Here is a 57,671-nt window from a genome sequence, read left to right as displayed (position 1 = left end):
TTTTTTGGATGGGTGAAGCTGGTGAACGTTTTTCTTGGGTGAGGAAGAATGAGGATTGAATGTGTACCAGGTACAAATCGCCGTTTTTGTACCAGGTACGAATCGGTGTTTTTGTACCAGGCACGTCCCCCACATGATGTACCTGGTACACTTGTAATGACAGGTGTGCCAGGCACCGTTATTGGGTTTAGTGCCAGGCACCGCAATTCTCATCCACTATGTCATTAATTGAGTGGATAATTGAACCGCCTTTTTATACTCCTCGGACTCTACGTAATACTCATAGAGCACTTTCCCAAACCTCTCAATCAACAGCACATTCTTCGCTTCAAAAAAATAAGGCAGTGCTTTGTTTTCGAGATATGAGAAGTAGTCATCGATTTTGTTGTCTATACGGAGAGAAAAAAGTTCGAATAATGTAATGAATAATGTACTGTTTGCGCTTTTGCTCTCTGATAGACCGCGTTGGATGTGTTTCTTTATCTGTTTAGAATGGACGAGATTTCCTTCGATGCATGCATCCGTATAATTACATAATCGCCGCAAATATGACATAGAACCTTTTTTTGCTAGATCCAACGCTTCTTTAAAGCATTTTTTGGCTAGGGCATATTCTTCACGATTGTAATACTCGTACCCTAAGTTATTTAAGAGAGTCCCTTTTTGATCTAAATACCCAAGTGAATCGCTGTCCTGAATCAGGCTCTCATACCTTTCCACCAGATCTTCAAATTCGAGATACATCTCACTGCTCAGCTGAAGGAGCATTAAGGACTCAGCCTTGATTGCACCGGAGTAATTATTCGTCTTTTTAAAATAACTGAGGGATTTACCGGCGTGAAAGTAGGACATTACTTTATTTCCGATGCAGTGATAAGCAATGGATATATGATAATGGCATTCTTCATTTTTGTATTCATCCATATTTATTTTCTTTAAGATTTGTACGGCTTTTTGCTGGTTTTCTTCCGTAGTGTCTCTAATATAAATAAGCCCTTGAACGTGATAAAACAGATTGGTCTCAAAGGCTGTAAGAGGACTTGAACCCCTTTGGATGGAATCCAGTATGTTTGAAGAGAGGTCATCTTTATTATGCAGGATGTAGTACCTCGCCCTAAGTAAGTGGTAATAGACACCATATTTCGAGGATTCGAGAAACGGGGACTTTTCAAGTTCGGATTTCATTTGTTCAACGAGGTTCATCCTCCTCATAATGATGCTATTGTGCCATAGTTGCAACTGCTTTTCGACTTGATTAGAGGAGTTGATCTCGTGAAGAATGTCGATCCCCAGCCGTTCTGAGAACAGTGAAATAATATCGTCGGAATAAGCCGTTTTACCCCTCTCGATCTTACTGACATGCGTCGTTGTACATATCCCTTCCCCCAATTGAGACTGAGTGAGACCTGCTTTTTCCCTATAAAATCGAATGATTTCCCCTGTGTGCATGGGTAACCCCCTCCTTAAAAATATCCCTTTACGAGTAGTATTTGTTAGGGTGAGGGGTTTTTCCTGCTTTGAGAGTGATGGTGAAAGTTAAATGAGTGGATAGGCATGGGGTTTTGGTGGAATTTGGTTTGGCAATCGGAGAGAGGATGGAGAGTAGGGAAGAATTTAAGCATAAAGATTTTTCGACAAGCAGGATCAATTATTTAAATACAGGATTGATTATTCCCACTTAGGGATCAATTATTTGAAATGGGGATTAAAAAATTCAAATCGGGATTAATTTACCGTGAAAGTGGATAAATTATAAAGTCAAAATGAAATAATCCTACTATTCCACACAAATTTTCCCGGAAACGGTGCCGATAAACTAAAGAAGCAAGCTAAAAAAGAGTTCCATACAAACTTCAGACGTGATCCACATAAAAAACCTCTTCGATCTCAATCGAAAAGGTCATTTCAACTTCTCAATATCCTCAATCATCTCTTCATAAGGAGGATTGGACACTCCTTCATACTGCTTTAACAAAACCCCATCTTCACTCACTAAATAAAATGACGTTCCATGAACAAACTGATTCGATCCTTCTACTTGAGCAGCAGGAGTTTTAAACGAAACATTGGCGAAGGATTCAATCTCATCACGGGAGTATCCCGTTAAAAAGCTCCAATTCTCATCATCCATTTCATATCGTCCACTATATTGTTTCAACACCTCAGGAGTATCATGTTCAGGATCCACACTAATCGAAACCAGCTGTACATCATCATCCAATCCCGCATCTGCTATCTTCTTTTGAAGCTTCGACATATTCGCTGTCATGGGGAGACAAACGGTATCACAATTTGTAAAGATGAAATCAGCAATCACAATCTTTCCTTTATTGAGATCCGCTAATGACGTGGTCTCCCCATTCTGATCCACAGCAACCAAGTCACCGACCTCTACTTTCATGGGAAAAGACTCTTCACTACTTTCACCTTGGCAGCCAGCCAGCAAGAAAAGGGATAAGGCAATCGCAGCAATAATAGACTTTACTCTCACTTAACATCCTCCTTCTGAAACAGAGGTCCGTCCCTCGCAGGTTACAAATCAGCGAGGGACGGACCTGGTCAGGTTAGTCTATGAATTGTTTGTCAATTAGATCGGTGAATTCCGGTTTTTCTTTGAGGAATTTCAGTTCATAGGATGAGTCGGCAAATGCTTGAACGGCCTCGGAGTCCACTTTGTAAGTGAAACCGATGCGTTCCCATGCCTGGTCGACGGCTTCTTTGCTTAGTTCTTGACCGGTTACGTCTTTCACGTCTTTAATGGTGATTTCTTTTGCTTCTTCAGGATTTTCTTTAATGAAAGAAGTCGCTTCTTTATGGGCGTCAACGATTTTTTGGATGGTGTCAGGGTTTTCTTTCACAGATTTTCCAGACGCTACAAGTACTGAAGCAGGTAGTGTTTCACCGAAAGAAATTTCATCATGATCGATGATTACATTTGCACCTGTTTCCTGTTGAATCACTGCTGCCCATGGTTCCGGGGCAACGGCGATGTCGACTTTACCAGATTTCAGCATGCTCGCATATTGTGCCGGATTTCCGGTTACGTGTTTCATGGTCCCGCCGATACGTTGAGATTCAATCCCATGTTCTTGAAGGAATGTTTCGACCTGCACATCATGCGTGCACCCGACCGCAGGGGTGATGAAGGATTTGCCTGCAAAATCGGCGACGGATTTCACACCGCTTTCTTTACTTGCAAGAACCACCGTTCCACCAGTGGATCCCCCACCGATGATCTTCACGTCAGCACCGGTCATGTAGTTGTTCATGGCTGGGCCTGGCCCGACAAGACCGGCATCAATTTCACCTGTTTTCAATGCGGTCATAAACGATGATCCATCGGGGAAGGTTTTATATTCAATCTTTGTACCGTCTCCCAGCTGCTTTTCATAAAATCCTTTGTCCTTCGCCACCATAGCTGGAACGTGGTTAATATTAGGGAAATAGCCGATGACGACTTTCTCGCTTACGTTACCGCCTGAACTCTTTTCAGTCCCGCAGCCTGCCAGAACACCTAGGAAAGTAAAGAAAATCGTTAAGAGTAGAAAAGCTTTTTTCATTTTGTAACCTCCTGTTTTTTTATTAATGACGCAGGAAATGAGTACCTGCCGTATAATCTCCACTATGCTTATGACTCCAATCCCCAACGCGTAATGACTGATTTCTCAATACGCTGGAAGATCAGCTGATCCACGATGGCACCGATGACTCCAATGATGATCATCACGGCAATGACGAGGCTCATATCCCCGAAATCCGATGCGTATCGGAGGGTGTATCCAAGGCCGGGTCCGGTGCTCAGCAGTTCCCCTGCCATCAAAGCTCTCCAGGCGAATGCCCATGCAAGACGTGAACCCGTGACCACATAAGGGATCGATGCCGGGAAGATGACTCGAATGAATAAGTCCAAACCTCTCGATCCCATGGTTTGAGCTGCTTTTAAAAAGAGGGGGGAGACGTTTTTTATGCCCATTCGAATGTTGAGGGCCATGACGAATGTGCCGCCAAGGATGACGACGAAAATCACCGCTTTTTCATTGAGGCCGAACCACATGATGGCTAGAGGCAGCCACACGATACTCGGTACACTCTGGAATGCCAGCAGTAATGAGCCCAGCGTATCGTCAGCTGTTTTGGATTTGGCAAGAAGAACGCCGATGCTGGTTCCGATAACGAGCGAAATCCCCAATCCGATGAATAAGCGTTTGAAACTCGCAATAAGGTCAATGATCAAGGTTTGATCTGCAATTCCTATAAAAAGGGCCTGGAAAACGGAACTGGGAGAGGGGAGGACAACTTCTGTCCATAGTCCGAATCGTGATCCCGATTCCCAAAGGCCTATAATGAGGGCGAAAAAGATAATGCGTTTAAGAGCTGTGTTCATAGGCCAATTCCTCACTTATCACTTTGTCGATTTCCTTCTTCAAATAACCCATAATATGTTCTTCGATCTTTACCATTTCTTCTTTATGAGCATCCCGTGGACGAGGAAGATCTACTTTGATATCCGCCAATATCGTACCAGGTCGGGTACCCATGACGATGATCCGGTCTGAGAGTTTAATAGATTCCGAGATACTGTGTGTGACGAACAGGACGGTTTTCTTCGTTTCCATCCAGATCGTTTCAAGCTGATGGTGAAGACGGGAGCGGGTCTGTTCATCCAGCGCGCCGAATGGTTCATCCATGAGAAGGATTTCCGGGTTCATGGAGAGAGCCCGGGCAATGGCCACCCGTTGCTGCATCCCTCCTGACAGCTCATGAGGGTAATGATCCTGATAGTTTCCCAGCTGGACCATATGTAAGTATTTAGCTGCTTGTTGCCGTGCCACTTTCTTAGACATTTCTTTTTTGAGAGGGAATGTCACGTTGTCCCGCACGTTCAGCCACGGGAATAAGGCTGCCTGCTGGAAAACCATCCCCCGGTCTTTTCCGGGTTTTTTGATCGGATTTCCATCTACAAGAATTTCTCCCGAAGTAGAGGAGGTCAGTCCTGCCACGATGGAGAGGAGGGTAGACTTTCCACATCCCGAAGGCCCCAGGATTGAAACAAACTCACCCTTTTCTATGCCGAGATTAATCTCCTTCAGTACATCGGTTGGATTTCCTGACTTATCGAGGTATTGCTTATTGAGATGGTTGATCTGTATAAACATGTCATCATCCTTATCTTATAAATCTTATTAGTTTAGTCGGAATATAAATAATACAATTATAGTATATAGCGGATGGTTGTCAAGGTTTCCTTTATTTTGAAGGGGTTAGATAAACGGGTGCAAGGCACTAATAGGTGGTTTAGTGCCTTGCACCGAATGTAATCATTCATGCAGCAGGATAAGTTTTTTTATAAGAGATTGGAAATTTAATCTAAAAAGTGAAATGATTTCAACTTCTATATCGTCTAATATATAAAAGAAAAAAAGCGGGGGAATGGGATGTCCAACAATAGATTGGTCGCAGATTGGTTTCGGCTTTACAGTGATCCTATATATACATTCTTGGTATATCGAATGGGTACCACTGATGTGGAAGATCTTGTTCAGGAAGTATTCATTCGGGCACTGAATTCCGTGGAATCGTTTGAGGGAAAAGCGAATCCGAAAACATGGTTATATTCCATTGCCAGGAATCTGGCCCTTGATGAACTGAGAAAGAAGAAGAGGAATAAATGGTCCATTACATCTTTTTCCCCAATAAATCATGAAGCCGCTTCATTAGAAACACCGGAATCTCTTTATTTTCTGAATGAAGGAAGTCGCGAACTTCTAACCACTATTCAGAAGCTTAAATCTAATTATCGGGATGTGGTGGTTTTAAAAGGAATAAATGGCTTTGATGTAAAAGAAACGGCCACCATTCTTGGGTGGACGGAGAATAAAGTTCGGATCACCTATCACCGTACGTGTAAAAAGCTTCAATCCATAACAGGAGGATATACAAATGAAGAATCATAATGAAGACAATCTATCTAAAAACCTTCCCCCGCTTCAATTAAATGACGAGGCGAAAGAACGGATTCATACAGCCATCCTACATCATGAGCCTTCTCCGGCTTCCCGGATGAAAGCCTGGAAAGAAGGCAGGTTTAAAAGCATTGCCGCTGCAGCGGTAGGATTGTTGGTTTTCTCAATCTTGACGTTATATGTCATTTCCGAAACAGAAAAAGAGAAAGCAAATCAGTTATTCGCTGATGCAGAGGAGAACATTCAAGCGGTTTATGAAGAAATGGAATTGAACCTGCAAGAAACGGAAGAAGGCGGATTACTAAAAACGATTGAACCGTCAGAACTAAAGTCGGCTCAAGTATCACTGAAAAATGCTGAGAAGGAAATGTTGAAAAGTGGAGAAGAGAAGGAAAGGGAACTGCGTCAACATTTAATTCCGATGATGAAAGAAATAGAGGATTATAACCAAATCGTTCCAGTGGCAAATGAGCTTCAACAGGATATAAACGATATACGCAGTCTCCTGGAGAAAAGTCCTTTAGAAGAAAAAATGGCCGATAAGGTAGCTTCAATAAAAAAGGAACTGGCAGATAAATTAAAGACATTCGACAAACTTGAAAGCCAATCCCTTAGAGCGTTTTTTACTAATCAATATTCCACACAGGTGAATCGTATGGATCAAACCTTTAGTCAATACAAGGAAGTTCAAGAAGAAATCGAAAACCTTAAAGCGATTGCAGAAGAACAATCTTTAAACGAAGAGGATTTCGGGCAAGAAGCAGAGAGAGTGATGAAACAGGTTACAATTTTGCCGGATAATCAGACGACTGCTGAGATGAAAGAAGAAATAGAGTCGGCAAAAGATGCGTTCGATCAGGTGAAAGAAGAGGCGGAGAACAAAAAGCGCCTTGAAGAAGAAGCGAGTCTTGAAAAGGAAAAGGTAAGCAGCGGCGAGGTAAGAAGTGCCTCTGCAGATGAGAAAGAAAAAGAAGATACAAACCAAGATAGTCCTGAAGACGAGCTATACCCAATGGAATTCACCATGACTGATTCAAATGGACATACGTTTAAGCTAAGTCGTGATTTCGAAATATATAAAATCGGAAAGGGATATGACGACATTGCGAAAAGGTACGGAGGGCGCTTCTACTATACTCCTAACTCAGATATGTCACACGTCATTATAGGCAGAAAGATCATAGCGACCATTTCTCTCGTGTCTGCAGCTGATGTGGAATATAAAGACCTCTTTATCGATTTGATGTCACTTCGATCCAAGAAATATACAAGGGACCAATTCGCTTCCATTGTAGAGACGGTCATCCAGAGTGGTGAGCCTTATAAAGTGGAGGAAGGGGACTCGGGGGAGTTACTCCAGGTGAAAAATGGAGTGTTGGTTTATCATGGGTGGTAGAGAGTTATCAGAAAAAGTAGATATTGAAAGGCCACACCCTTTGGATAAGGTGTGGTTTTTTCTGTTTGATCAGATTGGCCGATTTGAGAGTTTAAGAATAGTCGTTTTTATCCAGGGATAGAAGGGTAACATTATAGTAGATACCAATATTTTCATTCATTTATAGGAGGGACCCGATTTGATCAGCCAAACAAGAGATATTGTTCAGAAGTCATTGGATGCTTTATTAGAGGACGAATCTTTTTTACCTGAAGTGAAAAGTGAGACAAGAAAGAAAGCGTTTACGTCTTTGACTTCCATTCTGTCGACACCGAATCACGTACATAAATCGTATTTACGGATTCCGTTGGAGGACGAGAAGGTGGTCCGTATCCCCGCTTTCCGTGTTCAGCACAATAATGCCCTCGGGCCTTATAAGGGAGGGATACGTTTTCACGAAACGGTGAATGAGGAAGAAGTCGTGAACCTGGCTTCTTTGATGACGTTGAAGAATGCCCTTCATGATGTTCCATTCGGTGGGGGAAAAGGCGGGATCATCCTGAATCCCCGTGAGTATTCCGAGAAGGAGCTTCATTTGATTGCGAGGAAGTATGTCCAATATTTCAGCGATGTCCTTGGACCCGATAAAGACATTCCTGCGCCTGATATGGGATCGGGAGAACGTGAAATGGACTGGATGATGGCTGAGTACAAGAGTATCCGGCCGGGGATGCCTTATAGAGGGAGCTTTACGGGAAAAAGCGTTGTGAACGGCGGTTCGTTGGGCCGGAGGGAAGCGACGGGAAAAGGTGTCTTCTTTACATTCCGCTATCTCGTTCATGATTTTGTGAAGGAACAGAAGAGTCTATTGACGAAGACGGATAATGTTTTTGCGAAAACGGCTCTGGATTTTGAGGATCGTCCCTTGACGATTTCAGTGCAGGGGTTCGGGAATGTAGGGTCGGTGGCGGCACTTGAAGCCTATCAATCCACTCATTTACAGAATAAAGTGGTGGCGGTGAGTGACCGGAATGTTACGTTGTTTAACTCGGATGGTCTTGATATTCCGGCATTGGTTGAGTTTACGATGAAGAATAAAGGAGATCTTCCCACGAAGGATGAACAGCTGAAGGAAATCGGCGTGAAGGCTGAGGTCCGTGGTCGTGAAGAGGTTCTGTACCTGGATGTGGACGTTCTGATGTTAGCGGCGTTAGAGGATCAGGTACACAAGGAAAACGTGGAAAAAGTGAAAGCAAGAATCATCGTGGAAGGAGCCAATGCTCCAATCACAACGGAAGCGGATAAATATTTAAGTGATAAAGGAGTCATTATCATCCCCGATATCCTGGCCAATGCCGGAGGGGTCATCGTCTCCTACTTTGAATGGCTGCAAGGACGGGAAACCCAGTTCTACACAGAGGAAGAAGTATTCAACCTCCTCTACGACAAAATGAAATCAACCATGGACACCGTCCTGCCGCTATTCTTCGGCGATCCATTCCCACTGCGCCAAAACTGCTACATCCACTCCGTCATGAAACTATCGACGGTTCTATACAGGCAAGGAAAACTTTATTAAGAACAAGGGACGGACCTCCATTCCTAGGAGCTGGTACTAGGAATGGAGGTCCGTCCCTCTTTTTTTTCAAACGGGGTGTCCTTCGCTCTTCCTATTCCCTATATAAAGGGTGAAAGGAGGTGAGGCACATGGCAACAGCGAATTTAAAGTCTACGAGAATACGACTGGCTTACAATGATGGCCTGGACGAGAAAGGGAATCCTAAGTTTGTGTATAAATCGTACAGCTACATCAATGCACTGGCAACAGCGGATGAGATGAACAGCGCAGCTTTATCGCTGGCTAGTCTTTCATCAAAAGGATTGTCCAACATCGAGAAGGTCCAAAGCTTCGACATTAACGAGTAAGGGTAGATCGATATTATAAAAGAAAGGAGGTAGATGCAGCATGGCAAAAGTATTAGAACTGGAATTCCAAACGGAAACGGGGAAGCCGGCGAAACTAACCATCAATGACCCAATCGAGCCGATTGATACTGTGGCGGTGAAATCAGCGATGGATAACCTGATCGCGACCAATGTGTTTGGAAGTTCCAATGGTGCACTCGTGAGTGTGGAAGGAGCCCGTGTGGTAGAACGTAATGTGACGGATTATGAAGTAATGTAATCGATTGGAAGTGTTCTCCTGTATAGGGGGGGCACTTTCTTCATGTTCCTCAATATGAAAAAAGAGTAACCTGTTCCAGGTCACTCTCAATCATGAAACAATTATTTTCCCAACAGCCCTTCTGCCTGCTCTAACACCTTCGCACCATTCATCATTCCATAGTGCATCCCATCGATGACATCTACCTTAATATGATAAGGCTCTGCCTTTTCAATGATTTTAGAAGATAGATAGCGGACTTGAGGTCCGATCAGGATGACGTCCAGTTTATCTAAATGATTGCTTAAGTCAGCTTCAGATGTAGCATTAATGGTGGCTTCAAGGCCTTTTTCTTCAGCGGCTTTCCGCATTTTTTGGACTAACATACTCGTTGACATGCCTGCCGAGCAGACCAGCATGATATTCATATAAATCACTCCTTACTTGTTTTGGTGGATTTCGATGATTTCCTGTGCCAGTTCTTTAACGGTGATGGCATTCATGAGATGATCCTGGGCGTGAATCAATAGAATCGTAGGATTCTGTGTGTCACCACTTGCTTCTTTTTGTAGTAATTGCGTTTGATAGTGGTGAGCTTGATGTACTTCTTTCGCTGCTTCAGCCATTTTTTCCTCCGCTATTTCGAATTGTTTCTTCTTTGCAGCTTGGAGGGCTTCCATGGCGGAAGACCGTGCGTTTCCAGCATGTAATATGATATGAAAAGAAATCTCTTCTAAAGTCAGATTTGCATTCATGCGATTTTATCACTCGTTTCGGTTGTTTTCTTTAATTGGGCCCGTTCCGATGCGAGCAGGAATGGGATATACATGAGTGTGGCAATCGTCAGGTTCACTAGTTGAAGGACAATCCCACTCCAGGATCCCCCCGTTACAAGGTAGCCACTGATGATCGGTGGTGTCGTCCAAGGAACAATCGCGACGGTTTTTGGTACAATTCCTAAACTCAGTGCCAGGTAAGATGTAACAGTGAGCACGACTGGGACCAGTAAAAACGGGATAAACATAAGCGGGTTTAACACGATCGGCAATCCAAAGATGACCGGTTCATTTATATTGAAGACACCAGGTGCAGCAGACAATTTTCCGACTGTGCGGTAATGCTTTGTCTTCACCACAAGGAAGATGGCGATGATCAAGGCGATCGTCGTACCGGATCCACCCATGTACACATAAGCATCGAAGAAGGGCTTTGTCACAATGTATGGCACGTCAAAGGCACTCATACCATCTGCGAACAGCTGCTGATTTTTTTCAATTAAAGGAAGGTAGATCGGTTCGATGATCGGACCTAATATGTTTGTGCCATGTAAGCCAAAGAACCAAAGGAAATGATTTAAGAAGGCTACAACAATAGCTGATGGCAGTGAGTTTGAGACGGCTTGCAATGGTTCCTGAACCACCGTAAACACGATTTCGAATATACTTTTCTCTGCAAAAGAAGTTAAGAGAGCTTGAATGAGACCAATAAGAATCAAAATGATCGTAGCCGGGATCAGAGCTTTGAATGATTTCACTACCCCTTCAGGTACACCGTCCGGCATACTGATCGTAAACTTCGAGCGAATCAACACTTTGAATAATTCTGTGACAAGGAGGGACGTGATCACGGCGACGAATATCCCTTGTGCTCCGGTCCAGGCGTAGGAAATCCCCCAGTCTTCTGTTACCGGTGTGAGGATGATGAGTGAAGCTATCGATACTAATGCTGCTGACAACCCATCGATATGATAGGACTTGGCTAAATGATAACTGATGGATGCAGCGACGAGCAGTCCGAGGATGGCGAATGATCCATTCCACATATTCCCCCCGACGGATTTCCAGCTTTCGCCGAATACAGAGACCATAAAATTTTGAAAGGCATCAATCGGCAGATTATTTAATAAGACAGCCAAAGATCCCACGATGATCAGCGGCATGATCGAAACGAATCCATCACGGATGGCAACGAGATGTCGTTGGGACCCGATTCTTCCTGCAATAGGCATAAACTTGCTTTCCATAAACCCCATTACTTTACTCATTTCTCTTTCCCCCATTTACTAGATTAATTGAATTGCGGTAAAAACTCTTTGTGAGCTTCCAATAATTCATCGACTAGTTGTCTTGCTACCCCTTCGTTCTGTACTAGCGGATTCATCACCATGGCTCTGTAGGCGTCGGAGTACTCACCAGATCGTGCTGCTTGTATCACTAATTCTTCGAAAGCTTTCATCTGTTGGATGATTCCTTTAACAGATGGAGGCAGCGGGCCGGTGGCGATTGGCCGAGGTCCGTCCCTCGTAATGACGGCGTTTACTTCGATGACAGCGTCGTGTGGCAGGTCCGGGATGGTTCCGTTGTTCAGTGTGTTGACGGTTTGGATGTCTCCTGAGTTGTTGTAAATGCTCGCCATGAGGCTGCAGGCAGCATCACTGTAGTAGGCACCTCCTCGATTTTCCAGTTCTTTTGGTTTTTCATTTAACTCCTCTTTCATATATTGTATGAAAAGTTCTTTTTCAACTTTTCGAACAACCTCTGCCCGTGTACCGTTTTCTCTATAAGCTTGAAGGTCCTTTTCCAACACAGAGTCCCGTTGGAAGTAGTATTGATGATAAGGATTGGGAAGCATCCCGAGAGCTTGTAAAAATTCCTTCGACCATCCGAGTGAGACGATGTTGGCCGGTGAGTAATCCACTTCTTGATGGATCAGTTTTTGCAGAACCTGATCGGTGACATCCTGACCTTTGACCCAAACCTTTTTTCCAAACACAAAATGATTCATCCCTACAAACTCGATTTGTACTTCATTTGCAGAACAATTCATCATCTCGGCGACGCTGTTTTTCATGTTGAAAGGAATATTGCACACCCCGATGACTTTATGATGTGTACTGTATTTAAGCAGGGCTTCCGTAACAATGCCTGCCGGGTTGGTAAAGTTAATAAGCCATGCATGGGGACAAATCTGTTGGATGTCATGACAAATTTCCATTAGGACCGGAATGGTGCGCAAGGCCTTGAATATACCGCCTGCTCCATTGGTTTCCTGACCGATGACACCATGACTTAACGGTATCCGTTCATCTTTTTCCCTGGCTGAGAGGCCGCCCACCCTGATTTGTGTTGTCACAAAGTCAGCGCCAATTAAGGCATCCCTGCGGTTAAGGGTCCATTCCAATTCAATAGGCACACCTGCTTTTTGGATCATTCGACGAGCAAATTGCCCGATAATCTCAAGCTTCTCTTTCCCTGCTTCGATGTCTACAAGCGTTATGTCCGTGACAGGAAAAGATTTGTATCGGTGGATGAACCCCTCGATAATTTCTGGTGTATAGCTTGATCCGCCTCCGATTATGACCACCTTTAATGACATTCTGTCGAGCTCCCTTCATTTTGAAAGCGATTTCTATTTTCTATAATGTATCATACAAATTTTCACTCGTCTATATATTGTAATGACAAATATAAATATTATGACTATTTTTTATTTAATTGTAATAACAAATTATTTTTATGATAAAATGATTAGGAATAGAGAATTGCACGTGGATGTGTTATAACAAATATAGGAAGAAAGTGGAAGGGAGAAACAGAATGAAAGAGACACAAGAAGCAAAGGCCCTGCATTCGCATGTAAAAGAAGAAATCATCCACATGATTAAAAATAAAGAATATGCGCCGAATACAAAACTGCCGACAGAGGCGGAGTTTTGCGAAAAGTTTAATGTCAGCCGTACGACGATCCGGACGGCGCTCCAGCAGCTGACACTTGAAGGTTACGTGTATCGTGAGCAAGGAAGAGGAACCTTTGTCGCAGAAGAGAAAGTCAGTCAAATCCTGTCCTCGACGATCGACAACTACACAGAGCAACTGCGATTACAAGGTAAGAAACCTAAGATCAAGGTACTGAGCATGAATGTCATCCCGGCAGAATCCACAGTGGAAAAAGCGTTGGAATTGAAGAATGGAGATCCCGTCAATCGGTTAGAGAGGATCCGATATTCAGACGGGCTGCCCCTGCAATATGAGGTGGCCTATCTGCCCTGGTACAAGACGCCAGGCCTTGATAAAGACGAATGTGAAAGATCTCTTTACAAGCTCCTGGAAACACAGTTTGAGATAAAAATTAAAAAAACCATCGAAACCATCGAGCTATTTTTAGCAGATGAGCGAGTGGCAGGGAAGCTTGAGGTACCAGAGGGGACACCTTGCTTTATGATCGAAACGACAGCTTATGTAGAGGATGGATCCGTGATCGAATTTTCCAAAGCGATCTTCAGAGGAGATAAAGCGAGCTTTCTTGTAGAAAGAACCTATTAGAAAAAAGGGGATGGGGGATTATGAGGAACGTGATCGTCAATGCAGATGACTTTGGTTTATGCCGGGGAGTGAACTATGGCATCGTTGATAGTCACCGGTTTGGAATTGTCAACTCAACAACGATGCTTGTCAATATGCCCGGGACTCTGCATGCGTTGGAATTGGCGAAGGTTTTTCCTGAATTAAAGGTTGGGATCCATTTAACACTGACATGCGGGAGACCGGTTTCGGCCGGGGTACCATCACTACAGGATGAAAGAGGCTTTTTCCGTTACACCAGCAGGATTTTTGAAGAAAAAGAAATCAATGTGGATGAGGTTGAAATGGAGTGGGAGGCTCAGGTGGATAAATTTCTATCATTCGGTCTGCCCCTTTCTCATATTGACAGTCATCATCATGTTCATAGCTTTCGACCACTGATCCCGGTGGTGAAGAGATTGTCAGAGCGCTTTGGGGTACCGGTCCGGAATGTTTTTGGTGATAAGGGTGGCGAAATGGATGTGTTAACCGATCGGTTCTCGATGGACTTTTATGGGGACGGAGTGTCGGTTGAAGGATTGAAGAGGATTTTGGACAGCAGGGATGGAGGTGAGACGCTTGAGATTATGTGTCATCCGGCTTATGTTGATTCCTATTTGAAGATGAATTCTTCTTATTGTGAGCAGCGGTTGAGGGAGTTGGATGTGTTGACAGTGATTAAGGAGTGGACGTTTTAGTTTTCGTTTGGTTGTTTGAGAGATTAGAATATTTGTAGTGAGTTGTTATGACAAATGATCGGGGTGCTGCTATTGAAGGTAGTGCCTTTTTGTATTGGTAATGGAGGTTAGTCCCAATTGGAGGTGGAAAGGAATGTTTTTGGATAATATGTATGGTTTTTGAGTCTTTGAGATGGTGTAAAGGCAGGATATTAACTGAAATCGATGTGAGATACATGGATTGATAGGGTGCGAGGAGTTTTATTATCGACATTCCCCCTTTTATTATCAACTTTAGGAATATATTATTAACTGTAAAAAAGTGGATATATTCCACCCCAAGATCAAACCCTAGTCCAACAACACAAAAAAACCTTCCCTAGTACAACAATAAAGATAACGCTTACATAAAAACAACTGTAAAATTCCCTATTGACTTCCATTCCCATACCCAGTATTATCCTCTATAAGATTAAAAAATTAGAAAATTACATACTTTCAATTATCCAGAGTGACCGAGGGATCAGGCCCTACGACGTCCGGCAACCTCCAGTATTGGAACGGTGCCAATTCCTGCAGAATGATTTCATTCTGAGAGATAAGTCGAGATAAACAGGCGATGCTTCTTTCAGTTGAAAGAGGCATTTTTTATTGGATGAAAAAAGGGGTGTGCACATTGATCGAGATTCGAAATCTAGTTAAAACCTACAGTACAAAAAAGCAAACGGTGGTCGGTGTCGATAACGTTTCCGTAAAAATCGAAAAGGGTGAGATTTTTGGAATCGTCGGATACAGTGGAGCGGGGAAGAGTTCACTCATTCGCTGCCTGAATTTATTAGAAACCCCTACATCAGGAGAAATCATCATTGACGGACAGGATTTCACGAAACTCACGTCCAAACAATTAAGACTCGCCCGTCAAAAAACGAGCATGATCTTTCAACATTTTCACTTGATCAAATCCAAAACGGTGTTTGACAATCTGGCTTTTGCCTTGAAAGCGGCTAGTGTACCTAAAGCGAAAATCAAGCCCAGAGTCGTCGAGCTCCTTGAGATGGTCGGTCTATCGGACAAAGCAGATGCGTACCCGGCCCAGCTCAGCGGAGGACAAAAGCAAAGAGTCGGGATTGCGAGAGCCCTTGCGAATAACCCATCGGTTTTACTTTGCGACGAAGCGACCTCGGCACTCGATCCGAATACAACGAAATCAATCTTGAAACTATTGAAAAAGATTAATAAAGAACTAGGTTTGACCATCGTCCTCATCACCCACGAGATGGAAGTGGTGAAAGAAATCTGTGACCGGATGGCCGTGATGCAGGACGGGAAAATCGTGGAGGAAGGGCCGGTTTACGACCTGTTTGCAGAACCTAAGCAGCCTTTAACGAAGCAATTCATTGAAACAATCCTTCAATTTGAACTACCGCCGCACCTCGTGGAATCAAGGAAAGGAAAACTGATCAAAATCCAATTCAAAGGATCGATCGCAGAGGAAAGCGTCGTATCGGAAGTGTTCCAGAAATACAAGGTGCGAGGCAATATCCTACACGGCAAGATCGAATACATTCAGGAAGTTCCACTCGGGATTTTTATCATGGAACTGATCGGCTCCCATGAAGAAATCGAAGCCGCGATCCGGTATATCACGTTGAAGACACAGAGCTTGGAGGTGCTTGAGAATGCTGCCTGATTCATTGACTGCAATTTTACCAGAATTGAATAAAGCCTTTTTTGAAACGGTCTATATGGTGGGGATTTCACTGGGAGTTGCGATTTTAGTGGGATTACCGCTCGGGATTCTTCTTTTCGTAACAGACAAAGGCTTGTTTTTACAAAATAGTTTGATCAAAAAGGTCGTTGGATTTGCCGTCAATATGGTGCGGTCGGTTCCGTTCATTATTCTATTAGTAGCACTCTTACCATTAACCAAACTATTGACCGGAACCACGATCGGACCGACGGCAGCATCCGTATCACTCTCTGTTGCGGGAATTCCATTTTTTGCGAGAATGGTAGAAACGTCATTGCGTGAGATTGATAAAGGTGTCATTGAAGCTTCGGTTTCAGTGGGGGCAAGTCCTTGGATGATCATTAAGGACGTGCTGTTACCGGAAGCACGACCGGCGGTGATTCAGGCAATCACGATTACAACGATCAGTTTAGTCGCCTATTCCGCCATGGCTGGGATCGTCGGTGGAGGCGGAGTCGGGGACCTGGCGATCCGCTTCGGATACTACCGTTATGACAACACGGTGATGATCACGACCGTCGTCATTTTAATTTGTTTAGTTCAGCTCATCCAGTATACGGGTGATGTGTTTGCACGATTAGTCGATAAACGATAACTACTTTAGGGGGAACAACTAGTGAAAAAGTGGATTTTATTTGTAGCATTAGCGGTAACAATGAGCATTCTTGCAGCTTGCGGAGGGGACGAAGCAAGTTCAAGCGCGGAAGATAAAAAAGAGGTGACGATCGGAGCGACATCCGGACCATACAGTGATATGGTGACAAAAGCGATCAAGCCCGGTCTTGAAGAAAAAGGATACACGGTTGAAGTGAAGGAGTTCAGTGATTACATCCAGCCGAACAACGCGCTTGCCCAGGGAGATCTGGATGCGAACCTTTTCCAGCATAAGATCTACATGGAAACCTTTGCGAAGCAGCATAACATGGACTTATCCGAAGTAATTGTCGTGCCAACGGCTCCAATGGGAATCTACTCACAGAAATTCGATTCGATTGAAAACATAAAAGAAGGCAGTGCCATTGCCATTCCTAATGATCCGACGAACGCAGCACGGGCGTTTCAAATTCTGGAGGATGCTAAGCTGATCACGTTAAAGCCGGATACAGATCCATTGACTGTTTCAGAAAAAGATATTGCAGAAAACGTGAAAAACCTGCAATTCAAACCAATCGAAGCAGCACAGCTGCCAAGGGCCGTTGACAGTGTTGATCTATCTGCGGTTCCAGGGAACTACGCACTTGCTGCCGATATGGACTTACTTGATGCACTTCAGCTGGAGGACATGCCTGATCAGTATCGAAACCGAGTGGTTGTAAATACGAAGGACGTTGACTCACAACTGGCGAAAGACATCAAAGCAGTCGTCGAAGCAGACGAATTCGAGAAAATCATCGACGAAGAATTCAAAGGGTTCGGTAAGCCTGAGTGGATGGAGTAGAGGGACGGACCTCTAGTCGGGATATTTAATATAAGAAAGCCATAGGGACGGGCTTCCGCAAAATGCGGAGGTCCGTCCCTCATTTTATAGACAGCACTTCTTATATTTTTTACCGCTGCCGCATGGGCAAGGGTCATTGCGTCCTACTTTTTCTTCGTTTATGACGGGTTGTGGAATTAGCGCGGCTGGTTCATTCAACATTTCAAGTTCCATTACCTCCAGTAAGTGTCTCCACTCTGGAAGTTTGGGGTGTTGGATGCCATTCATGACGCAATTGACATATAGTGATTCTTCTAAGCAAAGCAGCCCATCTTCATACCCTGTTTCAATTAAAACTTCTATCCTGGGAATCGCGTCTGTTGATAGATGTCGACATAGATTATCTGCTATGATTGTTCTGGCGGTTAGGTCCTCGGTTTGATCAAACAGTCTTAGTAATGCTTGTTCAGCTTCTTTGGTTTTGATCCTTCCAAGTACATCCAAAGTGTAGAAAAAGGTGTTTCCGTAGAGTGCTATTTTTTCAACTTCTTGTACGACCAGGTCCGTCCCTATTTTGACGAGGGTATTTGCAATTTCCTCAAATAAAAAGTCGCCTTCCTCTTCGTTTTTAAAGAGACTCACTAATAGGGGGACTACACTTTCTTCCCGCATTTCACCTGCCATGTAGACAACATATATCCCTTCAAATCCGAAAAACTCCTCTTCCTCCATAATGTTCTGAAGTCCATTCTGTACTTCCCAGCTTTCAATGCCCCCTTTTTTTATAAGCTCCTTGATGATTCTTTTCCCATGATCATAAAAGTCTTGGTCAAACTCATATTCATCCAGGTAAACCATAACATCAGCCAACGCCATGTATAGTTCTTCTATAGTTAAAGAAGGAAGCTTCTCTACTTCTTTTAACTGTTTCTCCCCTATGTATTGATATACTTTATTTCTGTATGCAATTAATAATTCTGTGCTGGCGTTTGTAACTAATTGAATGTAGGACAGTCGGTTGTTATCCTTTTTACTCATGACATCTAAACGATTTACTACTTCATTCAATCCTTCTTCATTAAGAGGTAAGTACAGTAAATTAGGGAGAATAGGCGAAGAATATTCCGAAACCGGTCCCCGATCAACGGCCTTCAATCCGGTCAAAAACGTATCCCCTCCAGGTAAATAAGTATCCTCCAACATTTCAATGGCATACCTCTGCACAAATGGGTCCTCACTCAAAAAATACGGTTCGACCCTTTCAACAAAACGATCCATCCAACCATCCTTTATCTTTCATATTTTCCTATAGTGTAATGGGTGAGAAAGGAAAAGGGAAGAGGGACGGACCTCTAACTCAAGGACAGAATAGGGTAACGTGATAAGGACGGACTTCTGCAAAAAAACGGAGGTCCGTCCCTCTTTTTTTTCAATCTCAAAGGATTTTCCAAGTTTTTATCGAATATATGCATTAACGGTATTATTAAGGAACTTTTCCTTAAATAATCATTCGACAGAAAAAGGAGATTTTTCATGAAGTTAAAGCAGCTTGTCCAATCAGTAGAAAAGGAAGTTATTGAATTACGCAGACACTTTCATCAGCATCCAGAGATGAGCGGTGAGGAGTTTGAAACATCGAAAACGATTCAGGTGAGATTGGCAGAAGCAGGTATCCCTTTTAAAACGGGCTATGCCAAAACAGGAGTGCTTGGCATCATTAAAGGAGTAAAGCCAGGAGGCACGGTTGCACTGAGAGCAGATATCGATGCTCTGCCAATTCAGGAGGAAAATGACCTTTCTTACAAATCCGGCACTCACAACAAAATGCATGCCTGCGGTCACGATGCTCATACCGCCATGCTGGTGGGTACAGGGAAAGTGTTGAATCAGATGAAATCGGAAATGGCAGGAACGATCCTTCTTGTCTTCCAGCCGGCGGAAGAAAATGCTCCTGTTGGAGGATCACGGCAAATGATGGACGATGGCTTATTTGATGAATATAAGCCTGATGTCATTTTCGGACAGCATGTGTGGCCGGATCTGCCTGTCGGGGAAGTCGGCGTGCTGCCTCATGAAATCATGGGAGCTTCGGACCGCTTTAAGATTACGGTTAATGGATCTGGCGGACATGCGAGCATGCCCCATCAATCGAATGATGCCATCATTATTGCCAACAACCTCATTACCCAGCTTCAAACGATCGTGAGCAGAAATACGGATCCCCTTGATTCTGCCGTCCTCACCATCGGAAAAATCGAGGGAGGTTACCGCTATAATGTCATTGCGGATGAAGTATCCTTAGAGGGAACCATCCGGACCTTCAAACCGGAAGTGAAAGATATGGTGAAGAATCGTTTCCACTCTATCATTGAAGGAGTGGGAAAAAGTTTCGATGCTCAAATGACGATTGATTATTTAGATGGGTACCCTGCAACAGTCAATTCACCACAATGGGCAGAAGAAGTGAGAGGCGCTGCACAAAAAGTTCTTGGAGAAAATTCCACCCCAGTGGTTTCCCCGTCTCTTGGAGGAGAGGATTTCTCTCGTTTTCTTAAAGAATATCCCGGTGCCTTCTACTGGCTGGGAACATCTGTGAAGGAAACAGAAACCCAATATCCCCTCCATGACCCGCGTTTTAAAATAAATGAAAGTGCTTTAGTAAAAGGGGTCGAAGTGATGGCTCAACTTGCACTGGATACCTTGAAAAAGCTTGAAAAAGGAGTCTTGAAAGATGAGAACTGTTGAACATTTTATCAATGAACTATCACCGACACTCACTGCGTTCAGACGAACCTTTCATCAGAAGCCCGAACTTGGATTCACTGAATATGTCACCACTTATCTAATCGGAAAAGAATTAATCAACCTTGGCTTCACGATTCACCTTGGAAAAGATGCATTGGATTCCAGCGAACGAATCGGGATTCCCTCACCAAAATATTTAGCCAAACAAGAAGAACGGGCCATAAAGGAAGGCGTGGAAAAGAGCTGGATAGACAAAATGAAAGGCGGTCATACAGGATTGGCTGCCACATTTGATACAGGAAAGCCTGGTCCTCATATGGCATTCCGATTCGATATCGATGCTCTACCCATCAAAGAATCGGATGATCCGCAACACCACCTTCCGACTAGAGAAGGCTTTCGTTCACAATATGAAGGGGTCATGCATGCCTGTGGTCATGACGGTCACGCTGCTATCGGTCTGGGTGTGGCAAACTTCCTCTCGCTTTACATAGATCAGCTTTCTGGAAGGTTCACCCTTCTCTTCCAGCCAGCTGAAGAAGGTGGACGGGGAGCCAAAGCTATGGTGAAAAAAGGTTGGCTGGAGAATGTCGATTATTTTGCAAGCGGTCATATCGGCATACGGGATACAAAGCTTGGGCGAGTGTATGCTACAACTCATTCATTTCTCGCTTCCTCCAAAATCAACGTCACTTATAAAGGAAAAGCGGCCCACGCAGGTCTCGAGCCTGAAAAAGGGAAGAATGCTTTATTGGCAGCTGCTGCAGCAACTCTTCACCTTTACAATATCCCGCGCCATTCTGACGGGGCGACCAGGGTCAATGTCGGGAGGCTTCAAGGGGGAGCAGGCAGAAACATCATTGCCGATGAAGCTCACCTTGAAATGGAAACAAGAGGGGAAACGACTGCCATCAATCAGTACATGCAGAAAGAAGCCCTGCGGATCCTTCAAGCATCGGGAGACCTTTATGGGGTGGAAACCGGAATCGATGTGGTGGGAGAGACGGTTGAAGCAGCATGTAACCCTGAATGGATTCAGTGGTTAAAGGATATGGGCGAGGAAAGTCCATTTATATCCGATATCCATGATGGTTTACCTTTAAAGGCATCAGAGGATGTTACTTATATGATGAATGAGGTGCAAAGTCAGGGGGGCAAAGCAACCTTCATGGTATTCGGAACCGGATTGAAAAACGGACATCATCATCATCAATTTGATTTTGAAGAAGGAGTATTAAAAGTGGCTGTGGATGCCTTCGCGCGTCTTATTCTCAAATTATCTCACCACAAAGAGGAGGTTACGAGTTGAAAGAATGGTTAAGTACAACTCTAGAAGCTTTAAATCTTGTTGAAACGATGGAACAGCCCAATGGATTTACGAGATTGGGTTATTCCGAGGAAGAGACTGCTTCCATGAATGTGTTTCGGGACGTTGCAGAAACGTTAGGGTTATCCGTTATAAGAGATCAGGCAGGAAACCTTTTTGCCAGGTGGGAAGGGGCCACCGGTCAAGTTGTCATGACCGGATCTCATCTTGATACGGTTGAAAACGGAGGAGGTTATGACGGGGCAGCCGGTGTCCTATGTGGACTGGGAGCCGTGAAAGCATTAAAAGACGGTGGTTTCGAACCCCATCACTCCATTGAAGTGGCCTGTTTTGCTTCAGAAGAGTCAGCGCGTTTCGGCGTATCTACCCTGGGAAGTAAGAGTGTGGCAGGAATTCTTGATAAATCAGTAGAAAGCGTCAGGGACCGCCATGGGGTCAACATTAAAGAAGCGGTAGAATCAACGGGCTTAGACTGGTCATCCATTGAAAAAGCTGAACGATCAAAAGAGGAAATCCTCTCATTCATCGAACTGCATATTGAACAAGGGACCCAAATCGAAGATCATGACGCTCAATTCGGAATTGTCCGGGGTGTAGCCTGTCCGATCCGCTTGAAGGTAAAGGTCGAAGGGATGGCGGGTCACACAGGAACGACTCCAATGGGGAAACGGGCGGACGCTCTAGTGGCTCTCGCTCCACTTATTCCCTTCGTTTCTCAAGAAGCGGAAAAGCTATCAAAGCAGTCCCGGAAACCACTTGTAGCAACCGTCAGCACGATGAACGTAAAACCGAACGTCATGAATGTCATCCCGGGTCATACAGAAGCGGGAATCGATATCCGTTCCGTCGACGATGACCTAAAGCGTACAATGGCCGATAAAATAATAGAAAAGTGCCGAAGCTTAGAGGGTGAATTTAATGTTACAATCAACATAGAAACTCTTGTAGATAATCCTTCTATTCTATTAGATGAAGAGCTGACAGCCAGAGTCAAACGAGCCGGGGAAACGCTGGGGTACAAAACGTTTGAAATGGACAGCGGGGCAGGGCATGATGTCATGAATATGGCAGCGAAATGGCCTTCCGCTTTAGTATTCATCCCCTGTGAAAAAGGGATCAGCCATCATCCAAAGGAACATAGCTCGTTAGAAGACATGTATGCAGGAGTCGAGATTCTAGCTGAAGTATTGCGGCAAGAAGCAGGTGAATGATAGTTGATGATAAAAATTGGTGTCATCGGCCCTGATGATTCGATTCAGCGGATCAATCATGTGGCCGCTCATTTTGACAATATCGAACTTATGAATTTTCCTTATCACGGGGTGAATGAGATAGAAGAGATTCTTGAGAAGAACCGCGGTCTAGTAGATCAATGGTTCTTTTCGGGACAATCCCCCTTCTACTTTGCGCTTGAAAAAGGATGGATCACGGAAAAGGAAGGGAGCTTTCCGCCCTTACATGGATCCAGTTTCTTTGGAGCATTATTAGAAGCGCAAATGAAAGAAAAGACTCTATTAAATAAAATTAGTATAGATACAATTTCAAAAGAGGAAATTGAAACCGCGGTTCAATTTCACTCCTTTGATCAACTGGAAATCGCAACCTATCCATATGAAGGATACCGGAGTGCTGATGAGCTGGTAGACTATCACCGTTCACTCTATGAAAAAGGAGAAATTGAAACGGCGATCACGTGTATTCAAAGTGTTCAGAAGCAACTCACTGAAGCAGGCATTCCTTGTTACCGAGTCGTACCGACGAATTTATCCATCCGGATGATTTTGCAGTATTTATTAGAGAGGGCACAATCGAGAAAATATCAAAAATCCCAAATTGCCATCGTTGGAATCGAAGTCATCTATTCGACCCAGACATTGGACGAGTCCCATTTTTCTTATAAAATGAAGCATCAAGAGCTGGATCTGAAACGCAATCTTCTTGATATCGCCCAAAAGATCAATGGGTCCATGGTTCAATTAGGGGACGGATTATTCTTCGTTTATACAACAAGAGGGGAACTCGATCTTCATGAGAAGGAGTCTGTTTTCACTACTTTGATTCAGGAAGTGAAGGCACATACAGATCTGGATATCCGTGTGGGGTTAGGGTTTGGTGTGACCGTATTGGAAGCTGAGCATCATGTCCGTCTTGCTTTTCAACATGCGAGAAAGCACGAATCTTCCATCGTCATAAGTGTCAATGAAGACAAGACGGTAACGGAAATTCTTCCATCGTCAGAGTCCATTACATACGCTCTCAACAACTTGGGCAATGAATGGAAGGAAGTCTTTAAAGAGGCCTCGGTCAGTTCTGCCATCGTCTCAAAAATCCTTTCTCTTTCCCGCCATTACGACAAAGCGGAAATCACATCCCAAGACCTTTCCCGCTGGCTGAAAAGCACCGAACGGAACGGGCGCAGAATTCTCACTGAAATGGAACGGATCGGGATTGTGGAAATCAGCGGCGAAGAACAAAGCGGCGGAAGAGGAAGACCAAGGAAGTTATATCGCTTTCAACTTAAATAACTGTATCTTAAAATCCCTTTCTCTATCTATGAGTAGGGGATTTTTTATATTCGCCGAGTCAGTAATCCGTAAATTTAAAATTTTCTCATAAATATTAAAAAATAAAGAGGATTTATACAATCGATATCGAAATACTTATTAACGGAAGTAAAAAGGAATTATTCCTTAAAACATTATTTGAAGGAGTGACCTCATGACAAATCCCAATTTAGAGCCGAATTCACCTAAAAAGGAGAAGGGATATCTTCGAATTTTAGGTGGAATCGAAAAGGTAGGGAATAAACTCCCTGACCCATTCATGTTGTTTGTGTACTTATCTTTCTTTATTATCTTGTTTTCCTGGTTCATTTCAAGTCTGGGTGTGACGGTGATTCACCCGAAAAACGGAGAAGAGTTAGCCATCAAGAGCCTCGTATCCGGAGAAGGTCTCCAATACATCCTGACCTCCATGCTCGATAACTTTACCGGCTTCGCTCCACTCGGCCTGGTATTAGCGATGATGCTTGGGATCGGTTTGGCCGAAAAGGTTGGACTCCTTGAGACAGCGATCAAGAAAACGGTGTTGAACGCTCCGAAAGGATTGATTACATACGCTGTTATTATGGTAGGGATCATGGGGAACCTGGCGTCAGACGCAGCCTTCGTTATCATTCCTCCACTTGCCGCCATGATTTTCTATACGGTGGGAAGACATCCTCTGGCGGGACTCGCTGCCGGATTCTCCGGAGTAGGGGCAGGATTTACGGCAAACTTTATCATTACCGGTACCGATGCGTTACTAGCCGGGATATCAACCGAAGCTGCCAAAGCATTTGAAGTGACGGTCACACCGGTGGATAACTGGTACTTCATGATTGCTTCTGTTGTCCTTCTTACAGCTGTAGGAGCTTTTGTCACAGAAAAAATTGTTGAACCCCGTTTAGGGACATATAAAGGGAAAGTAGATAAAACCTTAGAAGAAGAAAGTCTATTAGAAGGAAAAGGACTCCGAAATGCAACCCTGGCAGGATTAGCATTCATCGTCCTGTTAGTCGTTTCGATTGCCTGGCCGAACTCTCCGATGAGAAATGAAGATGGGGGACTTATTCCGTCTACCTTCTTATCCGGGATCATTCCCATCACGCTATTCTTCTTTATCGTGATCGGTGTTGTTTACGGGGTGACGGTGAAGAAGATTCAGTCGTCAAGGGACGTACCTAAGTATATGACAGAAGCCATGAAAGACATGGGGGGTTATATCGTATTAATCTTTGCAGCCGCGCAATTTATCGCTTACTTTGATTGGACAAATCTAGGGACTTGGGTAGCGGTCAGCGGAGCGAATTTCCTCGAATCGATCAATATGACGGGGCTCGCAGCCATCATCGGATTTGTCCTGTTGACAGCATTATTGAATCTATTGATCTTTAGTGGCTCCGCTCAATGGGCATTGGAAGCACCGATCTTTATCCCGATGTTTGCGACACTTGGGTATAACCCGGCGTTTGTACAAGCCGCCTATCGTATTGCGGATTCATCCACAAACATCATCACACCGATGAACCCGTATATCATCGTGATCCTTGCTTTTATGAAGGAGTATGATAAGAAAGCGGGACTCGGAACCTTGATCTCACTAATGCTTCCTTATACGATTGCTTTCTTATCTGTATGGATTGTATTACTCCTGACTTTTGCGATATTAGGCATTCCATTTGGTCCAGGGGTAGGAGTCTATCTGTAAAAGCGGAATTATTACCATTTAACTAGAAAATAATCATAAGCCCGGTTCGGGAGCTGTTAATTCGCTCCCGAACCGGGCTTTGTCAATTTTTATAGTTCGAATTTACTTAATAGTAATGTAAGCGTTAACAAATTTCAGTTAATTTACCCTATTTTTACACTATTATGACAAATCCTGTTGTATACTGGTAGATGGTGGCGAATCTACCACTTTACTAAACTACGAACAGGGGGAAGAAAATGAACGGAAAAACAATGAAGCGTCAATTGTTAAGTGTAACAGTTGCCTCCAGTATGGCCTTAAGCTTGTTTGCGCCTCCTCTATCTCAGCACGTATCTGCTGCAGATGAGGCATTTCAGGACTTAATCATTTCTGAATATATCGAAGGATCCAGTTACAATAAAGCAATTGAACTTTATAACGGTACTGGTGAAGCAATTGATTTATCGACTTACTCCTTAGAATTACATACAAATGGTGCAACAACCACGGATAAGACCTTTCCTTTATCAGGCACTCTCAATGCAGGGGAAACCTTGGTGCTTGCTCACAAACAGGCAGATCCAGCCATCCTTGAAAAAGCGGATATTCAAGACAGCTTCATCATCAATTTCAATGGAAATGATCCCATTACCTTAAAGAAAAACGGGACTGTGATTGATTCGATCGGACAAGTTGGCTCAGAAGCCTCCTTCGCAAGTGACGTCTCCATCGTCCGTAAGGATTCCGTGATGACAGGGGATATAGATGTAACCGATGCATTTGATCCATCTGCAGAATGGACGAATTTAGGCAAAGATGTATTCAGTGATCTTGGAACACATCTATCAGATGAACCGGCTCCTGAACCGACACCAGTCGAACTATCCACCATCGCTGAAGCTCGCACTGCCCCTAAAGGCACGGTTGTTAAAGTACAAGGTATTGCGACAGCATCTTTTGAAGCAGGCGGACAGACGAACCTATTCATCCAGGATGGAACAGCCGGTGTCATCGTCCGTGCCAGCGGTCTTACTGCTGAGCCAGGGGACGAAGTAGTAGCTGAAGGAAAACTTAGCGATTATTATGGAATGCAGCAAATCGAAGCGACTGCTTCTAACGTTGAAATTACAGAAGTAGACAAGGGAGTTCCTTCACCAGCCTCTCTTATCTCTACAGACCTTTCAGCTGAAAATGGTGAAGATCACGAAGGAATGTTTGTTGAATTTACGAATGTGACAGTGGAATCAAAAGACAGCAACGGTAATTTCACTGCAACAGACAGCTCCGGGGAGTTCGTCATCAAACCAACTGATAGTACGATGCTTGAAGTTGGCAAAACGTACGACATTCTACGTGGCGTGGTTGATTATAACTTTGACGAATATAAACTAGTCCCGCGTAATACGTCAGATGTCATTGAAACAGCCTTCTCTGTAACCGCTGATCCAGCTTCAGGATCTGTTGTAGAAGGAACGAAGGTTACACTTCAAACGGCATCTGAAGGTGGAGCCATTCATTACACATTGGATGGAACTGATCCGACAGATTCCAGTCCAGAATATACAACACCGATCGAACTTACTGCTGATGTAACGGTTAAAGCAGTTGTTGTAAAAGAGGGCAACACAAGCGATGTTTCCACTTTTACTTACAAAATCCTTAAATCAGCTGATGGTTTAAGCATTCATGATATTCAAGGAGATTCCCATACCTCTCCTTACGAAAATATGACCGTCTCTAACGTTCAAGGAATAGTGACAGCGAAGGCAGGTTCCAATGCATTTTATATGCAGGAAGAGACCCCGGACGATAGTCTGGCGACTTCTGAAGGAATTTATGTTTATGCAAAGGGCAATTCTGTCAAAGTCGGAGACAAAGTAAATGTGGCAGGTCAGGTAAAAGAGTGGAGAGAAGATGGCTACGCTGATGCCAAAGACCTTCTGACAACTCAAATCACGGCATCGGCCGTTACAGTAGAATCTTCAGGCAACACTGTGCCTGCAGCTATCGTGATGGGGGAAGACCGAGTACCACCGACTGAAATCATTGAAGATGATGAAATGACCTCATTCGATCCCGAAACAGATGGCCTGGACTTTTATGAAAGTCTTGAAGGGATGCTGATTGAAATCCCTGATGCCACGATTACAGGTCCGGTAAAATATGATGAACTTCCTGTAGTAGTGAATACAAGCGAAGATCAACTTCGCACAAGAGCAGGGGGAGTATTGATATCTCCTGAAGATTATAACCCTGAGCGCATGCTGATCGACGTGGACGGCATGAATATCAATGTGAAAACAGGTGATATGCTGGATGGTTCCGTTATTGGAAACGTAAGCTATGATTATAGCAACTTTAAGATCCGTCCAACAGGAACTTTCCCTACAGTAGTTGATGGGGGAACAGCACAGGAAGTAACGTCGATCACTCCTGAAGAAGAAGATCTAACGATTGCTTCTTATAATATTGAAAACTTCTATGCTGGAATTGAAGAAAGCAAAGTAGAAAAGATTGCTGATTCAATCGTTTCGAATATGAAAACGCCGGATATCATTGGCCTGGTCGAGGTTCAAGATAATAATGGACCAACAGATGATGGTACGACAGATGCAAGTGCGTCCTATCAGACAATCATCAAGGCCATTGAGGAAGCTGGCGGACCTACTTATGAATTCACCGATATCGCTCCTGTTGATAAAACAGATGGCGGGCAGCCTGGTGGAAACATCCGTGTAGGTTTCATCTACAACCCTGAGCGTGTCCAATTAACAGAAAAAGAAGCCGGGGATGCGGTGACTTCCGTGGGTGTTGATGAAAATGGACTTACTCATAACCCGGGACGCATCGATCCAACAAACGAAGCATTTGACGATTCCCGTAAAGCCCTTGCAGCTGAATTCATGTTTAACGGTGAAAAAGTCATCGTCGTAGCAAACCACTTTAACTCCAAAGGTGGAGACGGAGCTTTATTCGGTGCAGATCATCCGGTTGTGCTTGGTAGTGAGGTACAGCGACTGAAACAAGCCGAGGTACTAAATGACTTTGTGAATGATGTGAACGAAAAGGTCGAAGATGCAAATGTTGTGGTTCTTGGTGACCTTAACGACTTCGAATTTTCTGCTCCAATCAATACTCTCGAAGGGGACATCTTGACCAATATGATGGAAAAGCTCCCTGTAGAGGAACGCTACACGTATATTTATCAAGGGAACTCTCAAGTTCTTGATCATATTCTAGTGACGAATAATCTGGCAAAGTCAACGATGATCGATAGTATCAACATCAACTCTGATTTTAGTGAAGAAGATGGACGTGCGAGTGACCATGATCCTGTCCTGGCTAAGATTCAGTTTGAAAATAAGGTAGAACGTATTTCTGGTGACGATCGTTACCAAACGGCCATTGAGATTTCTAAAAAAGGCTGGGAGTCCACTGACACAGTGGTCATTGCCAGAGGCGATAAATTCCCTGATGCCCTTGCAGGAGCTCCACTTGCATACAAACATGATGCACCGATCTTATTGACACAGCAAGGCAGTTTGAACGCTGAAGTACAAGATGAAATCAAGCGTTTAGGTGCGAAGAAAGCGATCATCCTTGGTGGTGAAGGTGCGGTATCCAAGTATGTTCAATATCAGCTTAAAGGATTAGGTTTGAAAACAGACCGTATTTCAGGTGACGATCGATTTGAAACAGCGGCCAATATCGCTGCTAAATTGGATGGGGATCCCGAAAAGGCGATCGTGGCAAATGCCTATCAATTCGCTGATGCCCTTTCTGTTGCTTCTTATGCAGCACAGAATGGATATCCGATTGTACTATCTGCTCAAGACAAATTGTCAAAAGCCTCAAATAAAGTATTAATAGAAATTGATGAAAAAATCGTCGTTGGTGGCGAAAATGCGATCAGCACTGAAATTTTCGACAGCTTTGAAGAAGCGACTCGCTATAGTGGCTTGAACCGTTACGAAACATCAGCCGAAATTGCGAAACATTTAACTCCTCAAACTAACAATGCGATTGTGGCAACAGGGACTAATTTTGCCGATGCACTGGCAGGTTCGGTCCTTGCAGCAAAAGAGGGTGCTGAAATCCTCCTTGTGAAGAAAGAGGAAGTACCAGAGGATATTATGGAAGCAATTGATATGGATGATATTTCTAACTTTCGTGTTATTGGTGGGGAAAATGCCGTTAGTGAAGAAGTTGTGAAGCAACTAAAGAAATAGATTGTAGAAAAAGGCAGGGGGGATACCTCCCCTGCCCTGATATGTAAAAAGAACCAGATTTGTTTTAATATTTAGTAAAATAATCACATTTTGCCATAAAATTACTATATAATGGGTTTTGTGGATGAAGTTCCGACAAAAACCTACATAAGAAAGGGAAGGGATTAACCAAATGAATATTAAAAAACCTTTATACGGTGTATTATCAACTGCAGCTCTGGCTGCTGCGATTTTTGCATTAACCCCTGCAACTTCAGCTTCAGCAGAAGGGGAAGAGTTTGATTTAACGATCATGCATACCAACGATACCCATGCTCATGTTGAAGGCTATCCCCGTTTAGTAACAGCAGTAAACGAGCTGCGCACTGAAAAAGCGAACTCTTTACTGGTAGACGCCGGTGACGTATTCTCGGGTACCCTTTACTTCCGTCAATATCTTGGACAAGCGGACCTACATTTTATGAACGAGCTTGGCTACGATGCCATGACTCTTGGTAATCATGAATTCGATAAAGATTCTAAAACCCTTGCAGACTTCATTAAAAATATGAATTTCCCGATGGTGTCATCAAATGTTACTGTTACAGGTGATACGGATTTGGAGCCCCTTTTCAAAAATGAAATCGGACAACCAGGTGACGGCGGCAACGTCTACCCTGCCATGATCAAAGAAGTAGACGGAGAGAAAGTGGGAATCTACGGATTAACGACTCCAGATACAGAATTCATCGCTAATCCGGGAGAAAATGTTGTCTTTGAAGATGCTGTTGAAAAATCGAAGGCCACGATCGCGATGCTTAAAGAAAAAGGCGTCAACAAAATCATCGCCCTTTCTCACCTTGGATATTCAAATGACTTAGAATTGGCTGAAAAAGTGGATGGACTTGATATCATCGTAGGTGGTCATTCCCATACGGTCCTTGACGAGCCTGTAGTCATTGACAAAGAAGAACCGACATTGATTGTTCAAGCTGGTGAATACTTGAACCTGCTTGGATTATTGGATGTAACCTTCGATGATGAAGGTGTCGTAACAAGCCATAACGGAGAAGTGCTGGACCTTGAAGGTTATGAACAAGATGCTGAGGCTCTTGCGAAGGTAGAAGAGTTCAAAAAGCCTCTTGATGATATGAAGAAAGAAGTGGTTGGAAACACAGAGGTAGCTCTTGATGGAGAACGTGCCGATGTACGCCGGAAAGAAACAAACCTAGGAAACTTGATTGCTGACGGTATGGTTGCGAAAGCAAATGAATTCGTGGAAACCTATATCGGCCTTCAAAACGGTGGGGGAATCCGTGCGTCAATCGATGCAGGTGAAATCACTCTTGGAGAAGTTCTGACGACGATGCCATTCGGAAACAATCTTGTGACACTTGACCTAACCGGCGAAGAAATCGTAGCTGCCCTTGAGCACAGTGTGAAGAGAGTAGAAGGAGAAGACGCACCGGGTGAATTCCTTCAAGTATCCGGCATTAACTATAAGTATGATGTGACCAAACCTGCCGGAGAACGTGTGTGGCATGTAGAAGTCATGACTGAGGACGGGTTTGAAGAAATTGACTTAGACATGATGTACTCTGTCGCTACTAACGCGTTCACTGCCGATGGCGGAGACGGGTATACAATGTTCAAGGACGCGAAAGAAGAAGGACGAATGACAGAATTATTCGTTGTCGATTTCGAGGTGTTCACTTCTTACCTTGAAAAGAACAACCCTGTTTCCCCGGAGGTTGAAGATCGAATCGTTCAAGAAGAAGCACCAGAAGTGACACGCCTGACTGGTAATACTCGTTATGAGACAGCCGTTGAAATTTCGAAAGAAGGTTGGGAATCGGCGGATACAGTGATCCTTGCCCGCGGAGATTCGTTCCCTGATGCCCTTGCAGGAGCTCCTCTTGCATACAAACATGATGCACCGATCCTGTTAACGGAAAAAGGTACATTAAATGCAGCAGCAAAAGCAGAAATCAAGCGCCTTGGTGCTAAGAATGTCATTATTCTTGGTGGAAAAGGGGCTGTAAGTAACTATGTGAAGTATCAGCTTGAAGGAATGGGTCTGGATGTAGACCGTATTGGCGGAGATGATCGCTGGGAAACAGCCGTGAACATCGCAGCGAGTCTTGGGGGATCCCCGGAGAAAGCAGTAGTGGCAAACGGTAAAAACTTCCCTGATGCCCTTGCCATCGCTTCTTATGCAGCGAGCAATGGATACCCGATCTTGTTAACGGATTCTGATATACTTCCAACTGAAACAAAGAAAGCTTTAAAAGGAATCGACAGTACGATTGTAGTCGGTGGAGAAGCTGTAGTAAGCAAGGACGTGATGAAATCACTTCCTGAAGCGACTCGTTACTTCGGTCAAGATCGTTACGGCACAGCAGCAGAGATCGCGACTGAACTTAATCCATCAACTAAGGTATACTTAGCGACTGGAAAGAATTTTGCCGATGCATTGGCAGGTTCTGTCCTTGCAGCTAAAGAAAATGCTTCTATGCTTCTAGTACAGCCTAATGATCTTCCGGATGTCACTTCTGATGCCATTGAAGAGATGAAAGCGAAGGATTTCCAAATTCTTGGCGGAGAGAATGCTGTAAGTGAGACTGTGGTAGAAAAATTAATGAAATAATTTTTAATAAAGAGAAAAGCCATTGAATTCTTTTGATGGCTTTTTCTTATTTAATATGATTTAAAAAAAGCCCTGGATGATCAAGGCTAGAGTGATTAGGTGTCTGGAGGATTACCATAAATTTTATTCATAATTTGTTCTTCTCAAACATTGGGTGGCAGGAACCCACAAGAAATGTAAAGAAGGAAGGAACTTATGATCAAAGTTGTTCTTCCTACCTATGCCAACGACTCTCCCCATACTTCCCAGCGTCCACAAAATAAGACTTCACCGAGGTATACCCAATCCGATAAAATCCTTCATCAGGCTTCCAAATCCGATAAGCATCCAAACTGTTCTTATACTCATCACTAAGATCATCAGGCACAGGATAAGTGTCGTCATACTCCAAATTCTCAAATTCTTGAACCGGGAGATAGTAAAGTGCCGATTGAATGGTCCCGTCCTCAACCAGTTTTTTTAAGGCTGCTCCTGATGCGGCATGGTCTCTGTGAGGGTCATGATAGGATAAGGCATGATGTCTTGCTTCAGGATAGCGTTTGTTCATTTCCTTCATGATCGTCATGACTTCATCTTCTTTGATATCTCCATCGGAAAGGTCATATACGAAAACATTCTCTGGTTTGACTCCCAATTCTTCAACGGACTTCTTAAATTCCTTTACCCGTGAGTCACCGAACTCTTCCTTTGAAATGGGTGGCAGATTCTTTTCTTGTAAGTTCTCATTGACTTTGTTGATTGACTGGCTGGCTTCACCATGTGAGAGGAGCACCACGGCTACTTCATTTCCCTTGTCGATTTGACGCAGGATGGAAGGACCTAAACTGAGTGTTTCGTCGTCCGCGTGTGGTGCATAAAAGACAGAGGTTTCAGGTTCTTTTTCAAAAAGGGTACAGGCGCTTAGTAACGTGAATAATAATAAAATGAGAGATAGATAGACAACTCGCATGTGGACCTCCAAGTGAGAAAAATAGTTAAATCTTTACTAATTGATTCTATCAAAGTTTTAGGGGCTGGTGTATACTTTCATAGTAGGAAAGTATAGAACGTGAATTGAAAGGAACGGAGTATGGAACAAGTTCAACCAACAGAGAAACAGGTACAAGTGAAAAAGAAAAAAAGAGTGTATTCCCTCGATATGCTGAGAGGGATTATTGTAGCATTATCCGTGTTTTTGAGTACGATTCCTTATGGGAAGGTGGACTATCCCTATTTCCGTCATGCGGAATGGTATGGGGTCACGTTGATTGATATCATTTTACCTACGTTCATCACCATTTTTGGTGTGAGTATGGCGATTGCCTATCAGCGCGGGGTGAAATGGGAGAAGATTTTAAAGAGGACCGTTCGCTTGATCGTGTACGGCATCATTTTTACGATCATTGTGGAATGGACGTTGGATTTCCCGACGATTCGACTGACCGGTGTACTACAGATGTTTGCACTTCTGGGAATTGTGACAGTAGCGATCACCAAGTTTGTGCAATCTCCTTTGAAGTTGATGATGATTGCCTTGTTGGTGTCATCGGTATATGGGGGGCTGATCCTCTATACAGGTCAATCCTGCGAAGGCGGATTGCCTCAGCCGGAATGTAATCCTTCTCACGCAATTGATACCGCAGTCTTCGGCGAAAAGCATTTATACCATCATGGGGAGCGTGGCTATGACCCTGAAGGACTGGTCACCAGTTTGTCCGCCTTATCAAATGTCCTTTTCGGATATGCCTTTGGACGATTGATCCTGACCCGTAAAGAGACGGGGGCATGGCGGGAACTATTGGGGTTAGGTGTTCTATTGATTGCCGCCTCTCTCGTTTGGGATCATTTCCTCCCATATAACAAACGCTTATGGACGCCAGCGTTTGCTCTATTGGCAGCAGGATTCGCAGCTGGTATGCTATCGATTCTTTATCTGATTTTTGATAAACGAAAAGGAGATGCCAAAGAGACAGCGCTGAAGCCGGTAGTTTGGTTTCTGGAAGCCTATGGCCGCAACAGCTTTTTAATCTATTTCGGTAAATTCATGCTCGGTTCCGTGCTGATCCATCTTTCGGTGACAGATGATGGCATTGAAAAATCGTTGTCCAGAGTGATAAATGAATGGGTGGCAACGTTTGCCCCTCATCCGCAGCTGGCTTACGGCTTATTGAACCTGATTTTCTGGACAGTCGTTGCCTTTGTCTGTCATAAAAAGAAGTGGTATTTGAAAGTATAAAAGAAAGAAGGTCCGTCCCTTACTCTGAGGGACGGACCTATTCTATTTCTGGTTCAAAGTCTTTTCAAATATAAGGCTGGCATAGGTTCTTGTGTATTTCAGAATGGTTTCTCCAACCTCTTCAGCCGGAAAATCAAATAAAGGTTGGAACAGCTCTTTATTGCTCTCTGTACCGAATGCGTCGACAAAACGGTACGTTAATCGAAGTTCGGTGAAGGTTGTCGTAAAGTAAATTTCCAACTGGGTGACGATGTCATTATCGGATTCTTCACTTTCAACCCGTTTGAGATAAAGGGAGACCAGTCCTTCCATGTCATTTTCAATGCGTGCATGTGCGCGATTCATAAGCTGCGAAACGCCATCCAGGTTAGGGAATTTTTCATTTAACAGAAGTGGCTGAAGAATTCCATGAAGAGCTTTGGTTGATTCAACATGTAATACAATGGCCCTCACCAAATGTTTTGTGTATTCTTCCTCTGTTGAAGAGCTTTTCATCGTTTGAAGTAATTGATTATTTACCTCTTCACGAAGCTCGTCCTTATCAAGGTGTATGACCAGTTTTTTATAAATGGTTGCGACGGATTGTGTGAGAGACTCCATGGGTAGTATGCCTTCTTTCTTATGTAAGGTTTGGAATATGCTACTATTTTACCATCAATATACAGAAAATTCTATATATTCTATGTAAAAAAACGCGTTCTGAATAGAACGCGTTTTCTGCGGATTATTGGTTGCCTTCCAGGACTGCCCAAATGTCCTTCTCTACATTAGGTTGAATGGCTTTCATTCCGCCAAGGATCTTAACATCATAAGTGTGATCGATCATCAGATCTTTGATTGCTGGATGTAATCTGTCCGGGGGAGTCAATAATAAAGGCTCACCTTTATATGCTGCAAGGGAGGAGCCTGTTAACGCATCGGCAAATTGAGTCCCGGTTGCAAAGAACACAGAACCAGTATGGACATTGAACTTCTGAATGATGCTTGCATTCGTTTCATACCGGTTCACACCGTAAATTCTTGTTGGATGGTTTAATTTTGTCAGGACTGACTGGCTGATGACACCTGTTCCCCCAATGACGTAGTTTTCCTTATATGTGTTCGCTTGAGCAAGGGTAGAAGCAGGGATTGTGTCCTTCTCAGATAACAGAATCGGATAGCCCTCTTGTGCAGCTATCGAAGCAATGGAAAGGGCATCAGGGTAGTTCTTTCCACTCACGACAACCGCTGCATCATGGTTGGGAAGAGACTTAGAAATGGCAACAGCTGTTTCATAACGATCTTTTCCGCTGATACGGGTAACAGAAACCCCTAAATCCTCAATCTCTTCCACTACGTTATCAGATATCACGCCTGGTCCGCCCAGGATGGTTACCTTTTTGACATCCAATTCTTCCATTCCCTTTTCAACTGAAGGATGCAGGGTATGTTTGGAGGTTAATAGAATAGGAGCATCCTTATGGTAAGCCAGTGGTGCTCCGGCCAGGGCATCAGGGTAATTGGCTCCTGTAGCCAATATCATTTCATCACTACCGGATCCCCAACCCTGCAATGCAACTTGAAGAGCCGTTTCATATCGATCCGCACCGTAGATCCGTTCTACATTAGGCTGGAAATAGAACTGGGAGACCATCAACACATATTCTTTATCCACTCCTAAATCACTTTTATTCTTAACAGATACGAAGTAAGTACCAGGCGTAGAAGGGTAAAGGGCCCCATATCCATTTTCTTCATGAACAAAGAATTCGTTTGGTTCAACGGCATTTTTGTGCTCATCATATAAGGTGATTTCCAATGGGATACTGGTCGTTTCCTGCCAAAACCAGCCGTATAAATACAACGGGATGTCGGAATCTAACTCTACTTTATACAGGTCGACATCCTCTGCTGGAAGCGTTCCTTTTACATATGTCGGCTTGACAAGGTCACCTGCTGCGATATCATTTGCAGCTTCAAACGTATTATTTGGTTCTTCTTCTGTTAATAATTCTTCCTCTTCATCACCTAAAAGCTCCACTTTTTGTTGTAGTGTAGCTGCCGGATTTTCTGCGAATGCAGACGCACTAAATAAGCTGGATGCCAATAAGGTAGATCCAACCGAAGTAATAAACCACTTTTTCATTTTTTCCCCCCATTTTGATATTCTCTCTATTTTTGTGAAATCTTGTATAATACCATTTTATCACAATGATTTTCACTATTTCAGTGAAACATGAAAAAAACGCGCTCCACTAAAGAGCGCGTTCAGTATTATTCGTTTCCTTCAATAATCGACCAGATGTCTTCCGCTACCTTCGGTTGGATCGCTTTCTCTCCACCAAGGATCGTCACACCGAATGTGTAATCCATCATCAGGTCTCTGATCTCAGGATGTAACTCATTTGGAGTGGTAAGCAACAAAGGCTCTCCCCAGTTGGCTGCAAGAACGGAACCTGTTAACGCATCGGCGAAATGAGTGCCGGTCGCAACGAAGACGAAGGTAGTAGGAACGTTAAAGTCACGGATGATATTTGCATTCGTTTCATAGCGATTTGCACCTGCAATCCTCATCGGATCGTTAAGCTTCTTGGTAACTGTATTACTGATGACGCCGGTCCCGCCGATAACATAGTTCATCTCGTATGTTTTCGCCTGTGTCAGCGTTGTTGCCGGGATGCTTTCTTTGTCAGATAGTAGAATAGGATATCCGTATTGTGCAGCGATGGATGCAATGGATAGGGCATCTGGATAATTCTTTCCGCTGACGACTACGGCTGCGTCATTGTTTGGCAGCTTTTTAGAGATGGCCACTGCAGTCTCATAACGATCTTTACCGCTTATGCGTGTAACAGATACATCCAGTGCCCTTAATTCCTGAACAACTTTATCAGAAATGACACCTGGCCCTCCAAGGATCGTCACCTTATTGACACCCAATTCATAAATGGCTTCCTCGACTGATGGGTGAAGGGAACCCTTCGTAGTTAATAGAATAGGAGCGTCTTTATGGTACGCAAGCGGTGCGCCGGCCAATGCGTCCGGGAAATTGCTTCCTGTAGCAAGGATGATTTCGTCTGTTCCGTATCCCCAGCCTTGTAAAGCGATTTCAAGAGCGGTTTCATAGCGGTCTGCACCGAATATTCTGTCTACATAAGGCTCAATTGTGAATTGAGACGGGAACACTACATACTCTTCACCAGTTGCGAGATTCTTTTTATCCTTTACAGACATATAATAGGTGCCTGGGGTAACAGTGTAATCGGCCATAAATCCATCTGTCACATCTGAGCTGATTTCATTTGCTTCTATAACATTCTTGTTTTCATCGTATAGAGTAATATCTAATAGAATCCCAGGGTTTTCCTCCCATGATCCTCCGTATATAACCAATGGATCTTCATTGTCCACTTGAATCTTATACATATCGACATCATCTTTCGTGAATGTCCCTTTTACGGCATCCTCAAGAAGAACTTCATTGGAATTCGTAAACGTATTATTCGGCTCTTCTTCAACGAAGAAGCCCTCGCGATCGTAGCCTAAAAGCTCCATCTTTTCTTGAGAAGGACTTTCCGCTAATACAGATGTGCTGAATACACTTGATGCAAGTAGTGCTGAACCAACTGAAGCAAGGAACCACTTTTTCATCTTTCTTTCCCCCGATAGTAATAATCTTGTTTTTTGCTGATGTCCTTGGCAATCCCGTACCAATCTTTCATAACATCTAGAATAGTATAATCGCGTTTTAAACGTTTGCATAGATAGTTTCAATTAAATATTTTTCGCCTTTTTTTGACAGGAATAGAAACGTTTTTAGAAAGAGTGAATAGGGTAAAATTAAGGGTGTTTTACATTTTAATGACCGAATAGAATCCGATTGTGATTTTTGCTATACTTACATCAGTGAAAAATTAAAAGTATAACTCTCCAAACTGAAAGGGGAACAACATAAATGAGCAAGATCCTTGTCACAGGCGGTGCCGGATTTATCGGCTCCCATATTGTAGAAGAATTATTAAATAAAAACGAACAAGTGGTAGTGATAGATAATTTCTCGATGGGTTCAATGGATAACCTGCCGAAGGACGATAAGTTAACCGTTGTAGAAGGGGATATCTCTTCTAAAGAAACCATTGAAAAGTTATTTCAGCAACATCGATTCAAGAAAATCTTTCATTTAGGTGCGATTGCCAGTGTAGCGGCTTCAGTAGAAGATCCCCTCCATACCCATCAAACCAATTTGGAAGCGACTTTATACTTATTGGAGGAAACACGTAAACAAGGCGGATTGGAGCGCTTTGTCTTTGCTTCTTCTGCAGCGGTGTACGGGGATGAGCCAACGCTTCCGAAGAAAGAAACGTCAACGATCAGACCATTGACGCCATATGCCATCGATAAATTTGCCTCTGAGCAATATGTGCTGGCATTCAGCCGGTTGTATGATATCCCGACGACGGCCGTTCGCTTCTTCAACGTCTTTGGGAACAGGCAAAATCCATCATCACCATACTCAGGTGTGGTATCGATCCTGACGGATAAATTCAAACAGCTGGTAAACAATGAAGATACATCCTTTACTCTTTATGGTGATGGAGAACAAACGAGAGATTTCATCTACGTGAAAGATGTCGTTCAAGCGAATCTTCTCGTGTCGGAAGACCCGGCAGCCATCGGTAAAGTATTTAATGTCGGTACAGGCGACTCGACAAGCTTGAACGAACTGATCGGAATGTATGAAGAGATAACAAATACGAAACTTCCTATCGAACAGCTGGAAGAACGGTCGGGAGATATTAAAGAATCCTACTCTGATATATCTGAGCTTAAATCCTTAGGGTTCGATCCAAAGTTCTCTATGAGAGAAGGACTTTTGGAGTATTGGAATAAAGAAAACGAATAGTGGAAAGTGCCTGTTTATTTAACAGTGAATCGTTCCGTTTTCGGGTACTATTTGCACAAATGACAAAGAAACTGACCAATGAAATGGCATTGGTCAGTTTCTTTTGGTATTAAAGTATATCAACTAACCAATATGTAAGTTCATTACAGGTAAATTAAAAGATAGATTGGAATACGATAAGGGGGAAATAATAGATATGGAGTTTTTCCATTAACGATATTTCTTGTTAATAAACGGGGAAATAGAAGGAGATTTATTATGGGTCTTCAACTTTTCCTTTATCAATTAAAAGGCAGCTTCAACAGAAGAAAGGCATAATAAAAAATGCCCAGAGGTCCTCTGAGCATTATTGGCGCGTCTATTCGCTTGCAATATAATAAATACTATTAATGTAAGCGTAAAAATGGTTAATTAGAAAAATCGAATCGTTTTTCAAAATGAAATGGGATTTCAAATTGATCAGCAGTTCCAGTTAAATGCGTTACATCGAAATATGTCATCTGTGACTTCGAGAGCTTTTCTACCCAAGGGGAGAAGGTTTTAAAAGATATTTTATCATCTGACTCGCTAAATTCTGCAAATCTCATCCAACCATTGCCTCCGTGATAGCTTGATTGATAATCAACCAGCATTTGAATAACTTCGTTGCCATGCGCATTTTCTTTGATTCTATGACCAGCCCCATGATGATGACCGTTAACTGTCATAAATACCTGATTATGATCGTTAACTAATTCATCCCAAATTAGAGAACCTCTCCAAGTATCAATCATAGTTTCACCATCTCCACCAATGTTGATAATTTGGTGAGAAAGAAGAATGGTAGGTGTACTGGGATGGTTTTTCAATACCTGTTTTGCCCAGGGGATATCTTCCACTATATGTTGCATATCGAGAGATAAGAATAAGTATTCGTAATTCCCGGCTTTAATAACAGAATAAGAACTATATCCCGTTGGTGAGGCACCTTTGTAATAAGGTTTGTCTGCAAAACGTTCCGGCCCGTAATAATCTAAATAAGGATCTCCTTCACCATAGTCATGGTTCCCTGCAATTGTAACATAAGGGGTCTTATGCTTATCTAGAATGTCTACGCTTGATGACGAGTTATTCCATTCTTCCAATGAATGACTCTGATCAACCATATCACCTAAGAAAGCTGTCATGGAAATGTTTAAGTTCTGCTCTTTTTTTGAAATCCATTTTACCTGTTCATAAAATAATTCAGGCATATAACGAACGGTTTTTTGAGGATCTGGAACAAATAAGAAGTTATAGTTCTCCTTGTTTGTTAATAATGCTTGTTTTTCATTTGAGCCGTTTTCCACGTGTCCTTCAACTTCAACAGCGTTTGAAATCAACCAATTTTCTTGAGGTAGAGGTTGATCGGCGATCCGTATTTCTTGAATATTCCCAGCAAATAAGGTATCGAGTTCATTCGCCCATTCTGATGCTCCAATATTCCAACCTTTACCTTCTACTAAATCAATTCCGATCATTTCAGAGTCTGTATTTCGAAAATCAGTCACACCGTTAATGTACAATGTTGAATTTTTCCCGTTATTTACTACTGCAATATGATACCAGTCATCTTTACTGTCTAGAGAAAAAGACCAATTTGTTTCATTATGATCGAGATTTGTAGGATGGCTAGTCCATTGGATTTCTCTTAAACTCGAAACGGATAAAGTACTAAGGATTTCTTTTTCTCCACCCGTTTTGTTAATATCAGCCGCTTGTCCTTTTCGAGTTAATATCCCCATCCAGCTATGTTCTTCAGGCGAGAAATTCGCTGGTAGTTTCAAAACGGCTTCAATTGTGAAACCATTTTCAAACGTCTCACCGTTAATCGGGGCGTCATCAACTGTATGAAAATATTGCCCTTCCGAATAACTTTTTTTATTCTTAAACTCTAAACTTTCTACCGCATCTTCATTGTAGTAATCTTCTTCTGACCATTGAATAAAGGGGTTGCCACTGATAGTGCCATCTTTTGTGGCGGAGGTGAGTTGAAGGTTGTTTTCATTACCGCTTGCATCTTCAATAATAAGATTTGCTTCATTAATAGAACCAGATTTTACATACTCTTTTTGAAACTTCCAATCTGCAACAATTGATTCTGTGATATCATGAGAATTTTCTGGTTTGTTATTTGCGTGAAAAACTGAAGGTGAAAATGCAAATAACGATAACGTAATGGAGCCAACAATCCCTATCTTTACAGCTTTTAGGATTACTTTCATTTTGATCATTCATCTCCTTGATTATATTGGTATTGAATCCTTATTAAGGTTAATTCAAGAATATTGAGGGAGTGTTATTCTCTAATGAACGGGTAATTAAATAGTTGTAAGTTTGTATTAAAATTTCGTAAATAGACCAGTGATAACATAGAGCGATAATAAAAAAAGACTCATCAACTCGATGAGTCTTTTTTCTATTATCGTGTTAGTTAGAGTGCCGAAAAGTGTGTAACTATGTCTCTAGGGTGTAGTTCAAGTAACTCAAAACACATCCTTTATTACTACAGTAAGAGGCCTTTTATGTCGTTTAGAGGGAGGAATATTACAAAAAAAGGGGTAAATATGACGAATTTTGTTACATAACTGTAAAATTATTTTGAAAATTTTAATGATAAGATAGTTTTTGTAGATTTATAGAGAAGGGGAATTGAGAAATGTTAAATGATCGCAAACCTGTATCTATTACTTTCGTCACGGTATTAAGCTTCATGTTCCTATTATTTTTCCAAAACCCTGCATCAGCTGCAGGTACACAGATAGATCGAGTAAGTGGTGTTGACCGGTATGAAACGGCAGTGAAAGTTTCCAGAGAAGGATGGACCAGTGCCAATACCGTTGTCATTGCAGTGGGAAATAACTTTCCGGATGCTCTGGCAGGTGCACCGTTAGCGGATAAGTATAACGCTCCAATCCTATTGGTAACCAAAGATAGTGTTCCTTATAGTGTGAAACAAGAGTTAAAACGATTAAAGCCAAGTAAAGCATACATATTAGGTGGAAGTTCCGTTATTTCATCTTCAGTAGAAACCCAACTTAAGAGTTTAGGGATTACCAGTACAAGAGTGGCAGGGGAAAACAGATACGAAACAGCGGCTAAGATCGCTGCATTGGTAGGAGGGTCTCAAGCCATCGTTACATATGGAAGGGATTTCCCGGATAGTCTGGCGATTGCACCTGTTGCTGCCAGTAAATCAATGCCGATCCTATTAACAGAAAAAAACCATGTCCCTGAAGAGACAAAAAAAGCGTTAAGTAAATATAGCTCTTCCATTCTTGTAGGAGGTACAGGCGTGGTAAGTGACGGCGTCAAGAATCAATTGCCAAGAGCCACCCGTATTTCCGGGAAAGATCGATATGATACGGCAACAAAAGTCGCCGAGAAATATTATTCCGCTTCAAATAGTACAGTCATCGCTACGGGAGAAAGTTATGCAGATGCATTGACCGGGTCCGTTCTGGCAGCCAAAAAAGGCTCACCTGTTATGTTGATTCAATCAAATAATGTCCCTACTTCCGTTAAGTCGACGGTGGATAAATTGGGTATCAATCAGTTTACGATCATTGGTGGAACGTCCGTTATTTCCGAGAAAGCCCAAAGTCTATTTGGCTTTGATACAGCTGGTCTGATCCAGACGGCGAAACAGTATATAGGAACACCTTATAAGTGGGGTGGAACGACGCCAAGCGGTTTTGACTGCAGTGGATATTTAAACTATGTATACGATAAATATGGGATTGATCTCCCTAGAACGACATCAGATATCTGGAACTTCGGTAGCCGCTCAAGCTCACCGGCAGTCGGCGATATCGTTATGTTTGAAACATACAAACCAGGCCCGTCACATGGAGGGATCTATATTGGAAACAACCAGTTCATCCATGCCGGAAATGATGGAGTAGAAATTACAAGTATGAGTAACGTATACTGGAAGCCTCGTTATCTAGGCGCAGTGAAGGTTGTAAATTAATAGAATGATAGAAAAACTGTTTGTCACATGGCAAGCAGTTTTTTTCTATTTACCCGAATCAATAGTCCTTAAACATGTTCTTTTTTGATAGTTGGATTTTAATTGTGATTTGTAATAGGTGAAATATCTCCCATGATGTTGATTGAAGCGGAAGGTGCTCGACTCCTGCGGGAATAGCGGGAAAGTTGAGACCCTACAGGGCAAAGCCCGAGGAGGCTCAACACACGCCCCGCGGAAAGCGAGCACCTGGAGCGGAAATCAACCACCACTCGCTAAGAGACAATGTTTACAAATACAGTTTATAAAATTAAACAAATCCGAAAAACGCAATAGTAAAAATATATTATTTTTTCTGAAAATAACATCTCCTTTTGTTGACTAAAGAACTAACTGAGATTAAAATGGAAAATAGAGTTCGAATTTTTCCATAATTATATTATTTTGGAAGATGCGGAGTATTTCGGACCATTACTATTAATCTATCAAGGGGGAAAAGGGATTGACGTTTAAGAAAAAGGTATTTTCGGTCATGGCAAGTGCAGCTTTAGTAGCTTCCTCGTTCGCTGGAGTAACAGCTTTCAATCCTGATAAAGCGGAAGCCGCTTTACAGGAAACGAAAAAGTTCAAGGTTTCGAATTTCTCAGAAGTTGTGGCATTGTCTATGAGTGATCAAGCTGTACAAGAGCTTGTTATCGTAGGTAACGGTAAAGTGGATGCGACTGGTCAATTAGAGAAGCTTGGCGTTAAAGTAAAACAAAATTATAAGAACTATGTTTACTTAGCGGATGTACCAACACGCAAGGTGATGGAAGTTCTTGATCTTAAGAGTGTCCGTACGATAGGTAAGAATGCTGAAATCCAATTAGGGGAAGTGAATGACCCTGAGCTTGAAGTGAAAGATCAAAATAAAGTCGATGAAGATGCGGTAGTAAAACCTAATCAGGCTGAAACCCATGCTCCAACCGGAGTGGATGACTTCCACGATAAGTTTGATGGCACTGGTACACGTATCGGGATCATTGACTCAGGTCCAGATCCGGGTCACGAATCCTTTACAGAAGGCCTTGAAGAAGGAACGCGTAAATACGGGGATTCAAAAATTGTTGCAGTAAGAGACTACACGATTTCAAACCGTCAACTTGCTTACGGTATCGAAGAGCGTTATAAAAAATATCTCGGTGATGGAATCAACTACCTTTCAGAGGGCGATGTATTTTTTGATGGTGGACATGCTGAGGGTGACTCTATTACAGTAGGGGAAACTACATATAATACAGCAGGACTTGACGCTTCCGATGACAAGTTTTTCTTCGGGAAAACAGCATTTGAATCTAACCCATATCCGAAAACGAATTCTAACTGGACGAATCAGGATTTAAATGCGGATGGAGTGAATGGTAATTCTGATAATTTCGCTGTTCTATTGGTAGGGGATAAAGTCTATATCGATACAGATATGGATAATGACTTCACGGATGAAACAGCTTATGCAAACAATGAAACAGGCACATTCGATGTAAATGTGGATGATGACATGCTTGGAGCGAACTTCCGTGTCAATGATATGGAATTGAACTGGTTTGGTGCAGGTCTGAAGAAAATCAACTTATTCACTGATTTCAACGGCCATGGTTCTCACGTCTCAGGTATCTCTGCGGCTAACGGACCGGCAAAAGCGAATGCATTCGGAGCCGTTGCGGGTGAAGGGGTTGCCCCTGGAGCAGAGCTTGTCGGTATGCGTGTGTTCAAAGCGGCAGGAGGAGCTCCTACATTCAGTATCCAGAAGGCCATGGTTGATGCTGCGCTTCCTGAATCCGAAGGTGGATTCGGCGTCGATGTTGCAAACTTGAGCTTAGGTTCTTCCCCGGATCTGAACGATGGTTTAGGATCCTATGGAGAATTAATGACGGTATTAAGTGAAGATACAGACATCGTATTCGTTACATCTGCCGGTAATGCCGGTCCTGGTGCAGACACAGTCGGTTCACCTGGTGACGTAGCACCTATCATTTCTGTTGGGGCACATATTACGGCTGACATGTGGGCAAAAGAGTACAATTCTTATCCATACGGTAAAAACGCAGACGGTACTCCGAAAGAAGGACAAGGTTTATGGTACTTCTCTTCTGTAGGGCCGAACGAAGTAGGGAATCAAAAGCCTGATATCGTTGGACCAGGATCTGCTTATGCTGCTCATCCGGTACAAAACGGACCTTATGTAGTCATGCAGGGTACAAGTATGTCTTCACCATACGTAGCTGGAGCGGTGGCGTTACTTAAATCGGCAGCGGAGAAAGATCGTATTCCATTTAACTACGAAATTGCCCGTGAAGCGTTGATTGCAACGGCCAATCACTTAGATGGATACAACCGTGCTCAAGAAGGTGGCGGACTGATCGATGTTCCGGCAGCTTATGAGTATCTGCGCAAAAACTTCATCACAGACATTAAAGACGTGGACGTTACGGTCTACCATGGAGAGAAAATCTCCGGCGGTCCGGGTCTATATGTAAGAAATAAAGAAATTCCTGAAACGGTTGAAGTATTAGTAGAGAACAAGACAGATGAAGCCAAGAGCCTGGATGTATCTCCGACTGGCGATTGGATTAGCCCATCTGTATCAAAGTTAGATCTTAAGGCTGGAGAAAGTAAAACGATTACAGTGAAGTATGACGAGTCGAAATTAGAGACAGGCGTAAATGCTGAGACTCTAGTATTTGATGATGCATCGACTCCTTATGTAGAAGCTAGATCAGCTCAAACAATTATTACGGGTCATGAGTTTAACCAGGAAAATCGTTTCCGCTTCCGCGAAGAAGGTGAAGTTCAATCTTCTCAAACAAAAGGTTATACATTTGACGTAAAACCTGGCGTGAGTGAAGTTCGTTTCTCACTGAATGCAATCAGTGAAAATGACGATTATAAAGGCCGCGTACGCGCGATCGTCTTCAATCCTGACGGAGTGGAAGTAAGTGAATTCCAAGGATATGCTGGATACGGTGCCGGTGGATTAGGCGTTGAAGATCATGTCTTCAAGTCTCCTAAACCAGGGGTATGGGAAGTACATGTATATGGAACTTCCGGACCACAAGCAGGTAAGGAAGTAAATAAATATCAATTAGAGGCTGTTGTTCAGGATGTAGTTGCTCAACCAGGTGAAATTGATTTAGGTCATGTTGCACCTGAAACTGAAACGACCAAATCTGTTACATTCTCAAACTACTTATCTGAAGCAAGAGAAGTGAAGGTTGTCGGTGCACCTTTCAGCATGCCTAAGCTGTCTTCTGAGAAGGTAGAGGTACCTGGTAACAATGAATTCTACTATCAAGATATCAAAGTGAAGAACAATGTATCTTTAGAAGTTCAAACGTCAAATCCATCACATGCTACTGATGATGTCGATTTATATATCTATGATTCCAAAGGGAACATGGTAGCATATTCTGCAGGTGCTACATCTGACGAAAAAGTTTCCCTGACTTCATTACCGGATGATACGTACACAATTGCAATTGAAGGATACGCAACAATGGATCCAACGACGACTCTTGATCTATCAATCAATGAGTTCGGTGTACTGTCTCCTGGTGAAAAAGGTGAAGGTAAAGTAGATGTTAAAGCTTCACAAAACCTTAAAGTAGGAAAATCATTAACGACGGATGTAAACATTACAACTCCATCTGAGTCAATGAGCTCAATCGGGGCGGTATATTTACTTGATGCGAAAACAGATGAAGTGTTATCTCTCCTTCCAATCAAGGTAGACGGGGACATCATTACTGAAGTTTCCGGTCAAGATCGTGTCGGAACAGCGATCGAAGTATCCAAGAAGCTCCATAAAGATGGCTTTGCCGATGATCATGAGTACAAAACGGTTATCCTTTCAACTGGATATAACTTCCCGGATTCATTATCTGCAGGTCCATTAGCATCTGCTATTGATGCTCCAATCCTGCCTGTAGGCAGCAATGGGAAGCTTTCTAAGGAAGTTCTTGCTGAAATTGAGCGTCTTGGCGCTGAAAATGTGTACATCCTTGGTGGAGAAGGTGTCGTTTCTGCCGATGTATTTACTCAATTAAACAGTATCTCGATCGATTCTTCTGATATCGAACGTTTAGAAACAGATGGAATGCCAAACCGTTACGGTACAAACCTTGCCATCGTTTCGAAGCTTCAAGAGCTTGGATTCAAAGGAAATGGTGTATTCGTTGCAACTGGTAAGAACTTTGCCGATGCACTAAGTGCTGCAGCAATCGCCGGTGCCAACGACATGCCGATCGTTTTAACAGACGGTAAAGATTTATCCGATGAAGCGAAAACCATCCTTGAAGACGAGAAAGTCTATGTGCTTGGTGGTAAATCAGCTGTTCCTGAAAATGTGGTAGCTGAAGCTAAGAAAGTAGCTGTCGATGTGAAAGTCCTTTCTGGTGTGAACCGTTATGGTACACTGGCAGCAATCCTTGGAGAGTTCGCTTCTAGCACAGACAAGTTATATGTTGCCAGCGGTAAGAACTTCCCGGATGCATTATCTGCTGCTCCACTTGTAACAGATAACGCAGGATTATTATTACTGACTGATCCAAATGGATTACCGAAAGAAGTAGATGCGTTCTTAACGAAATATCTGTACCAGAACAAAATCTCTTCTGTCACTGTACTTGGTGGTAAAGGTGCAGTAGGTGAAGGTGCTAGAGAAGACCTTCAAGAAAAGGTTTCAAACTAATAGAATATGTGTGAATTGGCTGCCTGCTATTACAGCGGGCAGTCTTTTTTCCTTTTAAAGACTTTCGGACTATCATTCTGAAAATTTCTTGAATTCATGGACAGGCCTTCCACCATCTTATATACTTTTTACAGATGATGTAAATGACATTCAACTGAGAGAGGAGTGGCTTGATGAAAATGAGAATAATCGCTTCTATTGTGTTCTTATTGGGTTGTACCCTGCTTCCGAACGGAGTAGTGCAAGCGGATGATGGGAAGAAGGTTCAATTATTAGTGGTTCACAAGGATCAAGAAGGTGAAGTGTCGACACAGTCTTCAGATGAGGATGAAGGAAAATTTGAAGTGTTGTCGGTACCTCGAAAAGACGTTTCCAGCACTCTATCCAAATTAAATAATAACGAAAACATAGAATATGCTGAGGTCGATCAGCTCGTATACACACAAGCTGCCGCGCCCAATGATACATATTTTAATAATCAATCCCAAGACTTTCAGGTAATGAAGGTACTGGAAGCCTGGGAAAACTATAATCCCATTGAAGAAGTGACCGTGGCGATTGTCGATTCAGGTATTGATCTGAAACATCCCGAGCTGCGCAGTAGATTAGTAGAAGGAAAGAACTTCATAAATGAAGAAGAGCCACCAGTCGACAGGTCTGGGCATGGCACCCATGTAGCGGGTCTGGTAGGAGCTGTGACTAATAACAAGATGGGTATTGCTTCTGCTGCCGAAAAGGTGAAACTCATGCCCGTCAAAGTGTTTGAAGGGAAGACCACCTATATGTCCACGGTTATTCAAGGCATCCGTTATGCAGCAGACAACGGAGCGGATATCATCAATTTGAGTCTGGGCAGCTATAGCAATATGAAAGCGCTGGAAGATGCGATTGATTACGCTGTGGATAAAGGCGCCCTGGTGGTAGGAGCGGCAGGTAACGATGATGAGCACGCCGTCCTTTACCCGGCAACCTACCCGGAAGTCCTGGCTGTAGGCAGTGTGGATTCTACTACATTGACAAAATCTACGTTCTCGAACTTTGGGGAGACAGTGGACATATCTGCCCCGGGAACGAACATTTTCAGCACATGGATGGACGGCTATCAAGCACTGGATGGTACCAGTATGTCAACGGCCATTGTAAGCTCGGTTTCATCCATGGTCAAACAGCAGTACCCCTTTTTAAAAGGACTGCAGGTAAAGGATGTGCTTGAAAACTCAACCACTCCCTTACCAGAAGTCGATAGGCTTGGAACAGGGTTAATCAATGCGGAAGAAGCTCTGAACTTTGTCCAAACCAAAAATCGTATCTACGGCCTGAATTCTGTAGAAACAGCCGTAGAGATATCTAAAAATGGATGGTCCTCATTAGAGGAAAAAGAGTTGACGATCGGTGGCACCAAATTGACTGGATCGTTTGTTATTTTAGCAAGCGGTGCTTCATTCCCTGATAGCTTAGCTGCTTCTCCATTGGCCTCTCATTTGGATAGCCCGATTCTACTAGTCAAGAACAATCGATTGAGTGAGTCCGTTAAGGAAGAGCTGAAAAGATTGAATCCCTCTCATGTTTTGATGATCGGAGGGGGGAATGCCGTCTCTCAGGATGTAGAAAATGAGATTAAGAATCTATCAATTGAGACCAAGCGACTATTTGGCGTGGACCGTTATGAAACGGCCGTAGCGATCAATAGCGTGATTCCCTACACAACCAACAAGGCCTTTGTCGTCTCAGGTCAAAACTATCCTGATGCTCTCTCGGTTGCTTCCTATAGCGGTAGCATGCAATATCCTGTACTTTTTGTTCAAAAAGAGAAGGTTCCACAGTCGGTGAGTACCTATATGAAAGAGAATGAAATTTCCAAGACGTATGTCATCGGTGGTCAGGGAATCCTTTCTAATAAAGTGGTAGATAGTCTGCCTGGGGATTTCCGTATATATGGCGTGGATCGTTACGAAACCAATTATAAGGTCCATCAGACATTTGCTTCTGCAGATTCCGATTCCCTTTATTTTGCCACAGGCGCTAAATTCCCCGATGCCCTTAGCATAAGCCCGCTGGCTGCAAGAAAAGAAAGCCCAGTGGTTCTGGTAGATAGGAACGATAACGTGAACCTGAAGAAATCAATCCATTTGATAACCAATCGCAACAACTATCGCATTCTTGGTGGACCAGGAGCTTTATCCGTTGAAAAAGCATGGGAAATCGATCAGTATATGATGAAATAAGTAAGATAGGGAGATTGCCTCTCTATCTTTTTTTGATAAAGAAGGGTTATAGTTTACTAGATACTATGTTAAGATGGAATAAAATAACATTTAAAAGGGGAATACAATGAATCCTAAAATGAAGAAACTTGTATCAGGAATAGCCGCGGTGGCACTTAGCGCGACACTGGTGAGTCCAATCACTTCGAAGGCAGCGGGGTATGAAAACCCGTCTAAATATGAAATCAATAAACTGTTGACGGAAGCAGCAATGAAGTATGATGTTCCCGCCGAAATCGTGAAGGCTTTAGCAGCTGAAGAGAGCGGTTGGAAGCAATTCACGGCAGATGGAGAACCGAATATTTCGGGTGATGGCGGGATCGGGATCATGCAGGTGACCGATACAGCCGGATACGATGTTGAACGTTTGAAAAGTGACATCGCCTTCAATATTGAAGCAGGTATCAAAATCCTGAACGAAAAGTGGAAGCTTGGTGAGAAGGGTCTATCAAACTGGGATCGCTCCACCAGCATCCCAACGGTTGGGGACAATGAGCGTGACATCATCGAGAACTGGTATTTTGCCCTTTTAGCTTATAATGGACAGGTGCAGGAAAATAGTCCGATCAAAATGGCGACGGGTGAAAGAAACTTCGGAAGCTACCAGGATCGGGTATATGCTGAGCTCTCAAGTGGAAACCCGGGCATCTTCAAGAATGATAGAGTCGAGCTTTCTTTTGCCAAAGAGGATTTTACCTATACAGGAGAGCCAAACTATTATTTATTATTCGATAAGAAGAAGTATGAGGTGAATGGTCTTGCCCATACAACAAAACATTCGTATCAACCGGGGGATTTAGTGATTTCTGCGGATGGATCACGTTTTAGAGAACGGCCAACTTCTGATTCCAAGGAAGTGTCTGCGAAACTTCCAAGCGGTGAAACCGAAGTCCTTGAGATCCTTAAAGGATTTGAATATGATCAATCCAAGAATCCGAATCACTTCGTCTGGTACAACGCCGAACGTGAAGACAATAAACAAGAGGCATACGTCGCTTCAAGCGAACTGAACAAGATCGGTGAGCGACTATCCGGAACCGACCGGATCAAGACGGCTGTTGACATTTCCCAGGCCGGTTGGAATCAGGCGGATACGGTCGTTTTGGCCCAAGGGTATAACTTCCCAGATGCGCTGACGGGTGGCCCTCTTGCTTATAAAAACAATGCTCCGCTTCTATTGACGGAAAAAAACAAACTGACTGAAGCAACGAAAGCTGAAATCAAACGCTTGAAAGCTTCCAAGGTCATCATTTTAGGTGGAGAAGGGGCAGTCAGCAAGGGAGTCAAGGATGCTCTTGAAGGAATGGGATTGGATGCCGAACGGATCGGTGGAATCGATCGCTACGAAACAGCCCAGCTTATTTCAGAGCAAGTGAATCCGAATCCTGATAAAGCCATCATCGCGTCAGGAAAGAACTTCCCAGATGCTCTTTCCGTGGCCCCATATGCATCTGTAAAAGGATATCCGATCCTTCTAACAGCGGCTAACGCCGTTTCTTCCTATACGAGTCAAGCCCTTACCGGAGTGGACAGCACGATCGTTGTCGGTGGAGCGGGCGTCATCAGCGATGGTGTCATGAAAAAGGTAAAAGGCGAGCAGAGAGTAAGCGGAGTGGATCGTTATGAAACCTCCCTTGAAATTGCGAAGAAGCTGCCGCTTGCCAACCCGGATGAGAAATCACTTCTTGCGAGCGGGAAGAACTACCCGGATGCATTATCGGGATCTGTACTCGCAGCAAAGCAAAAGGCACCACTTCTTCTATCCAACCCGGAAGAGCTGCCTACAAGTGTCAACAATTTCATCGCTGCTAAAGAATTTAAAGAGTTCTTCCTGCTCGGAGGACCAAGTGCCATGAATGTGGAAGACGAGCTTGGAGATCTTTATAAAAAGTTGTATTATTAATATAGAAAACTAAGACTCTATCGATCAAAGGTAGAGTCTTTTTTTGATAGGATTATTAAACAGAGATTACATTTATGTAAGATTCTATTTTTTTAATCTATTTCATGATAAAATTATTCTTCGTATTGATCTTCGATTTGAAAGGTGAAAAACATACATGAATACTCGAAATGACTATAGACAGCGGATGAGAAGAAGGAAGAGATTCTTCCGGATTTTTCTTGCACTTTCTTTCTTGGGATTAAGCATTGGAACGGCGTATTTTCTCTACCAGTATCAAACTGGAAAAATGAATGCCGGTAAAACCCAGGCGGCATCTGAAGAAATTCCTGAATTCAATGGTAAAAAAGATGAGCACGGAAAAGTGAATATTCTACTTCTCGGATCCGATACAAGGGGAGAGGAAAAATCCCGTACGGATACGATCATGATTGCCCAATACGATCCCGAAAAAGGTGAGGCCAGATTGGTTTCATTAATGAGAGATATGTATGTAGACGTTCCGGAATACGGAAAGTATAAATTGAATACTTCCTATTTTCTTGGTGGACCTGAACTCCTTCGTCAAACGTTAAAAGAGAACTTTGATATAGATGTCCAATATTATGCGTTAATGGACTTTAAAGGATTCCAGAAGGTTGTGGACGCACTGGCACCAGATGGAATTGAAATGAATGTAGAAAAAGAAATGTCCACAAACATTAATGTGACACTGGAACCCGGCTTGCAAAAATTGAACGGTAAGGAATTATTGGGCTATGCCCGTTTCCGCCATGACGCAGAGGGAGACTTCGGCCGCGTCAAGCGCCAGCAGGAAGTCATCAATGCCCTGAAAGACGAAATGCTGTCATTAAACGGAGTATCCAAGATCCCTAAACTGATGGGGACAGTCTCACCCTACATCGAAACGAATATCGGGTCCATGGACCGCATCAGTCTTGCAAAAGAATTTGTCCTGAATCCGGTCGATAAGATCGAAACCATGAGATTACCCATCGACAATTCGTTCGAAAATGCCCGATATGAAGGCGCGGGTGCCGTGTTAGACGTAGACCTCGATGCGAATACCGAAGCGTTAAAAGACTTTTTGAATGGTGAAGAACCTAAGTCATATGCGGAATATGTAGAGGAAGAAACGTTGAGTGACGATGCCGTGGTCGAGGATTCGACTGGTGTTGAGGATAACGGCAGTTATGATGAAACAGAGGACGCAGGTGTCTATGAGGAATCGTCTGAAATCGAGGATTCAAGTAGTTATGAGGAATAGAATGATAGATCGAACCCATGGAGTGAAGTGATGCTCTGTGGGTTTTTTGTTGTTGTGAAATGGCTGGGTTGGAGCTTGGTGCGGGTATCGGTAAGGGAAATTCGACAAGGAGGATCAATTAATGGAAATGCGGATCGAATAATCATATCGAGGATTGAAAAAACCAAAACCGGTTCAATTATCATGAATCGGGATCAATCCCCTCCCTATCAGGATCGATTCCCCCGCGACGACCACTCCTCATCCTATATTCAACCCCTGGATCGGCCAGCTAGCCACTTAAATGGCACATTCTCAGCTGAAAAAGGATAATCTTAAAGAGAAACCCTTCCAAAAGTGAAGAAATATTATCAAACGTTCACCGATTGAAAGAAGAATCTGAAGTGCGGAAGTTACGCTTTTTCAGCTACTGTTTGTCTGCCTGTTGGCGGGGGAGTGAGCTTGAGCCGGATGGGTATAAAGTGTACCAATTTAAAGAAAATTCGACACGGAGGATCAATTAATGGAAATGCGGATCGAATAATCATATCGAGGATTGAAAAAACCAAAACCGGTTCAATTATCATGAATCGGGATCAATCCCCTCCCTATCAGGATCGATTCCCCCGCGACGACCACTCCTCATCCTATATTCAACCCCTGGATCGGCCAGCATGCCAATCAAATGGCACATTCCCAGCTAAAAAAGGACAATCTTAAGCCAAAAACATTCCAGGAGTGAATGAAAACTGCAAAAACGGTCGCTATTCTATAGATGGTCTGCCTGTTGGCGGGGTCTCTAGCTTTAAATTGCTTTGATATCCGTGTACCAGGTACAACAGCCCCGAAGTGTACCAAGTACAACAACCCCGAAATGTACCAGGTACAAACAACCCCCAATTGGACCAGGTACAAAAACAAACCACCCAATCCACCTCCCCAATACCAAACACCAAACCCAAAAATAAAAAAATCCCCCCAATCACTGAGGAGATTTCTTCAATCGTCGCATCACAAGCTGACGTATTCCATTAATATTCAGAGCCAATACTACAGACCCATAAGCAATAATTCCGACTGCAATTTGTACAATAAATCCGAAGATGCCGTCAATGGCAAGGGCCGGCCATACAAGAAGCGCCATGACACCGGTCGCGATAAAGATCTTTCCGACTTCTTTGAACGGGAAGGTGAGCGGGAAAATCTTCTTGCCGATTAAGGCACTCATCAGAACCGATACGACATAGGAAATGATGGTTGCGTAAGCCGATCCGAATATTCCGTACTCCGGGATTAGGAGTAAGTTCAGGATCACATTCAGTATAGCAGCGACCAGCACAGGCCAGATCTGAAGCTTCGTATTTTTCCCGAGCTGGAAGGCCAGATCGAAATAATACATTTTAAAGCCTTGGATAAAGATCGCGAGGGCAATCAGTGAAAAGATCGTCGCTGCCTTCCCTTGATAGGATTCCCCCAGGAAGATCCCAGTAAAGGAGTCGCTTAACAAGATCATTCCCGTTGTCGCCGGTACCGATACAAGTAATAGCAGGGACGTGTTTTCATTCAATTGTTTCTGGCATTCTTTGATCCCGCCTGTTTCAAGTGCTTTGACCACTAATGGATAAGCGGCCAGATTGATGATCATCATCAGGAGAAACAGGATTTGTTTGGCCAGGTCGTATGAAACGGCATAGATCCCGACAGATGCCTTGTCCATTAACCAGCCAATCAAGTAACGGTCCGTATTCAGGATGATGGCTTCCATTGAAAGGGCCGCAATGAACGGAATGGAATACTTCACGACTTCTTTTATCATGTCACGATCGATCAACTTCATATTGATCAAATGCAGATACTTCGGAATAAAGAAGACGATGGATAAGAAGATTCCGATGATCAACCCAAGGATGATTCCTTCTGCACCGAATCCGAAGAATTTAATCAGGACAACAGCTACGATAAGGGACAATACCACTTTTAAGGCTGTCACTACACCAAAAAGTTTAGACGAAAGCTCAGAACGTAAGTATTCAGTGAACAGGTCGAACATACTTTGCATGGTGAGTAATCCAATACCCAGGAACCATAAGAGAGCCATCGAATGGAAAGGAGTATAGACAATGAAAGCTCCGGTACCCAGGAAGACCGTCAAGATCGTCATGGATATAAAGGTTGCCGTGATGGAGCTGATGAACATGGCTTTCTGGTTGCCTTCGTATTTAGGATTGTAGCGAAGCAGTCCCAGTCGGAGCCAGTGGAATAAGGTTGTATTCACAAAGGTGACCGCCGCAATGACCAGGGCGTATTCACCGTATTCACTTGGCGATAAAAGGCGTGTATATAAGGCGATCGCAACAAAATTGATGATCCCCGGGACACCTTTTGATAGAAAATAAATGAACGTATGTTTAAACATGAAAATACCTCTCTGTTGATCCATTTTATTAACAAAATTTATATAGTTTTTACAAATAAATTCAATTTAACCGCTTTTTATATTATGATAAGAAGTATCAAATCAATTAGTATATTATATCACAAACGATATTGTTGAATATATTTCTTTTGTCAGGCTGTTCATAACAAGTATGTTAACCGGCATAGCAGCAAGTCAGTAGTAAAAAAGAGAGTGTGGTACCCGAGTTATGAAAGTTTTATTATTAGCACCAGCGAATAATGTACATACGAAGAAATGGCTTGATTACTATAATTCGATTGGTATCGAGGTCATGAATATTAGCTTAGAGAACCACAAAGACTCTACTGAACACATCCCTTGGGAGAATGTAAGCAGAGTCTATTTAAATCTGAAATTGAATCACAAGATTTCTTATTTATTTACGGTTTCCAGATTGAAGAAAATCATTCGAAACTATAAACCTGATCTGATCCATTCCCATTATGCTTCGAGCTACGGGCTGATCGGGGCGCTGACAGGATTCAGTCCTTATATTCTATCGGTATGGGGATCGGATATCTACGACTTCCCTAAGCGGAATGTGATGAATCGGATCATCCTCCAATACGCATTAAAGAGGGCAGATTATATTTGTTCGACCAGTCCTGCACTGGAACAGGAAACAAAAAAATATATAGATGAAAATAAGCCATTGGCCATCACCCCATTCGGTGTGGATACGACACAATTCAAACCGAACCTGACGGAAAAGGTCGAAGGTCAATTCAGAATCGGGATTGCTAAAGGGATGGAGCCGAAGTATGGGATAGAGTATCTCCTGAAGGGATTTAAACTATTTCTGGATACCCTGGGACCTGAGCGCCAGTACGTTCGCCTGCAACTGGCAGGGGACGGACCTTATATGACGAAATATATGAAACTGACAGAAGACCTGGGCATTAATGAGAATGTAGATTTTTTAGGAAGAATCGCTCATGAGGATGTTCCTGATTTTATCTCGTCTCTTCATATATTTGTCATTTCTTCCTTGATTGAAAGCTTCGGGGTTTCAGCTGTAGAGGCCCAGGCTTGTGGTGTACCGGTTGTGGCAACCAATGTCGGCGGTCTGCCGGAAGTCGTGCTGGACGGGGAAACAGGCTATCTGATCCCATCTAAAGATCCGGCAGCACTGGCCGACAAACTACT

Annotated in this window: 41 protein-coding genes and 1 riboswitch (1 of these 42 cut by a window edge); of the genes, 25 read left to right on the top strand and 16 right to left on the bottom strand. The window is 43.2% G+C overall.

Features of this window, described 5'->3' with window-relative positions:
• Positions 1-216 precede the first annotated feature (216 nt).
• The 5 genes from AAEM60_RS20855 to AAEM60_RS20835 form a co-directional block, all read right to left on the bottom strand.
• Entirely contained in the window at positions 217-1,449 is a 1,233-nt protein-coding gene (locus AAEM60_RS20855) for a helix-turn-helix domain-containing protein (protein WP_341357027.1), read from the bottom strand.
• A gap of 451 nt (positions 1,450-1,900) precedes the next feature.
• Positions 1,901-2,491: an SCO family protein gene (locus AAEM60_RS20850; protein ID WP_341357026.1), complete on the bottom strand. Its 591-nt coding sequence runs from the start codon at positions 2,489-2,491 to the stop codon at positions 1,901-1,903.
• A 73-nt stretch (positions 2,492-2,564) separates the two neighbouring features.
• The gene (locus tag AAEM60_RS20845) at positions 2,565-3,560 is read right to left on the bottom strand and encodes an aliphatic sulfonate ABC transporter substrate-binding protein (protein WP_299742790.1); all 996 of its coding nucleotides are present in this window, start codon (positions 3,558-3,560) and stop codon (positions 2,565-2,567) included.
• 68 nt (positions 3,561-3,628) lie between these two features.
• A complete protein-coding gene (locus AAEM60_RS20840; RefSeq protein WP_299742793.1) occupies positions 3,629-4,384 on the bottom strand; it encodes an ABC transporter permease in 756 nt (251 codons plus the stop codon).
• Positions 4,368-5,156: an ABC transporter ATP-binding protein gene (locus AAEM60_RS20835; RefSeq protein WP_299742796.1), complete on the bottom strand. Its 789-nt coding sequence runs from the start codon at positions 5,154-5,156 to the stop codon at positions 4,368-4,370. The genes AAEM60_RS20840 and AAEM60_RS20835 overlap by 17 nt, the downstream gene beginning before the upstream one ends.
• Positions 5,157-5,435: 279 nt before the next feature.
• Between AAEM60_RS20835 and AAEM60_RS20830 the strand changes: the two genes are divergently transcribed.
• The 5 genes from AAEM60_RS20830 to AAEM60_RS20810 all read left to right on the top strand — a co-directional run bounded on the left by AAEM60_RS20830 (position 5,436) and on the right by AAEM60_RS20810 (position 9,523).
• Positions 5,436-5,954, top strand: coding sequence for an RNA polymerase sigma factor (locus tag AAEM60_RS20830; protein ID WP_341357025.1), 519 nt, complete (start codon positions 5,436-5,438; stop codon positions 5,952-5,954).
• Positions 5,941-7,359 (top strand): hypothetical protein, encoded by a 1,419-nt coding sequence (locus AAEM60_RS20825; RefSeq protein WP_341357024.1) that lies wholly within the window; start codon positions 5,941-5,943, stop codon positions 7,357-7,359. Before AAEM60_RS20830 ends, AAEM60_RS20825 begins: the two co-directional genes overlap by 14 nt.
• A gap of 178 nt (positions 7,360-7,537) precedes the next feature.
• Entirely contained in the window at positions 7,538-8,917 is a 1,380-nt protein-coding gene (locus AAEM60_RS20820; protein ID WP_299742805.1) for a Glu/Leu/Phe/Val dehydrogenase, read from the top strand.
• A 128-nt stretch (positions 8,918-9,045) separates the two neighbouring features.
• Complete coding sequence (locus tag AAEM60_RS20815; protein ID WP_341357023.1) at positions 9,046-9,264, top strand: DUF1659 domain-containing protein; 219 nt, start codon at positions 9,046-9,048, stop codon at positions 9,262-9,264.
• A 40-nt stretch (positions 9,265-9,304) separates the two neighbouring features.
• A complete protein-coding gene (locus AAEM60_RS20810) occupies positions 9,305-9,523 on the top strand; it encodes a DUF2922 domain-containing protein (RefSeq protein WP_341357022.1) in 219 nt (72 codons plus the stop codon).
• A 101-nt stretch (positions 9,524-9,624) separates the two neighbouring features.
• Here AAEM60_RS20810 and AAEM60_RS20805 read toward each other — a convergent pair whose 3' ends face one another.
• From AAEM60_RS20805 to AAEM60_RS20790, 4 genes are read right to left on the bottom strand one after another with little or no spacing between them, the layout of a single operon-like run.
• Entirely contained in the window at positions 9,625-9,930 is a 306-nt protein-coding gene (locus AAEM60_RS20805; protein ID WP_299742814.1) for a PTS sugar transporter subunit IIB, read from the bottom strand.
• 12 nt (positions 9,931-9,942) lie between these two features.
• Positions 9,943-10,257, bottom strand: coding sequence for a PTS lactose/cellobiose transporter subunit IIA (locus AAEM60_RS20800; protein WP_299742816.1), 315 nt, complete (start codon positions 10,255-10,257; stop codon positions 9,943-9,945).
• Positions 10,254-11,546 carry a PTS cellobiose transporter subunit IIC gene (gene celB, locus AAEM60_RS20795; protein ID WP_299742819.1) on the bottom strand — a complete coding sequence of 431 codons (1,293 nt, stop codon included), beginning with the start codon at positions 11,544-11,546 and terminating at the stop codon, positions 10,254-10,256. Before celB ends, AAEM60_RS20800 begins: the two co-directional genes overlap by 4 nt.
• 23 nt (positions 11,547-11,569) lie before the next feature.
• The gene (locus AAEM60_RS20790) at positions 11,570-12,877 is read right to left on the bottom strand and encodes a 6-phospho-beta-glucosidase (RefSeq protein ID WP_299742822.1); all 1,308 of its coding nucleotides are present in this window, start codon (positions 12,875-12,877) and stop codon (positions 11,570-11,572) included.
• A gap of 221 nt (positions 12,878-13,098) precedes the next feature.
• Here AAEM60_RS20790 and AAEM60_RS20785 point away from each other — a divergent pair, with 221 nt between their 5' ends.
• From AAEM60_RS20785 to AAEM60_RS20765, 5 genes are all read left to right on the top strand, one after another.
• Positions 13,099-13,824, top strand: coding sequence for a GntR family transcriptional regulator (locus AAEM60_RS20785; RefSeq protein ID WP_299742825.1), 726 nt, complete (start codon positions 13,099-13,101; stop codon positions 13,822-13,824).
• A gap of 20 nt (positions 13,825-13,844) precedes the next feature.
• A complete protein-coding gene (chbG, locus tag AAEM60_RS20780; RefSeq protein WP_341357021.1) occupies positions 13,845-14,540 on the top strand; it encodes a chitin disaccharide deacetylase in 696 nt (231 codons plus the stop codon).
• Between the two features lie 478 nt (positions 14,541-15,018).
• Positions 15,019-15,124, top strand: a riboswitch (SAM riboswitch).
• A gap of 71 nt (positions 15,125-15,195) precedes the next feature.
• A complete protein-coding gene (locus AAEM60_RS20775; protein WP_341357020.1) occupies positions 15,196-16,209 on the top strand; it encodes a methionine ABC transporter ATP-binding protein in 1,014 nt (337 codons plus the stop codon).
• Complete coding sequence (locus AAEM60_RS20770; protein WP_341357019.1) at positions 16,199-16,864, top strand: methionine ABC transporter permease; 666 nt, start codon at positions 16,199-16,201, stop codon at positions 16,862-16,864. The genes AAEM60_RS20775 and AAEM60_RS20770 overlap by 11 nt, the downstream gene beginning before the upstream one ends.
• Before the next feature lie 21 nt (positions 16,865-16,885).
• The gene (locus AAEM60_RS20765) at positions 16,886-17,707 is read left to right on the top strand and encodes a MetQ/NlpA family ABC transporter substrate-binding protein (RefSeq protein WP_341357018.1); all 822 of its coding nucleotides are present in this window, start codon (positions 16,886-16,888) and stop codon (positions 17,705-17,707) included.
• A gap of 84 nt (positions 17,708-17,791) precedes the next feature.
• Here AAEM60_RS20765 and AAEM60_RS20760 read toward each other — a convergent pair whose 3' ends face one another.
• Positions 17,792-18,964, bottom strand: coding sequence for an SEC-C metal-binding domain-containing protein (locus AAEM60_RS20760; protein ID WP_341357017.1), 1,173 nt, complete (start codon positions 18,962-18,964; stop codon positions 17,792-17,794).
• A gap of 255 nt (positions 18,965-19,219) precedes the next feature.
• On the opposite strand from AAEM60_RS20760, the gene AAEM60_RS20755 reads away from it, so the two are divergent.
• From AAEM60_RS20755 to AAEM60_RS20725, 7 genes are all read left to right on the top strand, one after another.
• Positions 19,220-20,431, top strand: a complete 1,212-nt coding sequence (locus AAEM60_RS20755; RefSeq protein WP_341357016.1) for a M20 family metallopeptidase — start codon at positions 19,220-19,222, stop codon at positions 20,429-20,431.
• Positions 20,418-21,740, top strand: coding sequence for an amidohydrolase (locus AAEM60_RS20750; RefSeq protein ID WP_341357015.1), 1,323 nt, complete (start codon positions 20,418-20,420; stop codon positions 21,738-21,740). The genes AAEM60_RS20755 and AAEM60_RS20750 overlap by 14 nt, the downstream gene beginning before the upstream one ends.
• Positions 21,737-22,969, top strand: coding sequence for a M20 family metallo-hydrolase (locus AAEM60_RS20745; protein ID WP_299742855.1), 1,233 nt, complete (start codon positions 21,737-21,739; stop codon positions 22,967-22,969). Before AAEM60_RS20750 ends, AAEM60_RS20745 begins: the two co-directional genes overlap by 4 nt.
• 6 nt (positions 22,970-22,975) lie before the next feature.
• The gene (locus AAEM60_RS20740) at positions 22,976-24,283 is read left to right on the top strand and encodes a hypothetical protein (protein ID WP_341358030.1); all 1,308 of its coding nucleotides are present in this window, start codon (positions 22,976-22,978) and stop codon (positions 24,281-24,283) included.
• A 193-nt stretch (positions 24,284-24,476) separates the two neighbouring features.
• The gene (locus AAEM60_RS20735) at positions 24,477-26,006 is read left to right on the top strand and encodes an AbgT family transporter (protein WP_341357014.1); all 1,530 of its coding nucleotides are present in this window, start codon (positions 24,477-24,479) and stop codon (positions 26,004-26,006) included.
• Positions 26,007-26,245: 239 nt separating this feature from the next.
• Complete coding sequence (locus AAEM60_RS20730; protein ID WP_341357013.1) at positions 26,246-30,217, top strand: cell wall-binding repeat-containing protein; 3,972 nt, start codon at positions 26,246-26,248, stop codon at positions 30,215-30,217.
• Between the two features lie 172 nt (positions 30,218-30,389).
• Positions 30,390-32,843, top strand: coding sequence for a cell wall-binding repeat-containing protein (locus AAEM60_RS20725; protein ID WP_341357012.1), 2,454 nt, complete (start codon positions 30,390-30,392; stop codon positions 32,841-32,843).
• Between the two features lie 214 nt (positions 32,844-33,057).
• On the opposite strand, the gene AAEM60_RS20720 is transcribed toward AAEM60_RS20725, so the two are convergent.
• Positions 33,058-33,792, bottom strand: coding sequence for a PIG-L family deacetylase (locus AAEM60_RS20720; RefSeq protein ID WP_341357011.1), 735 nt, complete (start codon positions 33,790-33,792; stop codon positions 33,058-33,060).
• A 120-nt stretch (positions 33,793-33,912) separates the two neighbouring features.
• Here AAEM60_RS20720 and AAEM60_RS20715 point away from each other — a divergent pair, with 120 nt between their 5' ends.
• Entirely contained in the window at positions 33,913-35,058 is a 1,146-nt protein-coding gene (locus AAEM60_RS20715; RefSeq protein WP_299742870.1) for a heparan-alpha-glucosaminide N-acetyltransferase domain-containing protein, read from the top strand.
• Between the two features lie 42 nt (positions 35,059-35,100).
• On the opposite strand, the gene AAEM60_RS20710 is transcribed toward AAEM60_RS20715, so the two are convergent.
• From AAEM60_RS20710 to AAEM60_RS20700, 3 genes are all read right to left on the bottom strand, one after another.
• Positions 35,101-35,658 carry a hypothetical protein gene (locus AAEM60_RS20710; protein ID WP_341357010.1) on the bottom strand — a complete coding sequence of 186 codons (558 nt, stop codon included), beginning with the start codon at positions 35,656-35,658 and terminating at the stop codon, positions 35,101-35,103.
• A gap of 124 nt (positions 35,659-35,782) precedes the next feature.
• Positions 35,783-37,183 (bottom strand): cell wall-binding repeat-containing protein, encoded by a 1,401-nt coding sequence (locus AAEM60_RS20705; protein WP_341357009.1) that lies wholly within the window; start codon positions 37,181-37,183, stop codon positions 35,783-35,785.
• Positions 37,184-37,311: 128 nt separating this feature from the next.
• Complete coding sequence (locus AAEM60_RS20700) at positions 37,312-38,688, bottom strand: cell wall-binding repeat-containing protein (protein WP_341357008.1); 1,377 nt, start codon at positions 38,686-38,688, stop codon at positions 37,312-37,314.
• A gap of 304 nt (positions 38,689-38,992) precedes the next feature.
• Between AAEM60_RS20700 and AAEM60_RS20695 the strand changes: the two genes are divergently transcribed.
• The gene (locus AAEM60_RS20695) at positions 38,993-39,940 is read left to right on the top strand and encodes an NAD-dependent epimerase/dehydratase family protein (RefSeq protein ID WP_341357007.1); all 948 of its coding nucleotides are present in this window, start codon (positions 38,993-38,995) and stop codon (positions 39,938-39,940) included.
• A 407-nt stretch (positions 39,941-40,347) separates the two neighbouring features.
• On the opposite strand, the gene AAEM60_RS20690 is transcribed toward AAEM60_RS20695, so the two are convergent.
• On the bottom strand, positions 40,348-42,192 hold the full coding sequence (locus tag AAEM60_RS20690) for a LamG-like jellyroll fold domain-containing protein (protein ID WP_341357006.1): 1,845 nt from the start codon (positions 42,190-42,192) through the stop codon (positions 40,348-40,350).
• A gap of 425 nt (positions 42,193-42,617) precedes the next feature.
• Between AAEM60_RS20690 and AAEM60_RS20685 the strand changes: the two genes are divergently transcribed.
• The 5 genes from AAEM60_RS20685 to AAEM60_RS20665 all read left to right on the top strand — a co-directional run bounded on the left by AAEM60_RS20685 (position 42,618) and on the right by AAEM60_RS20665 (position 54,088).
• Positions 42,618-43,931: a cell wall-binding repeat-containing protein gene (locus AAEM60_RS20685; protein WP_299742889.1), complete on the top strand. Its 1,314-nt coding sequence runs from the start codon at positions 42,618-42,620 to the stop codon at positions 43,929-43,931.
• A gap of 499 nt (positions 43,932-44,430) precedes the next feature.
• A complete protein-coding gene (locus AAEM60_RS20680) occupies positions 44,431-48,654 on the top strand; it encodes a cell wall-binding repeat-containing protein (protein WP_341357005.1) in 4,224 nt (1,407 codons plus the stop codon).
• Between the two features lie 173 nt (positions 48,655-48,827).
• Positions 48,828-50,879, top strand: a complete 2,052-nt coding sequence (locus AAEM60_RS20675) for a cell wall-binding repeat-containing protein (protein ID WP_341357004.1) — start codon at positions 48,828-48,830, stop codon at positions 50,877-50,879.
• A gap of 106 nt (positions 50,880-50,985) precedes the next feature.
• Positions 50,986-52,821 (top strand): cell wall-binding repeat-containing protein, encoded by a 1,836-nt coding sequence (locus AAEM60_RS20670; protein ID WP_341357003.1) that lies wholly within the window; start codon positions 50,986-50,988, stop codon positions 52,819-52,821.
• 157 nt (positions 52,822-52,978) lie between these two features.
• Complete coding sequence (locus tag AAEM60_RS20665) at positions 52,979-54,088, top strand: LCP family protein (RefSeq protein WP_341357002.1); 1,110 nt, start codon at positions 52,979-52,981, stop codon at positions 54,086-54,088.
• Between the two features lie 961 nt (positions 54,089-55,049).
• Here AAEM60_RS20665 and AAEM60_RS20660 read toward each other — a convergent pair.
• Positions 55,050-56,483 carry an oligosaccharide flippase family protein gene (locus AAEM60_RS20660; protein WP_341357001.1) on the bottom strand — a complete coding sequence of 478 codons (1,434 nt, stop codon included), beginning with the start codon at positions 56,481-56,483 and terminating at the stop codon, positions 55,050-55,052.
• 229 nt (positions 56,484-56,712) lie between these two features.
• On the opposite strand from AAEM60_RS20660, the gene AAEM60_RS20655 reads away from it, so the two are divergent.
• On the top strand, positions 56,713-57,671 hold the 5' portion of the coding sequence (locus AAEM60_RS20655; RefSeq protein WP_299742906.1) for a glycosyltransferase. Its footprint extends 139 nt past the window's final position; 959 of the gene's 1,098 nt are visible here — the first part of the coding sequence; its start codon is at positions 56,713-56,715; its stop codon lies beyond the right edge, outside the window.

Origin of the sequence: Rossellomorea sp. y25, assembly GCF_038049935.1 — a bacterium.
GTDB lineage: Bacteria > Bacillota > Bacilli > Bacillales > Bacillaceae_B > Rossellomorea.
Note: the sequence above shows the minus strand (reverse complement) of the source record. Positions and strands in the feature narration are given on the sequence as shown.

Bases quoted from the DNA above. Each gene is read 5' to 3' on its own strand.
- AAEM60_RS20855 (WP_341357027.1), bottom strand. From the start codon at position 1,449: ATGCACACAGGGGAAATCATTCGATTTTATAGGGAAAAAGCAGGTCTC.
- AAEM60_RS20845 (WP_299742790.1), bottom strand. From the start codon at position 3,560: ATGAAAAAAGCTTTTCTACTCTTAACGATTTTCTTTACTTTCCTAGGT.
- AAEM60_RS20840 (WP_299742793.1), bottom strand. From the start codon at position 4,384: ATGAACACAGCTCTTAAACGCATTATCTTTTTCGCCCTCATTATAGGC.
- AAEM60_RS20835 (WP_299742796.1), bottom strand. From the start codon at position 5,156: ATGTTTATACAGATCAACCATCTCAATAAGCAATACCTCGATAAGTCA.
- AAEM60_RS20830 (WP_341357025.1), top strand. From the start codon at position 5,436: ATGTCCAACAATAGATTGGTCGCAGATTGGTTTCGGCTTTACAGTGAT.
- AAEM60_RS20825 (WP_341357024.1), top strand. From the start codon at position 5,941: ATGAAGAATCATAATGAAGACAATCTATCTAAAAACCTTCCCCCGCTT.
- AAEM60_RS20815 (WP_341357023.1), top strand. From the start codon at position 9,046: ATGGCAACAGCGAATTTAAAGTCTACGAGAATACGACTGGCTTACAAT.
- AAEM60_RS20810 (WP_341357022.1), top strand. From the start codon at position 9,305: ATGGCAAAAGTATTAGAACTGGAATTCCAAACGGAAACGGGGAAGCCG.
- AAEM60_RS20805 (WP_299742814.1), bottom strand. From the start codon at position 9,930: ATGAATATCATGCTGGTCTGCTCGGCAGGCATGTCAACGAGTATGTTA.
- AAEM60_RS20800 (WP_299742816.1), bottom strand. From the start codon at position 10,257: ATGAATGCAAATCTGACTTTAGAAGAGATTTCTTTTCATATCATATTA.
- celB (WP_299742819.1), bottom strand. From the start codon at position 11,546: ATGAGTAAAGTAATGGGGTTTATGGAAAGCAAGTTTATGCCTATTGCA.
- AAEM60_RS20790 (WP_299742822.1), bottom strand. From the start codon at position 12,877: ATGTCATTAAAGGTGGTCATAATCGGAGGCGGATCAAGCTATACACCA.
- AAEM60_RS20785 (WP_299742825.1), top strand. From the start codon at position 13,099: ATGAAAGAGACACAAGAAGCAAAGGCCCTGCATTCGCATGTAAAAGAA.
- chbG (WP_341357021.1), top strand. From the start codon at position 13,845: ATGAGGAACGTGATCGTCAATGCAGATGACTTTGGTTTATGCCGGGGA.
- AAEM60_RS20770 (WP_341357019.1), top strand. From the start codon at position 16,199: ATGCTGCCTGATTCATTGACTGCAATTTTACCAGAATTGAATAAAGCC.
- AAEM60_RS20760 (WP_341357017.1), bottom strand. From the start codon at position 18,964: ATGGATCGTTTTGTTGAAAGGGTCGAACCGTATTTTTTGAGTGAGGAC.
- AAEM60_RS20755 (WP_341357016.1), top strand. From the start codon at position 19,220: ATGAAGTTAAAGCAGCTTGTCCAATCAGTAGAAAAGGAAGTTATTGAA.
- AAEM60_RS20750 (WP_341357015.1), top strand. From the start codon at position 20,418: ATGAGAACTGTTGAACATTTTATCAATGAACTATCACCGACACTCACT.
- AAEM60_RS20740 (WP_341358030.1), top strand. From the start codon at position 22,976: ATGATAAAAATTGGTGTCATCGGCCCTGATGATTCGATTCAGCGGATC.
- AAEM60_RS20735 (WP_341357014.1), top strand. From the start codon at position 24,477: ATGACAAATCCCAATTTAGAGCCGAATTCACCTAAAAAGGAGAAGGGA.
- AAEM60_RS20730 (WP_341357013.1), top strand. From the start codon at position 26,246: ATGAACGGAAAAACAATGAAGCGTCAATTGTTAAGTGTAACAGTTGCC.
- AAEM60_RS20725 (WP_341357012.1), top strand. From the start codon at position 30,390: ATGAATATTAAAAAACCTTTATACGGTGTATTATCAACTGCAGCTCTG.
- AAEM60_RS20720 (WP_341357011.1), bottom strand. From the start codon at position 33,792: ATGCGAGTTGTCTATCTATCTCTCATTTTATTATTATTCACGTTACTA.
- AAEM60_RS20715 (WP_299742870.1), top strand. From the start codon at position 33,913: ATGGAACAAGTTCAACCAACAGAGAAACAGGTACAAGTGAAAAAGAAA.
- AAEM60_RS20710 (WP_341357010.1), bottom strand. From the start codon at position 35,658: ATGGAGTCTCTCACACAATCCGTCGCAACCATTTATAAAAAACTGGTC.
- AAEM60_RS20705 (WP_341357009.1), bottom strand. From the start codon at position 37,183: ATGAAAAAGTGGTTTATTACTTCGGTTGGATCTACCTTATTGGCATCC.
- AAEM60_RS20700 (WP_341357008.1), bottom strand. From the start codon at position 38,688: ATGAAAAAGTGGTTCCTTGCTTCAGTTGGTTCAGCACTACTTGCATCA.
- AAEM60_RS20695 (WP_341357007.1), top strand. From the start codon at position 38,993: ATGAGCAAGATCCTTGTCACAGGCGGTGCCGGATTTATCGGCTCCCAT.
- AAEM60_RS20690 (WP_341357006.1), bottom strand. From the start codon at position 42,192: ATGATCAAAATGAAAGTAATCCTAAAAGCTGTAAAGATAGGGATTGTT.
- AAEM60_RS20685 (WP_299742889.1), top strand. From the start codon at position 42,618: ATGTTAAATGATCGCAAACCTGTATCTATTACTTTCGTCACGGTATTA.
- AAEM60_RS20675 (WP_341357004.1), top strand. From the start codon at position 48,828: ATGAAAATGAGAATAATCGCTTCTATTGTGTTCTTATTGGGTTGTACC.
- AAEM60_RS20670 (WP_341357003.1), top strand. From the start codon at position 50,986: ATGAATCCTAAAATGAAGAAACTTGTATCAGGAATAGCCGCGGTGGCA.
- AAEM60_RS20665 (WP_341357002.1), top strand. From the start codon at position 52,979: ATGAATACTCGAAATGACTATAGACAGCGGATGAGAAGAAGGAAGAGA.
- AAEM60_RS20660 (WP_341357001.1), bottom strand. From the start codon at position 56,483: ATGTTTAAACATACGTTCATTTATTTTCTATCAAAAGGTGTCCCGGGG.